The following is a 57,671-nucleotide window of genomic DNA, read 5'->3' as shown; positions in this document are numbered from 1 at the left end:
ATCAGCGCCGACCATCGCTTCCAGCAGCCGCTGGAAATAGTCGACATAGCGCTGGATCGTCGATTCGTCGAACAATGCCGTGGCGTAGTTCAGCGAACCATGAATCACCCCGTTGACCTCCCCCAGCGTCAGGGTCAGGTCGAATTTGGCGACATCGTCCATCCCGGCCACACCTTCCAGCGACAGATCGCCGAGGACCAGACGCGGCCCGACGCTGCTGTCCCAACTCAACGTGGTCTGGAACAACGGGCTGTGTGCCAGACTGCGCACCGGCCGGACAATTTCCACCACCTGCTCGAATGGCAGGTCCTGATGCCCCTGGGCCTCAAGTGTTCGCGCCTTGACCTGCGCCAACAGCGCTTCGACGTTCGGTTCGCCCGAGGTGTCGATACGCAACGCGAGGGTGTTGACGAACATGCCGATCAACCCTTCGATCTCGGCACGGGTACGGTTGGCCACCGGTGAGCCGATCACCACATCGGACTGCCCGGACAGACGACTCATCAACAGCGCCCAGGCGCCGGTCATGGTCATGAACAAGGTCACCCCATGACGCTGGCTCAAGGCCTTGAGCGCTGCACTCAAGCGCGCATCCAACAACACTTCGACGTTGCCGCCGGTGTAATCCTGTTGCGCCGGGCGCGGCCGATCGGTCGGCAGAGTCAACAGCGCCGGCGCGCCGTCGAGGGTCTGCTGCCAGTAATCACTTTGCCGCTGCAGTACCTCGCCACTGAGCCAGCGCCGTTGCCACACGGCATAGTCGCCGTATTGCAAAGCCAGCGGCGGCAACGGATCTGCCTCGCCATGGCTGAACGCCTGATACAGCGCCATCAGCTCGCGAGTCAGCACGCCCATCGACCAACCGTCGGCGACGATGTGATGCACGGTCAACAACAGCACATGGTGATCGTCGGCCAGACGCACCAGCCGTCCGCGAATCAGTGCATCGGTTTGCAGATCGAATGCGGCCGAGGCTTCCTGCGTCATCAAGGCCTGCAAGGCAGGCTCGGCCTGCGGGTGTTGGCGCAGGTCTTCAACGCGCAGCAGCAAATCGCTGCCGACCGGCGCAATCGACACCTGCGCGGTGTCGTCGATGCTGACGAAACGGCTGCGCAAGGTTTCGTGACGAGCAACGATCCGCGTCAACGCCCGTTGCAGCGCATCGGCGTCGAGACGGCCGCGCAGGCGCAGGCCGATGGGGATGTTGTACGCCGAGTTGCCACCCTGCATCTGCGCCAAAAACCACAGGCGTTGCTGGGCGAAAGACAGGGGCAACGCTTGATCACGCGGCGCCGGGAGTATTTCCGGCAGCGTGCTGCGTCCGGCGCGACTCAGCGTCGCGGCCACGGCGTGCAATTGCGCATCGGCAAACAGATCGCTCAGCGCCAGCTCGACACCGAGGCGCTGACGTACCAGCGAGACCATGCGCATCGCCAGCAACGAATGGCCGCCCAGTTCAAAGAAGTGATCGTGACGGCCGACCTGCTCGACCTGCAGCACTTCAACCCAGATTTGCGCGAGCACGCTTTCCAACTCGCCTTGCGGCGCCGTGTACTCACGGATAAGCAACGCAGCATCATCAGGCTTGGGTAAGGCTTTACGATCAACCTTGCCATTGTTGTTCAGCGGCAACACATCGAGCTGCACCCACGCCGTCGGCACCATGTATTCCGGCAGCAGTGCTTGCAACTGAGCGTGCAGATCCGCGCTGTCGAGACTGTCGCCAGTCACCGTGTAATACGCCACCAGTCGTGCGTTCTCCTGGCCATCGCGGCGCGCCAGCACCACCGCTTCCTTGATGCCCGGGCAGTTCAACAGACGGTTTTCGATTTCGCCCAGCTCGATGCGGAAACCACGGATTTTCACCTGATCGTCATTGCGCCCGATGCAATCGAGTTGCCCCGGGGCCAGCCAGCGTACGAGGTCGCCGGTGCGATACAGCAGCGCGCCGGGTCTGTCGCTGAACGGGTCATGAAGGAATTTCTCGGCGGTCAGCTCCGGCCGATTCAAATAGCCCAGCGCCACCCCTTGCCCGCCGATGTACAGCTCACCGGTCACGCCCATGGGCACCGGTTGCTGATGGGCGTCGAGCACGTACACCTGAGTATTGGAAATCGGACCGCCAATCGGCACGCTTTCGGCGTTTTCCGCGACGTCATGCACGGCAAACGTTGTCGCGTAAGTGGTGGTTTCGGTCGGGCCGTAGCAATGCACGATGCGTAACGCTGGCGCCTCGGCCAGCAGCCGGCGGAACGCTGCCGGATCGCCGCGCTCACCGCCACACAGCAGGATGCGCAGGCCTTTGAGCGCCTGCGGAATCAGTTGCACGTACTGGTTGAACAGCGCCGTGGTGACGAACAGGATCGTCGCCCCGGAGCTGCTCAGTTCTCGGCCGAAAGCATTCGGATCAAGCAGGGTCTGATGATCGATGACCACCACTCGCCCGCCGTTCAACAGCGGCCCCCAGATGTCCATGGTGCTGGCGTCGAACGCCGGGTTCGAGGCGAACACAACGCGGTCCTGCGGATTGAAATCGGCATAACCGTTGTTGATCACCAACCGGCCGATGCCACGGTGCGGCACCATCACGCCTTTCGGCGTACCGGTGGAGCCGGAGGTGTACATGATGTACGCCAGCGATTCCGAGGATTGCACCAGGTTCGGGTTGTGCGTCGGTTGCCCGCTGAGTGTCAGCCTGTCGAGATCGATGCGCGGCGCGGCGTAGTCGATCACTTCGCGGCTCAGTGTCAACAGCGCCACTGCCTGGCAGTCTTCAACCATGAATGCCTGACGTTCGCTTGGCGCATTGATGTCCAGCGGCACGTACGCCGCCGCGCACTTGGCAATCGCCAGTTGCGCGATCAGCAGGTCCAGCGAGCGCGGCAGCAGGATTGCCACATGGCTGCCCGGTTGCACGCCTTGCGCGATCAGGTGATGGGCCAATTGGTTGGCTCGGGTGTTCAACTCAAAGTAACTCAACGATTGCTCGCCATGCACCGCTGCCACAGCTTGTGCGTGCGCTACGGCTTGGCGCTCGAACAGACCGTGCACTGTCAGCGATTGCGGGTATTCACGTGCCGTTGCATTAAGCTCGACCAATAACTGATGCCGCTCTGCGGCAGGCACCACTGACAGGCGATCAAAACCCACATGCGGCGTGTGTTCCAGCGCATCGAGCAATGCACCCAAAGCACTTTGCATGTATCCGCAGATCCGCTGCGCATCAATCCCGGCAGCGGCCAATACTTTCAGGCTGAAATCTTCGCCGAGATCATCAACGCTGAGCGTCAAGCGATAGTTGGTGTGCTCCTCGGCCTCAAGCAACTGCATCCCCTGCCATGCTGCTTGCGCCTCGGCGGAGATCGGCCCGAGCGGTGCGCTGTGACGATAATTGAGCAATGCGCTGAACAGCGGCGTGCCCGACGGCATCGCGCTGCATTGTTGTACCTGCGCCAATTGCGCATGCTCATGGGCCAATAACTGACTCAGGCGTTTATGGGTCGCCAGTGCGGCGCCTTTGACGCTGTGCCCGTTCAGTTCGATGCACAGCGGCAGGGTGTTGATGAACACCCCGAGCGCTCGCTCTGAACCTTCACCGCCCTGCAATCGGCCGAGTAAAACCGTGCCGAACACCACGGCTTCGCGACCGGACAGTTGCCCCAGCACCTGCGCCCAGGCGAGGTGCATCAGGCTGGCCGCGCTGACACCCAGGCGCCGTGCCTGCTGGCGTACGCTACGGCTGAGAGTGCTTTGCAGCGTCAGTTGTGCCTCTTGCGCAGGCCCGTCGTCCGCCAGGTGCTGGCCGTACGGCAAGGTCGGTTCATCGATATTGCCGAGCATTTCGCGGAAGAAGTCCTGGTGATCCTGCTCGCTCAACCCGGAACGGGTGTGCGCCACGTAATTGCGGTACGGCACCGGCTCGCTCAGTTGCTGCGGCTGACCCAGCAGATACGCCTGCATCTCGTGTTGCAGCACTTCAAGCGCGACGTGATCCATCACCAGATGATGGAACAGCAGCAACGCGACCACGCGCTGGTTGCCTGCATCGCGGCTGTACACCACGCGCATCAGCGGTGCCTCGGTGACGGGCATGCGGTATTTATCGACGGTGAAGCGCGCGCGCAATTGACTCAGCGCATCAGCCGAATCAGCGTCAAGTTCCAGCGCCTCGCAGCTCAGCGAAGCCTGACGCCAGACCACTTGCACCGGCTGTTCCAGGCCTTCCCAGAACAGCGATGTGCGCAGAATGTCATGGCGTTCGATCACCCGTTGCAGCGCCGCGACAAATGCCTGCAAACGCTGCTCATCGGCGAAGGCAAACTGCGCTTGCAGCACATACGGATCGCCCTGAGCCGCCGCCAGATGATGGAACAGAATCCCGGTCTGCAACGGTGCCAGCGGATAGATATCCTGCACATTCAGGGCACCACCGGGGACGCTCGCCACGATTCTGTCGATAGTCGCCTGATCCAGCGTGACCAACGGCAGCAACTCAGGAGTGATGTGCGTGCAGTCCGGCGGGATGAGATTGGCCGGCACAGCCGCTTCAGGTTCTCCGCCCACGGCTGCGGCCAGCGCCGCCAGGGTAGGCTGGCCGAACAGCACGCGGATATCCGCCGACAGGCCGGCCCGGCGCATGCGTGCAACCAGATTGACCGCCATCAACGAATGCCCGCCCAGTTCAAAGAAGTGGTCGTGGCGCCCTACCCGCTCGACCTTCAACAGCTCGGCCCAGAGCCCGGCAATCACTGTTTCGACTTCACCGACCGGGGCTTCGTACTCGCGCTTCAGCAGCGCGGTCTGGTCCGGTACCGGCAAGGCTTTGCGGTCCAGTTTGCCGTTGGGGCTCAGCGGCAAGGCTTCCAGATGCACGAACACGGCGGGCACCATGTAGTCCGGCAGATGCGTGAGCAATTCGCTGCGCAACTGCTCGATCAGCAAGGCTTCGCCGCTGTAGTACGCCACCAGCCGCTGATCGCCCGGCAGGTCTTCACGGGCCAGCACGGCGGCTTCGCGCACGCCGTCGACCTGCGCCAGATGCGCCTGAATCTCGCCGAGTTCGATGCGCAAACCACGGATCTTGACCTGGTCGTCATTGCGCCCCAGGTATTCGATATTGCCGTCAGCCAGATAGCGCGCGACGTCGCCGGTACGGTACAGGCGCGCGCCCGGTTGCTCGCTGAACGGGTCGTTGAGGAAGCGTTCGGCTGTCAGCTCGGGCCGGTTCAGATAACCCCGCGTCACCTGCACGCCGCCGAGATACATCTCGCCGACGACACCGAATGGCACCGGTTGCTGATAAGCATCAAGGATGTACACGCGGGTATTGCACAGCGGTTTGCCGATCGGTGGCGCGGCTTCCGGTACCGGCGTATTCGGCTCCAGCGTCCACACGGTGCTGTCGACGGTGGCCTCGGTCGGGCCATAGACGTTATGCAGGCGAACGTGCGGCAGGCGCACGCGCACGCTGCGCACCAACGCGGCGGTCAACTCACCGCCACCACAGAACAGATCGGTCAGGCTGCTGCATTCGTCAACGTCCTCGACTTCGAGGAACTGCTGCAACAGCGCCGGCACGAACTGAATGACATTGACCTGTTGCTCGCGAATGAGCTGCACCAGCGCCGCCGGGTCGCGGTGCCCGTCGGGGCTGGCGAGGACCAGACGCATGCCCGTGGTCAACGGCCAGAACAGCTCCCAGACCGAAGCGTCGAAGCTGAATGGGGTTTTCTGCAACAGCGCGGCGCCGGTTGAAAGCGGACACAGGCTGGCGCTCCAGTGCAGCAGATTGCTCAGGTTGCGGTGCTCGACCATCACGCCTTTCGGGGTGCCGGTGGAGCCTGAGGTGTAAATCACATACGCCAGATTCGCAGCGCTCAGGTCTGGCACCTGCGGATTGCTCTGCGGCAGGTTGTGCCAGGTGCATTGGTCGAAATCGATCAGCACCGCCGCAGATTCGCCGATCAGCGCACGCGTCGCCGAATGCACCAGCACGGCTACCGGCGCGCTGTCCTCGAGCATGTAGGCCAGACGCTCGGCGGGATAACCCGGATCCAGCGGCACATAAGCGCCGCCGGCCTTGAGAATGGCCAGCAAACCGACCAGCAATTGCGGTCCGCGCTCGACGCAGATCGCCACCCGCGAATCGCTGCCCACGCCGCACTCGCGCAGATGATGCGCAAGCTGGTTGGCGCGGCGGTTCAACTCGGCATAACTCAAACGCAACTCAGCGCACACCACGGCGTCAGCCTCTGGCGTGCGCAAGACCTGCGCCTCGAAGCGGCCATGGACAGTCTGCTCAAGATCATGCTCGATGGCGGTCGAGTTCAGATCAACCAGCAAATGCCGGCGCTCTTCGTCCGCCAACAACTCGACCTGCGCCAGCACCGCTTGATCGTTGCTGACCATCGCTTGCAGCAAGCGCTGGAAATAACCGACATATCGCTGGATCGTCACCTCATCGAACAAGGCAATGGCGTATTCCAGCGAACCGCGAATGCCGTCCGCAGCCTCTGCCAGGGTCAACGACAGATCGAATTTGGCAAAATGGCTCGGCTCGGCGACGCGTTCCAGCGTCAGATCACCCAGGCTCAGGCCAGCGCCGTGGCCGCTTTCCCAACTGAACATCACCTGGAACAACGGGCTGTGCGCCATGCTGCGCAGCGGTTTGGTGATTTCCACCACTTGCTCGAACGGCAGATCCTGATGCGCCTGCGCCGCCAGTGTCTGCGCCTTGACTCGCGCCAGCAACGCCTCGCTGCTCAACTCACCGGAGGTATCGATGCGCAGCGCGAGGGTGTTGACGAACATGCCGATCAAGCCCTCGATCTCGACGCGGTTACGGTTGGCGACAGGCGAGCCGATGACCACTTCCGACTGCCCGGACAAACGACTCAGCAGGCTCGCCCATGCGCTGATCATCAGCATGTACATCGTCACGCCGTGGCGCTGGGACAGGGCTTTGAGGCCGGCACTCAAACGCTCGTCGAGCAGCACATCGACGGTGCTGCCGGCGAAATCCTGTTCTGCCGGACGGGGTCGATCGGTCGGCAGCATCAACAGCGCCGGCGCGCCGGCTAGCGTCTGTTGCCAGTATTCGCTCTGGCGCTGCAACACCTCACCGCTGAGCCAGCGGCGCTGCCACACCGCGTAATCGGTGTATTGCAGCGCCAGCGGTGGCAACGGATCCGGTTGGCCATGGCTGAACGCCTGATACAACGCCATCAGTTCACGGGTCAAAATCCCCATCGACCAGCCATCGGAGATGATGTGGTGCAGGGTCAGCAGCAGTACGTGATGATCATCGGCCAGCCGCACCAGCCGCCCGCGAATCAGCGGGTCGTCCTGCAAATCGAAGGGTCCCGACGCTTCGCCCTGGATCAACGCCAGCAAGGTTTTCTCGGGTTGCGGGTGCTGCCGCAGATCTTCGACGCGCAGCAGCAAACCGCTGTCGACCGGGGCAATCAATACCTGTGCTTCGTCGTTGAACTGGGCAAAACGGCTGCGCAGGGTTTCGTGGCGGGCAACGATGCGCCCCAGCGCTTGTTGCAGCGCCTCTTCGTTGAGATGGCCACGCAGGCGCAGGCCGATGGGAATGTTGTACGCGGTGTTGGCGCCTTCCATTTGCGCCAGAAACCATAAACGTTGCTGGGCGAACGACAGCGGCAAAGCACCGTCACGGGCCACCGGCACAATCTCCGGTTGCGTGCTGCGCCCGGCTCGCGCCACCGCTGCGGCGACCGCCGCCAGTTCAGCGTTGGCGAACAGATCGCCCAGCGCCAGTTCTACCCCGAGGCGTTGGCGAACCTGGGAAACCATGCGCATCGCCAGCAGCGAATGGCCGCCGAGTTCGAAAAAGTGATCCTGACGCCCGACTCGCTCAACCTGCAGCACTTGTGCCCAGATCTGCGCCAGCGCGGTTTCCAGCTCATTGTGTGGCGCCTCGTACTGGCGGGTGAACAGCGCCGCACGATCAGGCTTGGGCAGTGCCTTGCGGTCGACCTTGCCATTGGCGGTCAGTGGCAACGCGTCGAGTTTGACGAAGGCCACCGGCACCATGTAATCCGGCAACTGCGTCAACAGGTGTGCGCGCAACTCGGCCACGGCCAGCGGCTCGACCTGCGCCTGCTCGGTGAAATAGGCGACCAGGCGCGGCTGGCCGGGCTCGTCTTCGCGAGCCAGCAGCACCGCTTCCTGGATGCCGGGCAACTGGTTGAGGCGGGTCTCGATTTCGCCAAGTTCGATGCGCACGCCACGGATTTTCACCTGATCGTCATTGCGTCCCAGGTAATCAATCGTGCCGTCGGCGCGCCAACGGGCGAGGTCCCCGGTGCGATACATGCGCGCATTTGCGGCGCTGCTGAATGGATCGTCGAGGAAGCGCTCGGCCGTCAGATCGGCACGATTCAGATAGCCACGCGCAACACCCGCACCACCGACATACAACTCGCCCATAACGCCAATCGGCACCGGACGTTGTTGTTCATCGAGCAGATACACCGTGGCATTGGCCACCGGTTTGCCGATGTGCAGCGCATCACCCGCCTCGATCCGGCCAGAGGTGGCGACCACCGTGGCTTCGGTCGGGCCATAGTTGTTGATCACGTCGAATTGCTGGTTGCGGCTGAACTGCCGCAAGCGGTCGCCACCGATCAGCAACGTGCGCAAGGTCGGGTGTTCAAGGTTCTGGCTGAAGGCATATTCGGCCACTGGCGTCGGCAGGAAACTCACGTCCAGTGGCTGCGCACGCCACCAGTCGAGCAGCGCGTCGATGTCTTCGCTGCCTTCGTGAGTCGGTGCCAGATGCAGGGTCGCGCCGGCACACAACGCCGGCCAGACTTCCCACGCCATGGCGTCGAAACCGAACCCGGCAAGGCTTGAGGTGTGGCGGCCGGCGCACAGATCAAACGCTGTGCAGTGCCAGTCGACCAGATTCGACAGTGTGCGGTGTTCGACCATCACGCCTTTCGGCAAGCCGGTGGACCCGGAGGTGTAGATCACGTAGGCCAGGTGCGCGCTGGTCAGGGCCGGCACCTGCGGATCAGCGGTCACGCCCAGCGGCCAGGCGCGCTGATCGAGGTCGATCACCGGCACATTCAGCGCCGGCAAGCGCTCGTGCAAAGTGCTCTGGGTGAGGATCACAACCGGGGCGCTGTCACTCAGCAAGTAGTGCAGACGATCTGCCGGGTGCGCCGGGTCGATCGGCACGTAACCGGCGGCCGCCTTGAGAATCGCCAGCAGCCCGACCAGCGTATCGAGGCCACGCCGGGCGACGATGGCGACACGATCATCGGGTTTCACCCCGAGTTCGATCAAGTGATGCGCCAGCGCATTGGCCTGCCGGTTGAGCTCGGCATAACTCAATGGCTTATCGAGAAAGACCGCCGCCACGGCCTCCGGCCGCTGCACCACTTGCGCCTCGAAACGTTGCGCGATGGTCAGCGTTGCCGGGTAGTCGGCGTGGGTGGCATTGAACGCCAGCAAGACTTGCTCGCGCTCGGCCGCCGGCAGAATCGGCAGCTGGTTGAGCGCGGTGTCCTGCGCTTGCTCCAGCGCCAGCACCAGACTTTCCAGTGCGCAGTGCAGGTACTCGCAGATACGCTGCGGGTCAACCTCAGTGGTGGCCAGCAAGGTCAGGCTGAACGCCTCGCCGAAATCATCGACGCTCAGGGTCAGCGGGTAATTGGTGCGTTCTTCGGAGCTGAGGGTGCTGATGCCTTCCCACGCAGCGAGGGTCTCGGCACTGGCCGTCGCCGCCGTGTGGCTGTGGCGGTAATTGAGCAAGGCACTGAACAACGGCGTGGGCGCGACCACACCGCTGCAACGTTGTGCCAACGCCAGCGGCGCGTGTTCGTGACGCATCAACGTTGTCAGGCGTTTGTGCGTCGCTTCGACCGCAGCACGCACGCCCTGCGCATCGACATCGATCCGCAGCGGCAAGGTATTGATGAAAATCCCCAGTGCGCGCTCGGTGGCTTCGGCGCCTTGCATACGCCCCATCAACACCGTGCCGAAAACCACATTGGGTTTGCCGGTCAGCACCGCCAGCACCTGCGCCCAGCCGAGATGGAACAGGCTCGCGACACTCACGCCGAGCTGCCGCGCCTGCGCCCGCAAACGCTGCCCCAGCAACGGGTTGATCGGCAGGCTCAGTTCAGCGATGCCGAGTCCGTCGCCCTGCACATCGTGCAAGCCGTATGGCAGCGTCGGCTCGGTTATATCGCCAAGCATGTCGCGGAAAAACGCCTCATGTTCGGCCTCTGTGATGCCCAACCGTGCCTGCGCGACGTAATTGCGAAACGGCACTGGCCGCCCCAGCAATTCATGCTGGCCGGTGAGACAGACTTGCAGTTCGTGCCGCACCACGTCGAGCGCCGAGTGATCCAGCGCCATGTGATGGAATAGCAACGTCGCCACGACCCGTTGACCGGCCTCATCCCAGGCGTACGCCAGACGCATCAGCGGTGCCCGGGTAACGTCGAGACGGAAATGTCGCGCGTCAAAACGCTCGTGAAGTTGTTGCAAGGCATCGCCTGCGTGGTCGAACTGCACTTCTTCCACGGGCAGTTGCACCTTGCGCCAGACCACTTGCAGCGGCGTATCCAGCCCCTCCCAATGCACTGCCGTGCGCAGGATGTCGTGGCGATCGATCACCGTTTGCAAGGCCTGAGCAAAAGCCTGTAAACGCTGGCGATTGCTGAACGCAAAGTACGACTGCATGACGTACGGATCGCCCTGCTCGTTGCTCGCATGGTGGTAAAGAATGCCTTCCTGCAACGGCGCCAGCGGATAGATATCCTGCACATTGGCGGCGCCGCCGGGGACGGCAGCGATCAAGCGGTCAATAGTCGCTTGATCAACTTCGGCGAGGGTCAGCATTTGCGGCGTGATGCGCGTGGTGCCGGGGACAATGCCGTTGGCCGGCACGTCGATCTGGCCAGCCTTGGTGGCCGAATATTGCCCGGCCTTGATCAGTTCGATCAGCGCCGGTTTGTGCTCACGTAGCGCTGCCAGCAATGCCGGATCGCTCAAGGCCTGCTTGTTGCCGTTTACGCGCAACTGGTCGTCGCTGACCGCCAACTGAATGTCTTTGCTTTTCAGGGTTGCCAACAGTTCGATCACATTCACAGGACGATCTCCATTCTTTCCGTAATTGCGGCGTAGCCGGCCAGGGTCGGCTGTTCGAACAGCGCCCTGACATCGGCTTCCATGCCTTCCTGACGTAACCGGCCGATGAGGCTGACCGCCAGTAATGAGTGACCACCCAGCTCAAAGAAATGGTCGTGCCGCCCTACCCGCTCGACGTTGAGCAACTCGGCCCAGAGCCGTGCGAGGGTGATTTCGACTTCGCCGACCGGCGCTTCGTATTCACGGGTTTTCAGCGCGCTCTGATCCGGTGCCGGCAAGGCCTTGCGGTCGAGTTTGCCGTTGGGGCTCAGCGGCAACGCGTGCAGATGCACGAACACCGCAGGCACCATGTAATCGGGCAAATGCTCCAGCAGATGCCCGCGCAACACGTCGACTTCCAGACGTTCGCCGGTGTAATACGCGACCAGACGCTTGTCCCCCGGGACCTCTTCACGGGCCAGCACCGCGGCTTCCTGCACACCGGCGATCGCGGTCATGCGCGCCTGAATCTCACCCAGCTCGATACGCAGGCCGCGGATTTTCACCTGATCGTCGTTACGTCCCAGGTACTCGATGTTGCCGTCGGGCAGATAGCGGGCGACATCACCAGTGCGGTAGATCCGGCCGTCGGGCCGGAACGGATCGTCGAGGAAGCGTTCGGCATTCAGTTGCGGGCGATTGAGGTAGCCACGGGCGACCTGCACGCCACCGATGTACAACTCGCCGATCACGCCTTGCGGCACCGGTTGTTGCTGGGCGTCGAGGATGTACATACGGGTGTTGGCAATCGGTTTGCCGATGGGCGTGTTGTCCGGTGTGTGTTCGATTGGCCCGGCGCAGTTCCACGCGGTCACGTCGACGGCCGCTTCGGTCGGGCCGTACAGGTTGTGCAACTCGCTGCCCTGCAATTGCAGTTTGAAACGTCGCACCAGACTGCCCGGCAACGCCTCACCGCTGCACATCACCCGCCGCAGCCCCCTGCTGCGGGCGGTGTCACTGTTGGCAAGGAACACGTCGAGCATCGACGGCACAAAGTGCAGCGTGGTGATGTTCTCGGCCTCAATCACTTTTGCGAGGTATTGCGGGTCCTTGTGCCCGCCAGGCTGAGCCATGACCAGGCGCGCACCGGTCATCAACGGCCAGAAAAACTCCCACACCGACACGTCGAAACTGAACGGGGTTTTCTGCAACACCGTGTCCGCCGCCGTCAGTGGGTAAGCGTCCTGCATCCACAACAAACGGTTGACCACCCCGGCGTGCTCGTTGACCACGCCTTTCGGCTGGCCGGTCGAGCCGGAGGTGTAGATCACATACGCAGTGTGCTGTGGAGTCGATCCAGCGCCGGGCAGATTGTCCATCGGTTGCGCTTGCCAGTGCGGTTGATCGAGATCGATCACCGGCACATCAACCTCGCCCAGCAACGCACGCGTCGAACCCTGCACCAGCACCGCCACTGGCGCGCTGTCGTGCAGCATGTAGGCCAGACGTTCCAGCGGATACGCCGGATCCAGCGGCACATAGCCGCCGCCTGCCTTGAGAATGGCCAGCAGGCCGACCACCATATCGAGGCTGCGTTCGACGCAAATCGCCACCCGCGAATCCGCCTGCACGCCCAGGCCTCGCAGGTGTCGCGCCAGTTGATTGGCCCGGGCGTTCAGTTCGGCATAGCTCAGTTGTTGCGCTGCCGTCGCCACGGCCGGCGCCTGTGGCGTACGTTGTACCTGCGCCTCGAACAGACCATGGAGCGTTTGCTCAAGATCGTAATCGACTTCGGTAGCGTTGAATTCGCACAGCAATTTTTGCCGCTCTGCCTCTGGCAACACCGGCAGATGGCTCAGCGGCGCCTGCGGTGATTGCTCCAACGCTTCGGCCAGGCTCGACAAGGCCCGCTGCATGTAACCGCAAACCCGCGTCGCGCCGATGTTCGAAGGGGTCATGACCGTCAGGTAAAAGCCCTGACCGAGGTCATCGACGTTGAGACTCAGTGGATAGTTGGTGCGTTCTTCGCTGGAGAGGCTATCGATGCCTTGCCAGCTCAGGCGAGCGGCTTGCTGCTGTTGCTCGCTGACGCTGTGGCGATAGTTGAGCATGGCGCTGAACAATGGCGATGACCCGCTCACGCCACTGCAACGCTGGGCCAGCGCCAGTGGTGCATGTTCGTGGCCGAGCAATGCAGTCAATTGCGCATGCGTCGCCCTGACACCGGCACGCACTGGCGTTTGACCCAGATCCACGCGTATCGGCAAGGTATTGATGAACATCCCCAGGCCGCGATCAGCGCCGCTACCACCCTGCATCCGCCCCAGCAGCACGGTGCCAAACACCACGCGTTCCTGACCCGAGGTCGCCGCCAGCACCTGTGCCCACGCCAGATGGAACAGGCTGGCAACGCTCACGCCCAACTGCCGCGCCTGACTGCGCAGGCGCATGGCCAATGCCTCGGGCACGCTTTGGCGGACTTCTTCAATGTCATTGCCGTCGCCCCGCACATCGAGCATGCCGAATGGCAGCGTCGGCTCGTCTATGGCGCCCAGCATCTCGCGGAAAAACGCTTCGTGTTCCTGCTGGTTGATGCCCAGCCGTGTCTGGGCCACATAGTTGCGGTAAGGCACCGCCGGCATTGGCGCTTCGCCGTGGCCAAAGAGAATCGCGAGCATTTCCTGTTGCACGACTTCCAGCGCGGTGTGATCCATGACGATGTGATGGAACAACAGCATCGCCACCACCCGATCGTTGACCGGATCCTGTGCATACACCAGACGCGTCAATGGCGCCTGGCTGATATCCAGACGAAACTGCCGCGCGTCGAAACGCTCATTCAACTGCAACAACACATCGCCCGCCGCCGGGTCGAGCGCGATTTCCTGCACCGGCAGTTCAGTTGCGCGCCAGACTACTTGCACAGGCGCGGTCAACCCTTCCCAGACCACCCCGGTGCGCAGGATGTCGTGGCGCGCCATGACCTGACGCAATGCGTCGGCATAGGCTTGCAGCCGTTCAAGGCTGTCGAACGCCAGACGCGATTGCAGCAGGTACGGATCGCCGCGTTCAGCGGTGATGTAGTGATAAAGAATGCCTTCCTGCAATGGCGCCAACGGATAAATGTCCTGCACATTCGCCGCGCCGCCCGGCACCGTGGCGACGATGCGCTCGATGCTGGCCTGATCCAGTTGCACCAGCGGCAACATGTCCGGGGTGATGTGGGTGCAATCGGCCGGAATCAGATTGGCCGGCACTTCGACCACCCGGCCACTGCCCACCGCAGCGGCCAGCGCAGCCAGGGTTGGCTGGCTGAACAGGACGCGCACGTCGGTGCGCAGATCGGCCTGACGCATGCGCTCGATCAGTGTCACCGCCAGCAATGAATGCCCGCCCAGTTCGAAGAAATTGTCGTGACGGCCGACCTGTTCGACCTGCAGCACGTCAGACCAAATCTGCGCCAACGTCGTTTCGACTGCGCCCTGCGGCGCTTCGTACTCGCGGCTGAGCCAGGCGCTTTGGTCCGGCTCGGGCAAGGCTTTGCGATCAAGTTTGCCGTTGGCGGTCAGCGGCAGGCTGTCCAGTCGCACATAGGCTGCCGGCACCAGCGCTGGCGGCAACTGCGCTTGCAGGTGACTGCGCAAATCCTCGATCTCGACGCTCACCTGCCCGGTGAACCACGCCAGAAGTTGCCCGTCACGCACCAACACCACGCAATCCTGCACCGCATCGTGGCGGCTCAGCGCCGCTTCGATTTCGCCCAGTTCGATGCGCACACCGCGCAGTTTCACCTGATCGTCGTTGCGCCCCAGGTATTCGATAGTGCCGTCGCCCAGCCAGCGTGCGAGGTCGCCGGTGCGGTACATGCGCGCCTGCGGTTCGTCGCTGAACGGGTCTTCGAGGAAGCGTTCGGCGCTCAGCTCGGGCCGGTTCAGATAACCGCGTGCCACACCGGCACCGCCAACGAACAATTCACCCGCAACGCCGACCGGCACCGGCCGCTGTTGCTCGTCGAGCAGATACACCTTGGCGTTGGCCATTGGTCGACCGATATGCAGCGTCTGCCCGGCCTCAACCGCGCCAGACGTGGCGACCACCGTCGCCTCGGTCGGGCCATAGTTGTTGATCACCGCGAAGGTCTGATTGCGAGGGAATTGCCGCAACTTGTCGCCACCGATCAACAGCGTGCGCAAAGTCGGGTGACCGAGGTCGCGACTGAAGGCATATTCGGCCACCGGCGTCGGCAGGAAACTCACCTGCAACGGCTGCCCGCGCCACCAGTCGAGCAAGTCATCGAGGTGTTCGTTGCTGATCGACTGTGGCGGCAGGTGCAGGGTCGCGCCCACACACAGCGCCGGCCAGATTTCCCAGGCCATCGCGTCGAAACCGAATCCAGCGACACTCGCGGTGTGGCTGCCGGCCTGTAGATCGAACGCCTCGCAGTGCCAGTGCACAAGGTTTTCCAAGGTCGCATGCTCGACCATTACACCTTTCGGCTCACCGGTTGAGCCGGAGGTGTAGATCACATAAGCCAGATGCGCCGGCGTCAGGGTCGGCAGTTGCGGATTGGCTTCGGACAGGCGTTGCCAAGTGGGGTTGTCCAGATCGATCACCGGCATCCGCCCTAGCAGATCGCGGGTCGAAGCCTGTGCGAGCACCGCCACGGGATCGCTGTCCTGCAACAGATAGGCAATGCGCTGCGCCGGGTACGCCGGATCGACCGGCACGTAACCGGCGCCAGCCTTGAGGATCGCCAGCAACGCCACGAGCATGTCCGGGCTGCGGCGCAGGCACACGGCGATGCGGTCATCGGGCTGCACGTCGAGGCCGAGCAAGTGATGGGCCAGGCGATTGGCGCGCTGATTGAGCTGAGCGTAGGTTAACTGCTGCGCGCCCTGGACCACTGCCAGAGCATCTGGCCGCTGCTCGGCCTGAGCCTCCACCAACCGATGGATCGTCGCGCCACGCGGATACGCCGCTGAATGCTGGTTGAAGCCGACCAGCAGGTGCTCGTATTCCGCGACCGAGAGAATCGGTAAACGGTTCAGCGGACGTTGCGGCGCCTGCTCGAGCGCTGTCACCAGATGTTCGAGCGCGGTGTGCATGTAGCTGCAAATCCGTGGCGCGCCGATCTGCCTGACCGCCAGCACCGTCAGGGCAAAACCCTCGCCGAGATCATCAACGCTGAGGGTCAGCGGGTAATTGCTGCGCTCTTCACCGCCCAGGTGGCGCACGCCTTCCCAGATTCCTTGCCCCTCTTGTGCCTGGGAATCTGCGGCACTGTGGCGGTAATTGAGCAAAGCGCTGAACAACGGCGTCGAAGCGGACACCGCGCTGCAACGCTGGGCCAGCGCCAGTGATGCATGTTCATGGCCCAGCAGCGCAGTCAGCCGGGCGTGGGTGCGCTTGACGCCAGCGCGCACGCCTTCGCTGACATCCACGCGCAAAGGCAAGGTGTTGATAAACACGCCCAGTGTTCGATCCGCGCCCTCGCCGCCCTGCATACGCCCCATCAACACGGTGCCGAACACCACATCACGGCGATTCGAAACCACGCCCAGCACCTGCGCCCAAGCCAGGTGCATCAGGCTCGCCGGACTGACGCCCAACTGTCTGGCCTGCTCGCGCAACCGCACGTTCAGACCGGCATCGACCGCTTGCAGGGCTTCTTCGATATCGCTGCCATCGCCCTGCACATCCTGCAAGCCGAACGGCAACGTCGGTTCATCGATAGCGCCGAGCATTTCGCGGAAAAACACCTCGTGCGCTTGCTCGTCAGCACCCAGACGCGCCTGCGCCACGTAGTTGCGATACGGCATTGGCGTTGTCAGGGTGTGCGCCTGATTGAACATGATCGCGCGCATTTCCTGACCGACCACGTCCATCGCGGTGTGATCGAGGATCAAGTGCTGGAACAGCACAATCGCCACTACTTGTTGCTGCGCCGGGTCCTCGGCATAAACGATGCGCAGCAACGGTGCCTGGGTCAGATCGATGCGGTGATGTCGGGCGTCGAAGCGCTGGTGCAACTGTTTGAGAATATCGCCGTGAGCCGGATCCAGCGGCACCGCTTGCACCACCAGTTGCGCCTGACGCCACACCACCTGGTGAGCGCTCGGCAGGCCTTCCCAGACCACGCTGGTGCGCAGAATGTCGTGACGCACGATGACCTGCTGCAAAGCATCAGCGAAGTGGTGCAAACGCTCGAGGCTGTCGAATGCCAGACGCGATTGCAGCAGGTACGGATCGCCCTGTTCGGCGCTGAGGTGGTGATAGAGGATGCCTTCCTGCAACGGCGCCAGCGGATAAATATCCTGCACGTTGGCCGCGCCACCCGGCACCGTGGCGACGATGCGCTCGATACTGGCTTGATCGAGTTCAGTCAGGGTCAGCATGTCCGCAGTGATGTGCGTGCATCCGGCCGGGATCAAGTTGGCCGGTACCTCTATCTCGCGACCGCTGCCCACCGCCGCCGCCAATGCAGCGAGGGTCGGCTGGTTGAACAGCACGCGCACATCGGCACTGAGGCCGAGCTGACGCATGCGCTCGATCAGGCTCACCGCCAGCAACGAATGCCCGCCCAGTTCAAAGAAGTGGTCATACCGACCGATGCGCTCGACCTTGAGCAGGTCGGCCCAGATTTGCGCCAACGCGACTTCCACTTCCCCTTGCGGTGCTGCGAATTCCCGGCTGAGCACGGCATCCTGATCGGGTGCCGGCAATGCCTTGCGATCCAGTTTGCCGTTGGCCGTCAGTGGCCATACGTCCAGTCGCACATAGGCCGCTGGCAACATGTAGTCGGGCAACTGCCCTTGCAATTGCCCGTGCAACTCGCTGATCGCAGGCACATGAGCAGTGTCCTGCGCGGTGAACCACGCCACCAGACGTTTATCGCCCGGCACGTCTTCGCGCAGCAGCACCACGGCATCGCGGACCCCGGCACAGGCGCTCAGGCGGGTTTCGATCTCCCCCAGTTCGATGCGATAGCCGCGAATTTTCACTTGCTGATCATTGCGCCCCAGGTACTGCAACGTGCCGTCGGCGAGCCAGCAGACCAGGTCACCGGTGCGATACATCCGCGCATCCGGCGCGTCGGCAAACGGGTCGGCAAGAAATTTCTCTTCGCTCAGTTGCGGCTGATTCAGATACCCCTTCGCCACCCCGGCACCGCCGATGAACAGCTCACCGACGGCCCCCACCGGTAGCGGCTGTTGACGGGCATCAAGCACATAGCAGCGGGCGTTGCCGATCGGCCGGCCGATGGCAATGCTGCCGGTTTCGACAGCGCGGATTTCATGGGTGGTGGTGAATGTCGTGGCTTCGGTCGGGCCATAACCGTTGAGCAAATGCTGCGGTGCGCCATCACGCAGCACGCGGGCGATCACCGCAGGATCCAGCACATCGCCACCCACCAGCAGGTAGCGCAAGCGGCGGAACACCGGCATCAAGTCATCGGCGTATTGATGGAACAGGCCGGCAGTCAACCACAGCACGTTGACGGCCTGCGTCAGCAGCACGTTGAGGAAGCTCTCGCGAGACAGCACGTCGTCCTGCCCGATCACCACGACCGCGCCGCCGTTAAGCAGCGGCGCCCAGACTTCCAGCGTACTGGCGTCGAATGCCGGGTTCGAAGCGAACGCTACGCGGTCGCCGCCATTGAAATCGGCGTAGCCATTGTTGATCACCAGCCGCGTGACGGCCCGATGCGGCACCAGTACGCCTTTCGGCGCGCCGGTCGAACCTGAGGTGTACATGATGTAGGCCAGCGATTCTGCCGACTGCGGCAGATTCGGATTATGCGCGGGATATTCCTCCAGCATCAGCGTGTCGAGATCCAGACGTCGCACCGAGTACTCGACTGATGCATCGCTCTGGGTCAGCAACAGCACCGCACGGCTGTCCTGGACCATGAAGCTCTGACGCTCGGCCGGGGCGTTGATGTCCAGCGGCACGTACACCGCGGCGCACTTGTTGATCGCGAGGATGCACACCAGCAGATCCAGCGAGCGCTCAAGCAACGTCGCCACACTGTGCCCCGGTTGCACGCCGAAGCCGATCAGGTGGTGGGCCAGACGATTGGCGCGCCGATTCAGCTCTTCATAACTCAACTGCTCCCGGCCTTGCACCGCCGCCAGTGCCTGCGGACGCAGCGCCGCTTGTGCTTCGAACAAGCGTTGCACGGTGTGCTCACGCGGATAGTCACGACCGGTGATATTGAAGCCGACCAGCACCCGTTGGCGCTCGCTCGGCGACAGGATCGACACCTGCTGTAACGGCGTGGTCGGGTGCAACTCCAGCGCCGTGACCAGATTGTGCAACGCGGTTTGCAGGTAATCGCAGACCCGCACGCCATCCACTTGTGGCAACGCCTGCACACCCAGACGAAAACCTTCGCCAAGGTCATCGACGTTGATCACCAACGGGTAGTTGCTGCGCTCACGGGAACTGAGAATCTGAATACCGTCCCACGCCACTGCGGCGGTTTGCGGCGCACTGTGTCGGAAATTCAGCAGCGTGCTGAACAGCGGCAGCGACCCGGACACGCCGCTGCAACGTTGGGCCTGTGCCAGGGAGGCCTGCTCATGTCCGAGCAGTTGCGCCAGACGTTCGTGCGTGGCACGCACGCCCTCTTGCACCGTGGTCGCCCCCACGCTGACGCGCACCGGCAAGGTGTTGATGAACATGCCCAGCGCACGGTCAGCACCCGCGCCGCCCTGCATCCGCCCCAGCAGCACCGTGCCGAACACCACATCATCACGGCCCGACATTTGCGCCAGAACCTGGCCCCACGCCTGATGCACCAGACTCGCCACACTGATGCCGAGCTGGCGCGCCTGTTCCCGCAGACGCTGGGCAACGCCGGCATCGAGCATCAGCTCTGTGTCGACAATCGTGCTGCCATCGCCGTGCACGTCCTGCAAGCCGAAGGCCACGGTCGGTTCGTCGATGTCACCGAGCATGTCGCGGAAGAATGCTTCGTGAGCCTCGGCATCCGTGCCAAGCCGCGCCTGCGCTACGTAGTGGCGGTATTGCACCGGGGCTGGCAGATCGCTCGATTGCTCGCGCATGGCCTCATCCATTTCGGCCACCAGCATTTCCAATGCGGTGTGGTCCAGCACGATGTGATGAAACAGCAGGATGGCAACCCAGCGCTGGTGCGCCACATCTTCGGTGTAGGCGAAACGCATCAGCGGAGCGCGATTGAGATCCAGTCGATAGTGTCGCGGGTCGAACCGTGCCTGCATCTGCTCCAGCACATCGCCTTCCAGCAGATCGGCATCGACTCGCTCCAGCGCCAGCGGTGCCTGGCGCCAGACCACTTGCACCGGTTCTTCAAGACCTTCCCAGACTACGCTGGTGCGCAGGATGTCGTGACGGGCGATCACCGCGTTCATAGCGCGGACGAAGGCTTTGATCTGCGGCAAACCGTCGAAGGCAAATTGCGCCTGCAACACATACGGGTCACCGGCATGGGTGGCCAGATGGTGATAAAGAATCCCCGCCTGCAACGGTGCCAGGCCATAAATATCCTGCACGTTGGCGATGCCGCCGGGCACCGTGGCAATGACCCGGTCGATGCCTGCCTGATCCAACGCGACCAACGGCAACATGTCCGGGGTGATGCGCGCGCAGCCGGGCTCGATCAGATTGTCCGGGACCACGATGGCTTGCGCTGCGCTCAACGTTGCCGCCAGTGCTGCCACACTTGGCTGGCCGAACAGCACGCGCACGTCGCAATGCAATTCGTGTTGGCGCATGCGCTCGATCAGTTTCACCGCCAGCAGTGAATGGCCGCCCAGTTCGAAGAAGTTGTCATGGCGGCCGACCTGCTCGACTCCGAGCAAGGTCTGCCAGATATCGGCAATAAGCGTTTCCACGGCACCCACCGGCGCTTCAAAACCGCGGCGGGCAAATGCGTCGCTGTCGGGCTGCGGCAGCGCCTTGCGGTCGAGCTTGCCGTTGGTGGTCAACGGATAGGCATCGAGGCGCACGAAAGCGCTCGGCACCATGTACTCGGCCAGCGAAACCAGCAAATGTTCACGCAGTTGCGCAGCACTCGGCTCAGCACCTTCGGACGCCAGCCAGTACGCCACCAGACGCTGGTCGCCGGGGCTGTCCTCGCGAGCGATGACCACGGCTTCGCGCACACCGTCGCACGCGGCCAGACGCGCTTCGATTTCGCCGAGTTCGATCCGGAAACCACGAATCTTCACTTGATCGTCATTGCGCCCGAGGTATTCGAGGCTGCCATCGGCCGTCCACCGGGCGAAGTCGCCAGTCTTGTACAGACGCGCTTCGGCACGGCCACTGAACGGGTCGGCGATAAAGCGTTCGGCGGTCAGTGCCTCGCGATTGAGGTAACCCCGGGCCACCCCGGCACCGCCCACGTACAACTCACCGACAACACCCGCCGGCACCGGCTCGCGCTGCGTGTCCAGCACGTACAGCTGCAAGTCGGGAATGCCGACGCCAATCGGGCTGCGGCCGACCCGTTGCGCATCCGCTGCCGCCAGTGGGCGATAGGTTACGTGCACCGTGGTTTCGGTGATGCCATACATGTTCACCAGGCGCGTGCCGGCATTGCCGACCCGCGCATACCACGGCTTGAGCAGGCCAGGTTCCAGGGCTTCGCCGCCGAAAATCACTTCGCGCAACGAGTGCTGCAATGGGCTGCGACCCTGCGCGGCGATCAACTGGCGGAATGCACTCGGGGTCTGGTTGAGCACGGTCACGCCGCTGCGGCAGAGCAACGCGTAGCAGTCGTCCGGCGAGCGACTGACTGCCTGCGGCACCAACAACAATTGCCCGCCAAATGCCAACGCGCCCCAGATTTCCCACACGGAGAAATCAAACGCGAAGGAATGGAACAATGCCCAGACATCCTGCGGATTGAAGTTGAACCAGTCATGGGTCGCCGAGAACAGCCGCACCACGTTGCGATGCTCGACCATCACGCCTTTCGGCAGACCGGTGGAGCCGGAGGTGTAAATCACATAGGCGAGATGGCTCGGGGTCAGCTCGGCAATCTGTGGATTACTGGTGAGTTCAGCCTGCAGCTGCTCGCCGTCGAGGTCGATGATCGGCATGTCAGGTGCGCCGACTCGATCAACGGTTTGCGCCTGTATCAGCAGCGCCACCGGGGCACTGTCTTCGAGGGTGTAAGCGATGCGCTCCAGCGGATACGCCGGATCGATCGGCACATAACCGGCGCCAGCCTTGAGCACGCCGAGCAGGCCGATGATCATCAGTGGCCCGCGTTCGACGCAGATTGCCACCCGGTCATCGGGGCGAATGCCGCGCGCCAACAGCTGATGTGCGACCTGATTGGCGCGGCGATTGAGCTCGCCATAGCTGACGGTGCGGCCCTCAAAAAGCAGTGCCGCAGCGTCGGGCCGCGCCTGCGCATGGGCTTCGAACTGCTGGTGAATCAGCGGCGTGTCGGGGAAGCGTGGCAACGGCGAATTGACACCGTGCAGCAGGTACTCGCGCTCGTCGGCCGGCAGGATGTCGAGGCCGTGCACCGGCGCATTCGGCGTCGATTGCAGGGCCTGGATCAAACTGTGCAGCGCGGTGTTCAGGTAGCGGGCGATGCGTTCTGCACCGAGAGCGACATCGGCGAGCGCGGTTATACGCAGGTCTTCGCCGAGATCATCGATGTTGACGGTCAACGGATAGTTGGTGCGCTCTCGGGCGCCCAAAATCTGCACGCCGGGCGCCAGTTCGTTGACCTCGACGACTTCTTCGGCGCTGCTGTGGCGGTAGTTGAGGATCGCACTGAACAGCGGCGTCGGCACCGCGACAGCACTGCAACGCTGAGCCAGTGCCAGCGAGGCCTGCTCGTGCGCGAGCAACGCGGTCAGGCGTCGATGCGTCGCCAACACGGCGGCGCGCGCACCTTCCTGACCGACATCCACCCGCAGCGGCAAGGTGTTGATGAACATCCCCAACGCCTGTTCGCCACCCTCGCCCGCCTCCATGCGTCCCAGCAGCACCGTGCCGAACACCACAGCCGTGCGTCCGGACAACTGGCCGAGCACCCGCGCCATCGCCAGATGCAACAGGCTCGCGACGCTGACACCGAGTTGCCTGGCCTGGCTGCGCAGTTGCCGGCTCAATGAACTGTCGAGCAGCAGCGAAGACTCTTCGATAGCCTGGCCGTCGCCCTGCACGTCCTGCAAACCGCAGGGCAACGTCGGTGCATCGATATCGGCGAGCATCTCGCGGAAGAACGCTGTCTGGGCCTGATCGTTCAGGCCCAGAAGTGCCTTGGCCAGGTGATCGCGATACGGCACGGCCGGGCCGACCTGCTCCGCGTGTCCGAGGAGGAATGCCCGGGTTTCGCGGCGCACCACGTCGAGGGCAACGTGATCCATGATCAAGTGGTGAAACAGCAACAACGCAACCACACGATCATTGTCCGGATCGGCGGCATACACCAGACGCAGCAACGGTGCCTGCTGCACATCGAGACGGAAAAACCGTGGATCATGGCGTTCCAGCAACTGCGTCAGTACGTCACCGTCGGCGTTGAGTTCGATTTCTTCGCAGAACAGCCGCGCATGGCGTTGCACCACTTGCAAGGGTTCGTCGAGCCGCTCCCAGATGAACGAGGTACGCAAAATGTCGTGGCGCTCGACCATCCATTGCAGCGCTTGCGCGAAGGCATCCAGACGTTCGCGGTTATCAAAGGCGAACCGCGCCTGCGAGACATAAGGGTCACCTGCCGCCGCGGACAAATGCAGGTAAAGCATGCCCGCCTGCAACGGCGCCAGCGGGTAGATATCTTGCAGATTGGCGGCGCGACCCGGCACATCGCCAACGATGCGGTCGATGGTCGGTTGATCCAGCTGCACCAGCGGCAACATGTCCGGGGTGATGCGAAAGGCCGGGCTCAACCAGTCGCCGCCATGGCTGGCGACCAGCTCCAGCAACTGCGACTTGTGTTCGGCGAGGCTGTCCCACAACGCGTCGTCCAACGCGTCGTCGCTGCCCAGAATGACCAGGTCTTCATCTTCCTGTTGAAGGCGGATCGCATGGGTCGAAATAACAGCCATCAGTTCGCTGAAATGCATGGGATAACCTGCTGTAAATACGAGAAAAAGGAGCGCGCAGCCGCGAGTCCGTGCGAGTTGCGCGCAGCCTGGAAAAACTAAAACATCAAGGCTTGGCGAGCTGACATGGGAAGCAGGGACAATCCACCTCCCCATGAGCCGCGATCCTTTGCATCCCCCGGCAGGCGCTGCCGCAGGCTGCGGCAGCGCCCACAGGCTGGATTGTCAGAGTCGGCGTTTGCGGTTGAGGCTCGGGATGGTGGTCTGCGGGATTTCCAGGTGCTGTGCCTGGCTGCGGGTGTTGGCCGCCAGTGCCGCCAGCGTCGGCTGACTGAACAGCGCTCGCGCGTCGGTGTGCAACCCGGTCTGGCGCATGCGCGCAACCAGGCTGACCGCCAGCAACGAATGCCCGCCCAACTCGAAGAAGTTGTCGTGACGCCCGACCTGATGGACGTTGAGCACCTCGGCCCAGATCTGCGCCAACGCCGCTTCGACTTCACCTTCGGGTGGCTGATACGGGCGATTGAACACCGCCTCTGCTCCCGGTTCAGGCAAGGCCTTGCGGTCGATCTTGTCGTTGGGCGTCAGCGGCAGAGCGTCAAGCAACACAAAAGCCCCCGGCACCATGTACTCCGGCAAGCGCTCCAGCACATGGGCGCGCAACGCCTCCAGACCTGGCGCAGCAACGCCGGCACGCACGGTGTACCAGGCGACCAGGCGCTCGTCGCGCACCATCACCACCGCTTCGCGTACGGCCGGATGCTCGATCAACCGAGCTTCGATTTCACCCGGTTCCAGACGCAAGCCACGCAACTTGACCTGAAAATCGTTGCGGCCGAGGAATTCCAGGTCGCCGTCGTTGTTGTAGCGCACCAGATCACCCGTTCGGTACAACCGATCACCCGGTACAAACGGGCTGTCGATGAAGCGCTCGGCCTGCATCTCGGGCAGTCCGTGATACCCGCGCGCCACGCCCACGCCACCGATGTGCAACTGACCGGCGACGCCCTGCGGCACTGGCTGATCGTGGGCATCGAGGACGTACAGGCGAGTGTTGCTCAGTGCCTTGCCGATCGGCACGACGTGGTCCGGCACCGACATTTGCGGTTCAAGCGTCCAGCCGCTGCTGTCGACTGTGGTTTCGGTTGGGCCGTAGACGTTGTGCAAACGCACCCACGGCAGGCGCTGACGCACCTGACGGGCCAGCGCCGCGCTGAGTTCGCCGCCACCATTGAGCACATCGGTGAGGCTGGTGCACTGGTCAACATCGTCCTGCTCGATGAACTGCTGGAGCAACGCCGGAACGAACTTGACCACGCTGACCTGATGCTCGCGAATGGTCTGCACCACATACGCCGAATCGCGGTTGCCGTCAGGTCGTGCCAGCACCAGACGCAGGCCGGAACACAGTGGCCAGAAGATCTCCCACACCGAGCTGTCGAAGCTGAACGGCGCTTTTTGCAGCAGCGCACCGTGCTCGGTAGGCAGACTGATCTGCGAGCCCCAGTGCACCATGTTGCAGGCGCTGCGGTGCTCGATCATCACACCTTTGGGCAGGCCGGTGGAGCCGGAGGTGTAGATCATGTAAGCAAGATTTGAGGCACTCAGGCCCGGTACCTGCACGTTATTCTCGGGGTTGTACTGCCAACTGCCACGTTCGAGATCAATCAGCGGCACATCGTGCTCACCGAGCAGCTCACGGGTAGCGGCATGCACCAGCACGGCGACCGGCGCGCTGTCCTGCAACATGTAGCGCAGGCGTTCCAGCGGATAGTCCGGGTCAAGCGGCACATACGCCCCGCCCGCCTTGAGAATGGCGAGCAGACCGACCACCAGATCCAGTCCGCGCTCGACACAGATCGCCACGCGCGTATCCGGCTGCACGCCTTGTTCGCGCAGATGATGCGCCAGTCGGTTGGCGCGTGCATTGAGCTCGGCGTAAGTCAGATCTCCTTGCTCGGATTGCAGCGCGATGGCATCCGGTTTGCGGCGTACCTGTTGTTCAAACAATGCCTGAAGCGGCTGCTCCAGCGGGCAAGCGACCTCGGTGGCGTTGAACTCGACCAGCCATTTCTCGCGCTCGGCTGGTGGCAGAACCGATACGTTGCTCAGCAACAATTGCGGCGTGTGTTCCAACGCATTGATCAGCGCTTCGAGCGCTGTGAGCAGATAATCCAATACACGTTGCGCACCGATCAGGCGCGGCGCTTTGGCGGCAAGATGAAAACCCATGGCGTCGTCATCTACGGACAGCATCAATGGATAGCTGACGATTTCGACGCTGCTCAACAGCTCGATTCCCGGCACAGCGCTCAGCAATGGAGCCGCGTCGGTATGTCGATAGTTGAGCAGACTGTTGAACAGCGGCGTACCGGACGCTATCGCACTGCAACGCTGCGCCAGTGCAAGCGGTGCCTGTTCGTGGGCCAGCAACGCGGCAAGGCGTTCGTGAGTCTGGGCCAATGCCCTGCTGACGCTGGCTCCTGCCAACCTCAGGCGCAATGGCAAGGTATTGATGAACATGCCCAGCGCACGGTCGGCACCGTTACCGGCCTGCAGTCGTCCCAACAATACCGTGCCGAATACCACGTCCTCACGCCCGGCACACGCCCCGACCACCTGGGCCCAGGCCAGATGGAACAGGCTCGCCGGACTGACGCCCGATTGGCGCGCCTGATCGCGCAGGCGCTGCGCGAGGCTGGCAGCGAGGGGTTGCCTGGCATCGTCGTGTCCACTGGAGTCGACTTGACGGTCGCTCAGGGCAAAAGCCAGCGTAGGTTCATCGACATCGCTCAGTTGCTCGCGGAAAAACCTCTCATGCTCCGCTTGCCGATCCTTCAAACCAACCTGTGCGACGTAGTTGCGATACGGGACCGACAGCGGCAATTCATGTTCGCGCCCGAGCAGATGCATCTGGATTTCGTGCATCAATACTGCGGTCGAAGTGGCATCGTTGATCAGATGATGAAAGCGCAGCAGGCCGAGCCAGCGCCGGTCAGGTTTGTCTTCGGCTGCTGCCAGCGCCAGCATCGGTGCCTGGCGGATATTCAGTGGCCGTTGCAGCGGGCTGAAGGCTTCGCGCAACTGTTGTGCGATATCACCGGCGCAGGGCTCCAGTACGACGGTTTCGATACCCAGTTTCGCTTGACGCCAGACGACTTGCACCGCGGGTTCGATGCCTTCCCAGACCAGGCTGGTGCGCAGGATATCGTGACGTTCGATAACCTTTTGCAGAGCGCTGGCAAATGCCTCCAGTTGCGCGCGGCTGGCGAAGGACAACACGGCGTGCTGCTGATACGGATCGCGGCCCTCAGCGGTGATGTGGTGATACAACAGGCCTTGTTGCAAAGGCGCCAGCGGATAGATGTCCTGCACGTTTGCCGCTCCGCCCGGAACCGTCAGGGTGACTTGATCGATACTGGCTTGATCCAGTTGCACCAGGCTCAGCATATCCGGCGTGATGAGTTCGCAATCCGCAACGATACGGCTGGGCGGCACGTCGCTCTCCTGGCTGCGTCCTGCGGCGGCAGCCAATGCCGCTAGTGTGGGCTGAGCGAACAGTTGCCGCACATCGACGCTCAAACCGTGTTGGCGCATACGTTCGGCCATACCCACCGCCAGCAGCGAATGCCCGCCCAGTTCGAAGAAATGGTCGTGGCGCCCTACCCGTTCAACCTGCAACACCTCGGCCCATAACTGCGCCAACAACACTTCGACTTCGCCTGTCGGTGCTTCATATTCGCGTCTGATCAGGTCGTCCTGACACGGCGCCGGTAATCCCTTGCGATCAAGCTTGCCGTTGGCAGTCATCGGCCACGCCGTCAGGCGCACATAAGCGCTCGGCAGCATGGCGCTGGTCAGACGGGTTTTCAGGTGGGCGTGCAAGGCGTTGATGTCGAGCGGCTCATGCTCGATGAACCACGCCAACAGTTGCCCGTCGCGCACCTGCACCACCGCTTCCTGCACGGCGGCATGGCTGCCGAGCGCAGTTTCGATCTCGCCGAGTTCGATGCGCACACCGCGAATCTTCACCTGATCGTCATTGCGTCCCAGGTAGTCGAGGTTACCGTCGGCACGCCAGCGTGCGAGGTCGCCGGTGCGATACATACGCGCCTGCGGTTCGCTGCTGAACGGGTCGCGCAGAAAGCGCTCGGCGGTCAGTTCCGGTTGATTCAGGTAGCCCCGGGCAACACCGGCGCCGCCGACATACAACTCGCCGGTAATCCCCATCGGCACTGGCCGTAGTTGATCATCGAGCAAGTACACCGTGGTGTTACTCACGGGCTTGCCAATGTGCAGCGCCTGACCGGCGTCGATCCGCCCCGAGGTCGCAACCACTGTGGCTTCGGTCGGCCCATAGTTGTTGATCACTTCGAAGGACTGCTGTCGGTTGAACTGACGCAAGCGATCACCGCCAATCAGCAGCGTACGCAGGGTCGGATGGTCGAGTTGTTTGCCAAAGGCATACTCGGCGATCGGCGTTGGTAAAAAACTGACGTCCAGCGGCTGCGCGCGCCACCAGTCGAGCAGCGCGGCGATGTCTTCGTTGTTGCCAGTGGCGGGCGCCAGATGCAGGGTCGCGCCCACGCACAACGCCGGCCAGACCTCCCACGCCATGGCATCGAAACCGAAACCGGCGAGGCTTGAGGTGTGCTGACCGGCGCGCAGCTCGAAGGCGTCACAATGCCAATCGACCAGATTGCCCAGTGTCCCGTGCTCGACCATCACCCCTTTGGGCAGGCCGGTAGAACCGGAGGTATAGATTACGTAGGCGAGGTTCGCCGGGGTCAGGCCGGGCACTCGCGGGTTGGCAAGGTTGTCGGCCGGCCAGTTGCGCAGATTCAGATCGATCACTGGCACATCCAGTTTCGGCAGGCGTGCGCGCAAAGCGCTTTGCGTCAGGACGACAACCGGTGCGCTGTCATTGAGCAGATAGTTCAAACGCTCGGCGGGGTGCGCCGGATCGATCGGCACATAACCGGCTCCGGCCTTGAGAGTCGCCAGCAATCCGACCAGGCTGTCGAGTCCACGGCGGGCCACCAGCGCCACGCGGTCATCCGGCTGCACGCCGAGCCCGAGCAGGCGATGTGCCAATGCATTGGCCTGACGATTCAACTCGGCATACGTCAGTGGTTGTCCTTCTCCAACCGCCGCCACTGCCTCAGGCTGTTGCGCCGCTCGGGCCTCGAAACGCTGGACGATGGTCAATCCTTGCGGATAAACCACGCGAGTGTCGTTCCATTGCTGCAGCAGCGCGGTTTCCGTCGGCGAGAGCAGGCCGAATTCGGTCACGGGCAGTTGCGGGTTTTCCAGCCCTTGCTCCAGTACCGACAACAGCCGCTCGGCAAACGCCTCGACTTCACCTTCCTCGAAATACATCGGGGAGTAGGCAATGTGCAACCAGGCCTGTTCGTCGAAGCGGTTACTGCGCAAATAAATAGCCAGCGGCGCAGCCTCCTGATGATTGGAAACCTTGACCACGTGACCCCGTGCCTGGCCGTAAATATGTTCTTGATCATCCAGTTCGTAAGAAACCGTCAGCTCAAACAGTTGCGCGCGATCCTCGCGCAGCAAGCCCAAGGCGCGGTTCATCTCGCTCAGGGGAAACCGCTGATGACGAAAGTTTTCTTTCAGCTCATCGCGAATCGCCCTGATCAAGTCGGCGAATGTGAGGTCGCGACCAAACCCCATGCGCACCGCACTGACCTGGGTGAACAAGCCGACGGTCGATTTGAATCGAGCGCCGGACCGGTTGAGAATCGGCATCCCCAACACCCATTCGTCACGCTGTGCGGTACGGCTGAAATACACATGAAGCGCCGCCAGCAGCACGTGAAACGCCGAAGCGCCAAGTCCCTGACCGAGCTGTTTCATGCGCTCATGCAGCACGGCGGGGAACGTCCGCGCCACGACCTGACTGGACGGCGCATGCCCGACAAAGCGCTCCTGATAACGCGGCACCAGCAGGGGTTCGGGCAGGAGGCGGTATTTGTCCAGCCAGTACGCGCGATCCTGCGCGTATCGGGGTGACTGGTAATAACGCTCATCGTCCTCGATGAAATCGACGTAGGACAGCGCGGTGTCAGGTACCTTCTGATCGGCGGCCAGTGCGTTATAGATGGCGGCCAACGATTTGATCATCTCGGCGAAGCCCCAGCCGTCGACGATCAGGTGGTGAGCCAGAATGGAGAACCAGTGCAGATCGTCATCGAGCCGGATCAGCAAAAAACGGTACAACGGCCCGCCGTCCAGCGTGAACGTCTGGTCGATCCGCTCCTGAATCAGCGCTCGTGCCGCCGCTTTTGGATCTGACTGGCCAGAGACATCCCACGTCATCAGCGGCCCCGGCATCGATGGCGCAAAACGTTGCCGTGGCAGTCCGTCCGCGCCGGCACCCGGCAACAACTCGATTCGCATCGCGTCGTGCAGGCTCACCAGATGGCTGAGCGCCGCCTGCATCCGCGCAGGATCCAGCGGGCCGGTCAACTCCATGTAGCCACCGATGTTGTACAGCGGCGAGTCACCCCGGCTCAATTGATCAAGCCAGATGTCCAGCTGTGCGGCGGTCAGGGGAAAGGTCGCGGGCGCAACGGACGAGGTGTCCGCCGCAGAGGCAGAAATAGGCGGCATAAGATCCTTCTCATGAGATTTTGCCCGTATTCAAGCATCGGCCCCGGCGCCGACATGACACCCGAAACCCGGACAACCATCGCTCCCCGGCGCGCCCGACAGTGCTTATCGGCTTTTTCGCATAGGTCCTGTCTAAGTTTTCGGAGAGAAAATACTGAAAAGTTTGTAGGAAAAGAACCACATGCCAATGCTGCCATTTGCCCCAGCATCAGCAATCGAGGAACACGATCTGCCGATTTTCCGGGCCCTTGCAGTGACTGAATGGTCACGGTGAACGACTTTCCAGCAATCAACCCCGTCAGAACCCCGGCGCCAACAATCAGAAATGCTGGCACTTTGTGTCCCCGGATTCCCCTACAGACGTAGGACAAATCCATAGGCTTAAATCCCGCTCCAGATCATGTTCAAGGAGAAATGACTGCGTGGGCGGCTTTTACATAGACGGCAGACGATTCAGTGATGGCTCTGTACCAGGGATGACAAGGATATGAATCTGACCGGCAGTATTCGCAATGTGGAAAACCCGCACTTCTACTGGCAATTGGGGGAACTGATTGCAAGCACGGGCGATGATCACTTCGCCACGAACATGTTCCAGTTGGTCGACACTCTGGTGCCGGTCAATCGGGTCGATCTGACCGAGTGGACGCTTGATGAGCGTCAGGCCAGCGTGGTCGAGATCAAGCCGTTGGGCAGTGCCGGTCCGGCACGAACCTTCCCGCCGCCGGATCCCCTGGAGAGCCCGGACGATCACCCGTTGTTGCAGAAAATGATCGAGATGAATGATTCACTGTTGATCCAATTGAAAGCCTCGCTTCTGCCCTGCCACCCGCAACACAGCGTCCACCAATGCAATCTGGTGTCACGCACGTCCAACCGCCGTTGCGTCATCTCGTTTTACCGTCCGCACACTCAACGGGTGTTTTCCCTGCCGGAGCTGTCATTCCTCAAGAGTCTGTCCGACACCCTGCTGCCTCTGATCGAGCGACATGCGCAGATCAGTCGGCAAACCATCGCCAGACAACCGCGCCTGCCCTCGATCGATCTGGATCACGCCCCCCTTGCGCTGGTGTTCGATGAGCGCCTGATGTTGAGCGGCGTTGTGCTGTCGGCACGCGAAAAAGAAGTCTGCCTGGGTTTGCTGACCGGCGGCACGGTGCCGCACATGGCGGAAAAGCTGCGGGTCAAGAACAGTTCGATCGAGACCTACCTTAAACGCGCTACGGCCAAATTGGGTGTCAGTGGCCGGCATGGGTTGGCGAAATGGATGGCCGGGGCGTGATCTGAACCATTGAATTTCCTGACCTGTTAACACTGTGGAGAGAGATCTTTCTGTGTTTCGGGAGTTACCTGTGATCTGGGGAGTTATCTGTGATCTGGGGATTTACCTGTGATCTGGGAATTTACCTGTGGCGAGGGGATTTATCCCCGATGGCCTGCGCAGCAGGCCGCTTCTTTTCAGATCAAAAGAGGGGCCGCTTCGCGCCCCATCGGGGATAAATCCCCTCACCACAGATAAATCCCCTCACCACAAAATGCTCGTCTGCTTTCAATCCTTCATCTTCCGCGCATGAGGCTGTTCGATGTCCACCCTGCGAATTTCCTTGCTGTCCATGGCCATGCTGATGGCTGGTTGCTCACTGATTCCCGACTATCAACGCCCCGCCTCACCAAGTGCCGCGCAATACCCGCAAGGTCCGCAGGCGGCAACGACCGACGAAGACTGGCGCACGCTGTTCAACGACCCGGCCCTGCAACAGTTGATCGAAAGCGCCCTGATCAATAACCGCGACCTGCGTGTAGCGGCGTTGAACGTCGAAGCCTTCCAGGCGCAGTACCGCATTCAGCGCGCCGACCTGCTGCCGGCGGTGTCGGCCAACGCCAGCGAATCGCGGCAACGCATGCCGCCGAGCGTGACCCGCAGCAAAGCCATGATCAACTCGACCTACTCGGTCAACCTCGGTATCAGCGCCTATGAACTGGATTTTTTCGGCCGCGTGCGCAGTCTCAGTGAACAGGCCTTGCAAACCTGGCTGTCCACCGAAGAGGCGCGGCGCAGTGCACAGCTGAGCCTGGTGGCCAACGTCGCCAACGCCTACCTGACCTGGCGCGCCGATCAGGAACTGCTGGCCCTGACTCGCGAGACCCTCGCCGCCGATGAACGGAGCCTGCACCTGACCACGCGCAACCGTGAGGCCGGCAAGTCGTCGGCGCTGGAGCAGGCTCAAGCGAAAACCAGCGTTGATACCTCTCGGGCGAATCTGGCGCGTTATCAGCGTCAGGTCGCGCAGGACTTGAACAGCCTGACGCTGCTGGTCGGCGCGCCAGTGCCGGAGTCCTTGCCTGCACGTCCGCTGGCCAGCGATCTGGTGCTGCAACTGCCGGCCGGTGTGCCGTCGGATCTGCTGCAACGGCGCCCGGACATTCTCCAGGCCGAATACAAACTGAAAGCGGCCAACGCCAACATCGGCGCGGCGCGAGCGGCGTTTTTCCCCAGCGTCAGTCTGACGGCCAACGCCGGTACGTCCAGCCGCGACCTCTCGGGTTTGTTCGGCGCCGGCTCCGGGGCATGGACGTTTCAGCCGCAGATCAGCCTGCCGATTTTCAATGCCGGCAGCCTGCGCGCCAGCCTTGATTATTCGAAATTGCAGAAAGACGTGGCCGTGGCCGAATACGAGAAATCGATTCAAACGGCGTTTCAGGAAGTCGCCGATGGGCTGGCGGCACGCAGCACGTATCAGCAGCAATTACAGGCGCAGCGCGATCTGGTGCAAGCCACTCAGGACTATTACAACCTGGCGCAACACCGTTATCAGAATGGCGTCGACAGCAGTCTGGTGTTTCTCGATGCCCAGCGTTCACTGTTCAGTTCGCAGCAAGGGCTGATCACCGACCGCCTCGCGCAACTGGTCGCCGAAGTGAATCTGTACACCGCGCTGGGCGGCGGTTGGCGGGCAACGGAGGCGAAAGTTCAGTAAGCACCCGTCACTTTTTCTTACACCTTTTGTCGCCCTGCGACACCCTGTCAGCCGATCAAAAACCGACTCGCCGGTTCAGTTTGGTATCATGCGCCGCTTTTACGGTTAACCCCCCCGCCAGTCCTGTCGACTGACGGGCTGCAAAAGGCGGTATTAGATGACGGCTTTGTTGACTCGCCGCAAGGTGCTTGCGGGAATGGGCGTACTCGGGCTCGGCCTGCTCGCCGGTTGCGACACCCGTGGCCAACTGTCGTACAAGTACGGCAAGGATCTGAGTAACAAGATCATGGGGCGCACCTTCAAACTGAAGAACACCGATGGCGAAACCATGACGCTGTCGAGCTTTCGCGGCATGATGCCGATGGTGTTCTTCGGCTTCACCCAGTGCCCGGCCGTCTGCCCGACCACTCTGGCCCGCGCGGCGAAAATCAAAAAGCTGATGGGCGCCGATGGCGATCGCTTGCAGGTGATTTTCATCACCCTCGATCCCGAACGCGACACGCCTGAAATCCTCGACGCCTACATGAAAGCCTTCGATCCGACCTTCGTTGCGCTGTACGGCACGCTTGAGGAAACCCAGGCCACGGCCAAGGAATTCGACGTGTTCTACGAGAAAGTCCCCGCCGGCGACACGTACACCATCTCGCACACCGCCACCAGTTACGTTTACGACTCCAACGGCGGCTTGCGCCTGGGTCTGTCCACCTCGCTTTCGGCAGAACAATGCACGGAAGATTTGCTTACTGTTATGGAGGTTTGCTGATGCAACCTGTTTTGAACTCGATCAAACACGCGGTATTGGGTCTCTCGCTGCTGGGCCTGGCGTTCCAGGCGTCCGCGCAAACCAAAGTCGACGATGCCTGGGTTCGTGCCACCGTACCAACCCAGTCCGCCAGCGGCGCGTTCATGATCCTCACCGCCGACAGCGACAGCAAGCTGCTCAGCGTCGCGACCCCGGTGGCCAAAGACGTGCAGATCCACGAAATGACCATGAAGAACGACGTCATGAGCATGGGCCCGGTGAAGTTCGTCGAACTGCCGGCCGGCAAAGCCGTCAAGCTTGACCCGAACGGTTACCACGTGATGCTGATGGGCCTGACCGGTCAACTGAAAGAAGGCGAAAGCGTGCCGCTGACCCTGACCGTGGAAAACGCCAAGGGCGAGAAAGAAACCGTTGAAGTGAAGGCCGCCGTGCGTTCACTGACCAACATGGAAGGTCACGATCACAGCAAAATGCATTGATCTGACTGACTGCAGTACCCACGGGGCGGCCTGATCACTGATCAGGCCGCCCCGTTTTTTTGGCTCGAGAAAAGTCAGGCGTTTCGAACTTTATGGAAAGCGTGCTTTACACCGAAGAAACCTTCAGCGAGTATGTAAAGGGTCTTTTACACAGGAAGTGCAGCATGAACCGCTATTACCTCGAATTGGGCGCAGCCCTGATCCTTTACATGCTGGTGCTGACTGCATCACTGATCGCCTCGCAGTATCTGATGGAGGCCAACATTGTTCTGCGCTCAGCCGTCGCGGTGACGCCGATGATTCCGGCCGGATTGATGTGCTGGGCGATCGTGCGCAACATGCGGCGCATGGATGAAATGCACCTGCGCATCCAGTTCGAAGCGCTGGGTTTCGCCTTCGCTGCCTCGGCCCTGCTGACCTTCAGCTACGGTTTCCTGGAAAACGTCGGTGCCCCGCATATTCCATGGACCTGCGTGTGGCCAGTGATGGGCTTGATGTGGATCCTCGGCCTGCAAATCGCCCGACGCCGTTACCAATGAAAAATCGCCTGAAGGAACTGCGCGCCGAACGCAAATGGTCACAGGTCGATCTGGCTGAACGGCTTAACGTGTCACGCCAGACAATCAATGCGATTGAAAACGAACGCTACGATCCGAGCCTGCCGCTGGCGTTTCAGATCGCCCGGGCGTTTGAGATGCCGATTGAAAGCATCTTTGATGATGGGCTGAACTGACGTGAACCGCGTGGCGAGATTTGACCAATCATCGCCACCCGGTACCACGGCTGAAAAGGTTACCTGACGGCCACCGGCACCTGCTGACACCACTTGATCGAACGCAACGCTTCCTCCTCCGGCACTAGCGCATAACGGAAAAAGAAATGCGCCCCCGAGTAGTAGGCGTCGTTCAACTCACCCAGCGTCTGTTCATCACTGAAGGCTTGCGAGCTGGTCTGATCGGCAATGAAGTAGGTTTTGCCGTTCTCGACGTTCAGGTCGAAACGCTTGTTGACGCTGCTGCTGACAAAAGGGGGCGACGTCGACTCAATGCTGTAGCGCCCGGCCGGCAGGCTCGTTTTGAAATACCCGCCCGACGGTAAAACCCCGACGTCTTTTCCATTGACCTTGATCGTGGGCGTCACAAAGTACCCGACCGACGCGGCCGTGCGATAGAAATACAGCGTTGCCTGATCCGGCTGCGCTTGTTCCACGGCACTGAAGAATGGCTGGCCCTTCAAGTCGGGTCCGGTGTTACATCCGCCGAGCAGGATCAGGCTGGCCAACAGGCTGGTCCAGAGCAGTATGGTGCGGCTCATCAATGTTTTTCCTTGAGCGAAAAGCGGTGGCAGGACAGCTAGAGCGAACGCATGCATCAGAACATGCAAAGTCCTTTGCCCGAGTCTTTGGCGTCAGAAGTTGGCCAGGGTTTGAAAGCGCTTTCAGCGGTCAGGTTGTAAATCGTGCGGTTTTGCAGAACTGCATACTTGCGTTTGAGGCCTTCAACCGTTTTCTCAGCGTTATCGACGTTGGACAGGCAGAACGTCAGGGCATTGGCGTAAAGGTCGCCGATGTACAGTGTCTGACCGGCCTTCACCTCAAATACCACCGGAGCCGGGCGTGCGAGCGCATTACCCAGGTAATACTGGTAGCGCCAGTCGGTGAACTGGTAACGCCCTGGTGGCACTTCGTACATGAACAAGTGCCCGAGCAGATTGGCGGAAGGCTGATCGTCTTCGCTATACAGCGTTTGCAACGTAATGGACGCGTTCGGCTCGTTCAATTGTCTGATTTCGACCGTCAGCCCATGCGGTTGCGTCAGATAACCTTCGGTAATCGAACCCACAATCAGCGCCTTGGCCGGATCCGGTGGCCGGGTACCGTCATAGCGCGCAGTCGAGCATCCATTCAATACGGTGAGACACAGAGTGATAGCGCCCCAATGAGCGAATGAGGTGAAAACTTTCCGTAGCATTTTTGATTTCCGAGTCTGACAACTGATTCATGCCGTGCGCCGTATCGATGGTTTGCGGCGCACGTGTAGATCACTGGTATCGCCCGGTGAGCGGCATTCTTGAGCGGCGCGCGTGCCATTGCCTCGGCCGTACACCCGTTCCAACCTTTGTTGGCGGGATTACCCGGCTTCAACGGCCAGATAAACAGTCTGAAACAATAAAGCGCCTGCACCGATTCGCCTGCCGCCTATGGCCTGATCGTCTGACACGAACGCCTGTCAAGGCTCCAGCACCTTTTCCCCGGTTCCAGGGCCGTCTGACAACAGATCACCCGTGTGTTTAAAAAGGCGATCAGACAGCTCTCCCTTGGTATCATCGCGCACACTTTTTTGACGGTTTAATGACTGGAAGGTCTTTTTTTGTGAGTGCTTTCTTGAACGGCTTGCGACATCCGCGTGCCCGCCTCTATTCCCTGATTTTTCTGCTGTTGATCGTTCCGGTGTGCCTGCGTGCAGCAATCGGTTGGTCGACACCGTTGGGTTATCTGTCGGATCTGGCCATCGGCAGCTCGCTGGTCATTCTGCTGCATCGCCGTGCGTGGTGGCTGGCATTGCCGGTGCTGTTGTTCTGGGGCCTGTTGGCAGTGGCGACGGCGGAACTGGTCAGCGCCGTCGGCCGACTGCCGAGCCCGGCCGATCTGCATTACCTGTTCGATCCGCAATTTGTCGAAAACTCCACCGGCGGTGGGCTGGCGCATCCAGGTGTGGGCGTCACGTTGTTGCTGGCGCTGCTGGTCTGGTTGTTAACCCAGTTTGCCGGACGCGGCATCGCCCGCCCGGCCCTGCCTCGCGCATTGTGGGCGGCGCCGCTGGCGCTGTTCGCCGCGCACTGGGGCGCACAGAATTTGTGGCCGAGCGAGGAAGATCCGTGGCGAGCGTACAACCTGCCCCATCAATTGCTGGCCACTCAGGTCGCCGATGTGCAGATTCAGGCCGAGGAATGGCTGGACGGTGATGTCGAAGAAGTCGCGCCATCCATGGCCGGCCTTACCGACGTCGATCTCGATGGTCACAAGCTGCTGACTGCGCCAGGTCAGGCGCGCAACGTTTTGGTCATCGCCCTGGAAGGCATTCCCGGTGCCTACATCCGCGCCAATCGCGAGGCCATCGGCAGCCATTATCAGGAAGACCTGATGCCCAGACTCAGCCGTTGGGCCGAGCGCGGCATGAACACCCCGGACTACGTCCTGCATACACACCAGACCATTCGCGGTCTGTACGCCATGCTCTGCGGTGATTACGACAAACTGAACAACGGCACGCCCAAAGGCGTGGAAATGCTCACCCAGAAGGAGCGCAATCAGGCCTGTCTGCCGGCGCAATTGCGCGAACACGGCTTCAGCACCCACTATCTGCAGGGCGCCGGCCTGCGCTTCATGGCCAAAGACAAAATCATGCCGCACATCGGTTTCGATGCGACTCATGGCCTGGAGTGGTTCACCAACAGCAACTATCTGGAATTCCCGTGGGGCAAGGACGACAAGGCCTTCTTTGAAGGTGCCCTGGATTATGTCGGTCAACTGAAAAAGCAAAAGCAACCGTGGATGCTGACATTGTTGACGGTGGGCACCCATCAGCCCTACTCCGCGCCGGAAGATTATCTGCAGCGCTATGACACCCCGAAGCAGGCGGCTGTCGGTTATCTGGACGATGCACTGGATCAGTTCCTCAGCGGACTTGAGCGCCAGGGTGTATTGAAAGACACCCTCGTGGTGATCACCTCGGATGAATCCCACGGCATCGACGGCGTGCGTCTGGCCTCTTCCTGGGGTTTCAACCTGACATTGGCACCTGAACATGAGCAACTGCCGCGACTCAATGCCGGGGTGTATGGCCATGTCGATCTGAGCACGTCGATCCTCGACTACTTCGACCTGCCGGTGCCTACCGCGCTGAGCGGTCGTTCGCTGTTTCGCGACTACGATTCCGGGCGCGAGATCATGTCGTTCACCAACGGCAAACTGCGCTATCACGACGGCAAGGGGATTTTTTCCGAATGTGACATGCCGCGCCGCTGCCGCTATTACGAAAGCACCGGTTTCATCGCCGAGAGCGCCACGTTCAAAGGCACCTACAGCGGTCAGCGCGCTCGCCAGATCGCAGCCCGCGCCACGGCACTCGACCTGTCGCTGCTGCGCACCCCGCTCAATCATCGCTATCAGTTCGGCAGCAACAACATCATCCCGCTGCAAGCACAGATCATCGACGATTGGGCCGACAACCTGATCGGCGCGCAATACCTGGAAATGCCCAAGGGCTCGCACACCCGTGTACGCCTGACCGTGCGCTCGGTGGATCCGCAGCAGGCGGCGTTCATTCAACTCAAGGCCAAGGAATTCGAACAGGACGTGCAACTGGGATTGCCGGCGGAAATGGTCGCCACCGCCGATCAGCCGCTGGAGATGGATTTCAGCTTCGAAAACCCGCAACCGCGCAAAGCCTTTTCGTTCCATCTGCTGGGTTATGGCCTCGGAGCCGTCGAGGTCACGGATTTCAGCGTGATCACGGAATTGCCAGCCCAGGAAGACACGCTCGACGACGTGCCGGAAGACGAAGCCGCACAGTCCACCTGATCACCCGCCCCTCTTGATTGTTCCCACGCTCGGCGCGGGAACGACCAAATTCCTGCATGGGGGGGAGTGATTTAGAACGTGGTGCGCAATCCCACCTGAATGCTCCGTCCTTGTGCCGGCGCAACGTCGCGAAGGATCGAACTGGCGTAGCGCACGGTTTGGTTGGTCAGGTTATCGGCATCGACGAAAGCCAGCCATTTGCTCTGACCGACGTCAAAGTGATAACCGACATTGGCACCCAGCGTGGTGTAGCCATCCGTGCTGCTTTCATTGGCCGGCACACGATGCTGCGAACTGGCGTGCTCAAGGTCGATCCGCGCCTGCCAACGATCCAGCTCCCATAGCAAGCCACTGTTCAAGCGTAGCGGCGCGATGCGCGGCAAATCCTCGCCGTTATTCAGGTTCTTCGCGCGGGTGTAATCACCGGACAACTCCAGGGCAAACTTGCCGTAGGCAGTCTCGCCAAGACTCCAGCGATCCTGAGCTTCGATGCCACTGAAGCGCGCACGCACACCCGAGTAAGCGTATTCAGGAATGCCGCCGCTATCCTCCTCGCCTTCATCACTCAGCGTTCGGCCCGTACCGAGCAAGCCGATGTAGTTGGAAAAGTGGCTGTAGAACACACCGACACTGCCCTTGTGCGTGCCGTTGTCGAAACGCAGAGCGAGGTCGCTGGAGACGGCTTTCTCTTTCGACAGCCCGACGTCGCCAACTTCATAAGTGCCGGTCGCGACATGCGCACCGTTGGCGTACAACTCGTAAAACGTCGGCGCACGCTCGGTATAACCGACGGTGGCGGCAACCGACCAAACCGGCGTCAGTGTGTACACCGCACCGGACGACAGGCTGCCGGCGGTGAAACTGCTCGAGCGGTCGGCATTGGCGAAACGCTCGTTGCCCTTGGCATCCGGGTCAACCGTAGTGTGCTCAAGCCGTCCACCGAGCGTGAACAACAGTCGCTCGGTGGCTTGCAGCTCCTCAAGAATGAACAGTGCACCGGCATTCGTATCGGTCTGCGGCACAAACGCTTCTTCACCCAGCGCCGAAAACTCGTTGCGGCTGACCTGTGCGCCGATCACCCCTTCGAATGGCCCCAGCGGCTGATGCCGGGCCTCGACCCGCGCCTCGTAACCCTTGTTCTTGAATGTCGTGCCGACCTCACCGCCCTCAATTTCCCGATGTTGATAATCGGTGTATCCGGCGTCGAATTTGATTGAACTGAACGGCCCGTCGAGATTGCGTATCTGCGAGGCAAAGGCGTAATGCTCCTGCTCCATGCGGATGCGCACGTCGTCTTCGGCGGGCGAGCCGTAATTGGAGTCGTAATTGCTGTACGAAAGGCCAGCATAGCCGTCATCCCAGGTGTACGAACCGCCGACTGCACCGCCGTCCTGACGACCGTCACTATTGGCCAGACGATGCTTGCGTGAATCACCATCATCGTTGGCGCGCTCAGCGCCGGTTTTCGCGTAACCGGGAATTTTCAGATCATTGAACTCCCGAGCACTGGCGTCCAGGTGCAGGGCAAAGTCACCGTTACCCGCCTCGAGTTTGCCGGCGCTGCTGCGGGTGGTATCGGCGCCGCCATAACGCAGCTCGCCAGCGCCATGGATACCGTCGATGGCTTCGGTGGGAATGCGATTATCGAAGGTGTTGACCACCCCGCCGATGGCGCTGCCACCGTAAAGCAGCGCGGCCGGGCCACGGATGATTTCAATGCGTTCAACGTTGACCGGGTCCAGCGGCACAGCGTGATCGTAAGACAACGACGAAGCATCCAGCGCGCCGACACCGTTGCGCAGGATGCGAATCCGGTCACCGTCCTGACCACGAATGATCGGACGACTGGCCCCCGGGCCGAAATACGACGATGACACGCCGGGCTGTTTGTTCAAGGTTTCACCGAGGCTGCCCTTCTGTGCCAGCGTGAGGTCATCGCCACTGAGCACTGTCGCCGGTGAGGCCAGCATCTGGCTGCCCAAGGGATTGCCGGTAATCACTTGCGGTTGCAATTCGAGGGTGTCAGCAGCGAATACCGGTGAAGCGAGCAGCAGCGCGGCGGCCAAGGGAGTCAGTCGTCGTTGCAGGGGCTGGGAACGGGCAGGCATTTCAGAACTTCCGTGAGCAGAAAAGTGAGCATCGCTGCCAGCGTCTTGCACACGACACTGACAGAAACAGAATGAAACGAATTTCATGTTATACAATAACATTTCACCCTGTCATTACGATTTTGACTTTTGGCGTGTCGCCAAACGCTCAAGGACGCGGATTTCAACTTCTGAGCAAACGCCTAAGGCAGAGGCGCCAGTCGCGAAAAAATCCTGAAAGACTGCGCCTATCAGCCCCCAATAGTCGGGCTATTAGCTGACTCATCCAGTCGGGTCTAGCCTTACTAGTCCGAAGTCGGCACGAGCCGGCCGTAGCAGACCTGATAAGGACCCGAACATGGCTAACGAATCGAAATGCCCGTTCAACCACGCCGCCGGTGGTGGTACGACGAACCGTGACTGGTGGCCGAATCAACTCAACCTGAAAATCCTGAGTCAGCACTCGCCCAAGTCCGATCCGTTGGGCAAGGACTTCGACTACGCCAAAGCTTTCAAAAGCCTGGATTTTCAGGCGCTGAAACAAGACCTGCGCGCGCTGATGACCGACTCCCAGGACTGGTGGCCGGCCGACTTCGGGCACTACGGCCCGCTCTTCATCCGCATGGCCTGGCACAGTGCCGGCACCTATCGCACGGCCGATGGCCGTGGTGGCGCGGGGTCCGGACAGCAACGTTTCGCCCCGCTCAACAGTTGGCCGGACAACGTCAGCCTCGACAAGGCCCGCCGTCTGCTGTGGCCGATCAAGCAGAAATATGGCCGCAATATTTCCTGGGCTGACCTGATTGTGCTCACCGGTAACGTCGCGCTGGAATCGATGGGCTTCAAGACTTTCGGTTTCTCTGGCGGTCGTCCCGACGTATGGGAACCGGACGAAGACGTGTACTGGGGTTCGGAACACGAATGGCTGGGTGGCGACAGCCGTTACGGCAAAGACAAGTCCGCCATGCAGGAGCCCGGCGACGGCACGCTGGTGGCTGAACCGGATTTGCATGGCAAAGAAGAAAGCCGCACCGATCAGGGCGAGCGCAATCTGGAAAACCCGCTCGCTGCTGTGCAGATGGGCCTGATTTACGTGAACCCGGAAGGTCCCGAAGGCAACCCGGACCCGGTAGCCTCGGCCCGCGATATCCGCGAAACCTTCGGCCGCATGGCCATGAACGATGAGGAAACCGTGGCACTGATCGCTGGTGGTCACGCCTTCGGCAAGACTCACGGCGCGGGCCCTGCCGATAACGTCGGCGCAGAGCCGGAAGCCGCCGGGCTTGAAGAGCAAGGCCTGGGCTGGAGAAACGCCTTCGGCACCGGCAAGGGCGCAGACACCATCACCAGCGGCCTCGAAGTGACCTGGACCACCACACCAACCCAATGGAGCAACAACTATCTGGAAAACCTGTTCGGCTTCGAGTGGGAACTGACCAAGAGCCCGGCAGGTGCGCATCAGTGGAAACCGAAGAACGGCGCCGGTGCCGGGACCATTCCTCACGCTCACGATCCGAACAAACGCATTGACCCGACCATGCTCACGTCTGATCTGGCGCTGCGTTTTGACCCGGCCTACGAGCAGATCTCCCGGCGTTTTCTGGCCAATCCCGATCAACTGGCCGACGCCTTCGCCCGCGCCTGGTACAAACTGATCCACCGCGACATGGGCCCGCTGTCCCGCTACCTCGGCCCGGAACTGCCTAACGAAGAACTGCTGTGGCAGGACCCGATTCCAGAGGTCACTCATGCACTGATCGACGAGAGCGACGCTGCCGCGCTGAAAAGCAAAATCCTTGCGTCGGGGCTTTCGGTGTCGCAATTGGTTTCAACCACTTGGGCCGCCGTTTCAACTTTCCGTGGGTCGGACAAACGTGGCGGCGCCAACGGTGGCCGGTTACGTCTGGCACCGCAGAAATTCTGGCAAGCCAACCAGCCCGAGCAACTGGCCAAAGTGCTGCAAACTCTTGAAGGCATTCAGGGCGAGTTCAATGGCGGCGCCGCCGGCAAGAAAGTCTCGCTGGCGGATCTGATTGTGCTGGCGGGCAATGCCGGGATCGAGAAAGCGGCGCAAAACGCCGGTCACTCGGTGACGGTGCCGTTTACGCCGGGGCGTGCGGATGCCTCGCAGGAGCAAACCGATGTTGATTCGTTTGGTTTTCTGGAACCGATTGCCGATGGTTTCCGCAATTACAGCAAGGGCAAATACCGGGTTTCAGCGGAGGCGCTGTTGATCGACAAGGCGCAACTGCTGACCCTCTCCGCGCCGGAAATGACCGTGCTGTTGGGTGGTTTGCGCGTGTTGAATACCAATGTCGGGGGAACCCGTCATGGTGTGTTCACCTCGCAAACCGAAGCGTTGACCAACGACTTCTTCACCAACCTGCTGGATATGGGCGTGGAGTGGAAGCCGACTTCAAGGGATGCCGATGAGTTTGAAGGCCGCGACCGTAAAACCGGTAGCGTGAAGTGGACGGCGACGCGGGTTGATCTGGTGTTCGGTTCCAACGCGCAATTGCGGGCGCTGGCCGAGGTGTATGCCAGTTCGGATGCCAAGGAGCAGTTCGTCAAGGACTTCGTGGCGGCCTGGACGAAAGTGACCAACCTGGATCGATTTGATTTGAAGTAACGCAAAATAACTGTGGGAGCGGGCTTGCCCGCGATGACGGCAGCAGATTCAACATCACTGTTGACTGATAGACCGCTATCGCTGGCAAGCCAGCTCCCACAGGGCTTGGTGTTAAAACACCTTAGGCCAGGCTCTTGCTGACGACCTCATACACATCACTCGACAGCTGCCCCGAAGCCAGAATCCGCTCCAGCTCACCCTTCATCAACGCCTGCCGCGCACCATCATATTTGCGCCAGCGAGTCAGCGGCGCCAATTGGCGCGAAGCGATCTGCGGGTTGAAGCCGTTCAGCTCGATCACCAGATCCGCGAGGAAGCGATAACCGGAACCATCCGCCGCGTGGAAGTTGATCAGGTTTTGCCCGGCAAACGCACCGACCAGTGCACGCACCTTGTTCGGGTTCTTGATGTTGAACGCCGAGTGCTGCATCAACGCTTTCACGCGCTCCAGACCGCCGGGCAAAGTGCTGCCGGCCTGCACGCTGAACCACTGATCCATGACCAGCGGGTTGTCCTTGAAGTGCTCGGCGAAACTGGCCAGGGCCAGGGCTTTCTGCTCTTCGAACGGCGAGTTGACCAACACCGCCAGCGCCGTCAGGCGCTCGGTCATGTTGTCGGCCGTTTCGAATTGCTCCAGCGCCGCTGCCAGCACTTGCGGCTTGCCGCTGAGCATCAGGTACGACAGCGCAATGTTCTGCAACGCGCGACGGGCGAAGTGCTCGGCCTCGGCTACATACGGCGTCTGCTTCGACAGGTCGCGGTTGGCCTGATAACGCAGCCACAGCGCTTCGAACAGATTGTCCGCCAGTTGCTTGCGGGCGAACTCGCGAGCGATATGGATGGCGTCGACGTCCGCCACTTCGCTGATTTCGGTGAGGTACGCTTCGCCCGGCAGCGAAAGCATCTCGGCAACCATCGCCTGATCCAGCGACTCGTCCGACAGAACCGTACGCAGCGCCGACACCAGCCGTGGATCGAGCACCAGGCTCTCGCCCTTCTGCTGCTGGGCGATCAGCTCTTGCAGCACCTGCACCGACAGTTGCTGACCGGCATCCCAGCGGTTGAAACCGTCGCTGTCGTGCTGCATCAGGAACATCAACTGATCACGGTTGTACGGGAAGCTCAGTTTCACCGGCGCCGAGAAACCGCGCAGCAACGATGGCAGCGGCTGTTCGGCGATGTCGACGAAGGTGAAGGTCTGCTCGGCTTCAGTCACCGAGATGACGCGCGTGGTGCCTTGAGCCGAGGTCTCGCCAACCAGACGCAGGGCGATTTCGTTGCCTTTGCTGTCGAGCAGACCCAGTTCGACCGGGATCACGAACGGCAGTTTTTCAACCTTGTCCGGGGTCTCCGGGCAGCTCTGGCGGAAGGTCAGGCTGTAGGTTTTCGCCGCAGCGTCGTAAGACTCGCTCACTGCCAGACGCGGTGTGCCGGCCTGGCTGTACCAGCGCTTGAACTGGGTCAGGTCGACACCGTTGGCATCTTCCATGGCCTTGATGAAGTCGTCGCAGGTCACGGCTTGACCGTCATGGCGTTCGAAGTACAGATCGCTGCCTTTACGGAAGCCTTCGGCGCCGAGCAAGGTGTGGATCATGCCGACCACTTCCGAACCCTTTTCGTACACGGTCAGGGTGTAGAAGTTGGAAATTTCGATGAAGCTGTCCGGGCGCACGGCGTGGGCCATGGGACCTGCATCTTCGGCGAACTGGTGGGTACGCAGATAGGCGACGTCCTGAATGCGCTTGACCGTGGCCGAGTTCATGTCGGCGGAGAAGCCGGAATCGCGGAACACGGTGAAGCCTTCCTTGAGCGACAGCTGGAACCAGTCGCGGCAGGTCACGCGGTTGCCCGACCAGTTGTGGAAATATTCGTGGGCGACGATCGCCTCGACCCGCTGATGCGCGGCGTCGGTGGCGGTTTCGGCGCGGGCCAGCACGGCGCTGGAGTTAAAGATATTGAGGCCCTTGTTCTCCATCGCGCCCATGTTGAAGTCGTTGACGGCGACGATCATGAAGATGTCCAGATCGTACTCGCGACCGTAGACCTCTTCGTCCCAGCGCATCGACTTCTTCAGGCTGTTCATCGCGTGCTGGCACTTGTCGATGTTTTCCGGCTCGACGTAAATGCGCAGCGCAACGTTGCGCTTGGTCATGGTGGTGAAGGTGTCTTCAACGCACCACAAATCACCGGCCACCAGCGCGAACAGGTACGCCGGTTTCATGAACGGGTCTTCCCACGTTGCCCAGTGCCGGCCGTCTTCACCCGGGCCTGAAGCAATCGGGTTGCCGTTGGAGAGCAGCACCGGATAGCTGTGCTGTTCGGCGACCACGGTGGTGGTGAACTTGCTCATCACATCCGGGCGGTCGAGGTAATAGGTGATCTTGCGGAAGCCTTCGGCCTCGCACTGGGTGCAGAACATCGTGCCGGACTTGTACAGGCCTTCCAGCGCGGTGTTGGTTTCCGGGTGGATCCTGACGCTGGTGTCGACCGTAAAGGTTTCGCTGGTCGGTTGCAGGGTCAGATGGTTCTCGGACAACTGATAGTCGCCGTCAGCCAGTTCCTTATCGGCGAGGGTCACCGAGAGCAGTTCCAGTTGCTGGCCGTCGAGCACCAGCGGCGGCAGGCCGGCGCCACGTGCCGGGTTGCGGCGCATCACCAGTTGCGCGTGGACCAGGCTGTGGTCCTCGAACAACTCGAAGGTCAGGTGTGTTTCATCGATCAGGTACTCGGGCGCCTGATAGTCCTTCAGGTAAATCATCTTCGGTTGTTCGGTGCGCATGCTGGAGTCCTTATTGATGCACGGCGAGCTGATAAGCCGTGTACTTACGAATATTGATCACGCCGGTGTCGAAGATCAGGTACTGACCCTTGATCCCCAGCAGCGTGCCTTCGGCAATCGGGTTCTTGTCCAGGTTGAAGCTGACGATTTTGGCCGGGTATTGCTCGACCGGATAGCGGATTTCGAGAGGTTCTACATCGGCAATCGTCTGAATCGCTTGTAGGCCGAATCGCTCTTGCAAGCCTTGCAGGCCTTCGGCGCAGCTTTCGAACAACTGATCGCGCACCTGTGCCAGATCCACCGCCACCGCATCGCCCTTGAGCAGTGCACGCCAGTTGGTCTTGTCGGCCACCTGACTGCGGAACAAGTCTTCAACGAAGCCCGACTGCTGCCGCGTCGACACGCGCATGATCGGCAACGCCTGACTCGCACCCTGATCGAGCCAACGGGTCGGCAACTGGGTAGCACGCGTGATGCCGACCTTGATCCCTGACGAATTGGCCAGGTACACAACGTGATCGGTCATGCAGAACTGCTCGCCCCACAGCGGATCGCGGCAGGTGCCGGCGTCGTAGTGGCAGCGCTCCGGGCTCATGATGCACAGGTCGCACTGGGCCAGTTTGGTCATGCACGGGTAGCAGTAACCCTGGCTGAAACTGGTTTTGGTCTTGCGCCCGCAATGGGTGCAGTGGATCGCCCCCAGGTATTCCAGACGCACCGTGGTGCCGATCATGGGATTGACCGGCACCTCGACGTCATCCAGACGAAACGCGTATTGCACATTCGGCCCGTCCAGGCGCGCCGACATTTTGCTGATTGCACCGCGGCCAATCTCGATCAATGGATGGCATCCGACTTGAACAGGATGTTCGGCACTTCGATCGACTTCGACGCACATTCTTGCGGGCCCATGTAACCGGTGCGCTGATCTTCAGGCAGGTTCTGGATTTCCCAGGCGATCATCGCCTGCAACGACAGTTCACGCTGCTCGGCGGTGAGCTTGCCACCGTCCGACCACTTGCCGATTTCCACGGCCAGTTTCAGGCTCTCGTAGATGTCCGGGGTGATGTTTTTGATCATTTCGGCAAAAGACGACATGTTTGAACACTCTCCAATGAATGTCGCTAGTTTAACGGCGCTGAAGCGGCAAGACACTGCCGGGCATCAGGTCAGCGAGCGGATCGCCGGGCGCAATGCCCGGCGTCCTAGAACTCCCTTGAAAGTTTTACCTGGGTCAGTTCTTTCTCCAGCGCACGCCGGAAAATCTGCGGAGCCGTGAAGGTATAAAGAGCAAACGCCAGCCAAACCCAGTCGATCACCTCGGCGGCACCGGGGTAGCCCTGTGCGGTGAGGGTGATCACGGTAACGCGGTACACCACAAACATTGCCAGCAACAGAATGATGGCGCCGGTCGTACTGCGGTCGTTCATCCAGCTGTTGAACCGCCACCAGAGCCCCATGAACACATTGCTGCGAGCCTTCACGGCGGTCAGCAGGCTCAGCGCCGAGACATTGCTGGCGTTTTCCTGCAGGGCCCAGATCGCGTGTTCGCGTGCACCGTTGATATCGCCCTGACGCAGCAGCAAACGACCCAGTACCACCACGGCCCCGGCATGCCCGGGATCGGCCTGGAGTGCCTGTCGGGCAAAACTTTCGGCCTGCTGCCAATGGCCACAGGCCTGATGATATTCGGCCATCGCCACCAGATTGGCCGGATCGTCAGGGCCCAGCTCCAGCGCCTTTTCCAGCAGCGCCTGACTCTGGGCAAGGCGCCCGGTCAGTTGAAACAGGTCCGCAAGACTGCGGTAGTAACGCGGCTCCGTCGGCTCCATGTCGAGCAACTGCAACAGGTGCTGTTCGGCACCCTTGAATTGCCGCGCAGCCATGTCGATATGCGCGGCGGCGTAATGCGCCAACGGCAACGCCGGGTCCATCGCCAACGCCATCGAGGCTTCGTGGCGCCCGGCATGCAGACGACGCATGTTGAGCAGACACAGCGCCAGCAAGGCGTGGGCTTCGGCACATTCCGGGTCATCGGCCAGCAACTGTCGCAGGCTGTCGATGGCGCCGTCGTTGTGGCCGGACTGCAACCGCTGATAAGCCACTTGCAGCAGATAAGAGGTATTCATCAGCTCACCACCAGATACCAAAGGGTCGCCGGCACCAGAGTGACCACGATTCCTTTGAGCAGGAAGGCGCCTGCGAGCGCGACCAGCGGCGCGAAGCGATTGAGCACGCCGCCATAATATTGATACAGCTCGATGGTCGAGTTCTGCAGGGTGTACAGCACGTAACCGATGCTCAGTTTCCACACCACCAGGACCAGCAAGGCGTACTGGATCTGTGCCTGAGTGCTCAGGTAGCCGTTGTTCAACAAGCTGATCAAGGCCAGTCCGAGGATCACGCTGCCCACGGCACCGACGCCAACCCAGATCCACTCACGCTTGCGCGTCGGGCTGCCCACAGCCACCGAGTTGAGCACGAACCACGGCAAACCCAGCCATAGCCCGCCCATCATCAGCGCCAGCAATGGCCAGAACGGCGACACGGCAAACCGCGCCAGGCCGCCCGGACGCGGTTCGTCTTCAATGCGGTAAATATTCTGGGTTCCCATCAGCGTCCCTTGCCATGTTTGTCGAGGAAGGCCAGCACTTCATCGTACTGATTGCCTTCGTTGGCATAACGCGCGTAGTTGCGGGCGGTGGTCAGCCATTCCAGCGTCGTCGCGCGGACTTCTTTCAAGGCTTGCTTGAAGTGGCGGTCGCAAATCGGCTGCTCGGCGCCTTCACTGATCGACTCTTCGATGGCTTCATCGGCGGCGGTTTCCACCAGCTCGCTGAGGTCCGCGCCGGAGAAGCCCGAGGTGTGTTTGGCAAGGAAGGCGAAATCGATATCAGCCGCCAGCGGACGGCCCTTGACCATCAGTTGCAGCATGTTTTCGCGGGCGGCACGATCCGGTGGCGGCACAAACAACACGCGGTCGAAGCGACCGGGACGGCGGAACGCCGAGTCCACCGACCACGGCACGTTGGTTGCCGCGAGGATCAGCACGCCATGATTGTCATGGGTGAAGCCATCCATTTCCGAGAGAAACTGGCTGACCAGTTTCGACGACGTCGACTCGCGGGTATTGGAGCGTTTGCCGCCCAGCGCCTCGACTTCATCGAAGAACATCACCGCCGGTGCCTGCGCCCGCGCCTGCTCGAATAGGGCGTGCAACTTGCGTTCGGACTCGCCGATGTACATGTCCAGCACGTCGGAGATCGCTACGTTGAAAAACTTCGCCTTGCACTCGCCGGCGGTGGCTCGGGCCAGTAAGGTTTTGCCGCAGCCAGGCGGCCCGTACAGCAGCACACCGCCGCCGACGCGCTTGCGAAAGCGCTCGAACAACCCCGGCTTCTGGTACGGCAGGATGATCTTTTTATGGATGGTCTTTTTCAGATCGTCCAGGCCACCGATGTCGTTGAACGTCACGGTTTCGGTGTCTGGCACCAACAGTCGGCGGACTTCCGTCTGATCGGTGTCGTCGTTGGAGATCACCCGCAGTTTCGGCCGCCCTTCGCCAGCGGCAAAATCCACCACCGACACGTTCAGGCGACGCCACAGCGCCATGTCTTCCAACGCCGGGTTGGCAGCGATGGCGGCGCGGTACTCGACCAACGCTTCCTTGAGGCGATCAAGGTCGGCCAGTGCCCGTGCGCGCAACAGTTGCAGATGGGCGCCCTCACCGCTCGCCAGGTTCAAGGCTTTTTCAGCCTGCCCGGCGCCCAGGTACAGCTGCGCGGCGATCGGCTTCAGAGCCTCGGCGTCCGGCAATTGGTGCAGGTCGGCGGGAAGCAGTTTGAGGCCGCGCTGGCTGTCATTGCGCTCAAGGCAGGCCTTGAGCACCAGCGTCAGCAACGCGACGTTTCCCGGCGAGGCCAGCAGCGCGGCCTCGAGTTGATCCAGCGTCGTGTCATCCATGGTGAATCCTTGTGACAGCCAGTTGCAGATTGAAATAGCAGAATGAGCAGACCGCGATCATTGCAGCACCTCCGGCCGCTCGACATCGACCCAGACGAATTTATGCGGATCGAGGCGGGTTTCCTGATCCAGGCGATAAGCAACGAGTTTGCCGTAGAGCACGGCGCTGTAATCCAGACAGGCGAGGTTCGGGCGGATCGGCGCCGGTTTGCCGCTGCGCCAGTAGTGCCCGACAAACAGCAACGGCTCGTCGACGCCGTAGCGCAGCAGCGAATTCTTTTCAGTGGAAGTCAGCGGGGTTTGCGCCACCGGCTCCGGCAATGCATCGGGCTGGAACACGATGTCGCCGTAGGTTTTCGGATCGTCTTCCCAGAACTTGGTGCGGAAGAACGACCGCACCAGACCGTCACCACTGATCATGGTCTGGCCATCGGGCAGGCGCATATCGGTGCCGCGCAACAAACGATCGAACACGGTGCAGGCAAAACTGCCGGGCACTGCCGAAGACTGCAGGAAATGCTCGTCGATGCAGCCATTCGGGAACAGCGCGCGCAACGGCTCGATCAGCCCGGCATCCCAGCAGGCGTGCACCACGCGAAAACGCCCGGCATCGACAAACAGCGGCAACTGATAGAACCAGCGCTGAAAATCATGCCAATCGCCGGGATGGCCTTCGAACTGGGTCAGGGTTTCGTTGAGCAGACGCGCATGACGCGGCGTATGTTCACGCACGAATTGCTTGCCGCTGCCCGGTGGCGCCGGAGTGCTCCAGCCGAGCGCGTTGAATTCGTGGTTGCCCATGATGCACAACGCCTGACCGGCCTCGACCATGTCATGGACGATGTGCAACGCCTCGCGAATTCGCGGGCCACGGTCGATGATGTCGCCGACGAACACGGCCATGCGTGAAGGATGTCGCCAGACCCCGCCCTGCTTGTGATAACCGAGTCGGTCAAGCAAGTGTTCGAGGGTCAGGGCGCATCCGTGCACGTCACCGATCAAGTCATAACTGCGCGCGGGATCGAGCATCAGTCGCCTCCACCGCCCAGCTTGCTGCCCCAGCCAAGCTTGGTCCGGCAGACTTCGTAGTAGTTGTGGTCGAGCGGGTGAATCAGCCGCAGCTTCTGGGCTTTCTTGCTGACGGTGATGGTGTCGCCCGGCGCGCAGGTGAAGTGGTTCTGCCCGTCGCAGGAGACTTGCGGGTAAATCTGCATGTTTTTCGACACGACGATTTTCAGCTCACTGTTGCCATCGACCACAATTGGCCTGCTCGACAACATATGGGGATACATCGGCACGATCACAATGGCATCGAGCTTGGGATGCATGATCGGCCCGCCGGCAGACAGTGCGTACGCAGTGGAACCGGTCGGCGTGGCGACGATCAGGCCGTCGGCCTTCTGGCTGCAGACGAACTGGCCGTCGATGTACAGCTCGAACTCGATCATTCGGGTCGACTTGCCGGGGTGCAGCACTACGTCGTTAAGCGCATCGCCCTGGCCGATGGCCTCGGCATGGCGGCGGACTTCGGCTTGCAGCAGGAAGCGGTTTTCTACCAGATAGTGGCCGTCGAGCACTTTGGCCACTTCGACTTCCAGCTCATCCGGGCGAATGTCGGTGAGAAAGCCGAGGCTGCCACGGTTGATGCCGAGCACCGGGATATTGTGCTTGGCCAGCGCCCGGGCGGCGCCGAGCAGGCTGCCGTCACCGCCGACGACGATGACCATGTCGCAGACTTCACCGAGCATCTTGCGCGACGAGGTTTGCAGGCCATGGCCCGGCAAGACTTCGGCGATGGTGTCTTCGAGGATCACATGCAGGTGACGATCGAGCAGAAAGCGTTTCAGTCGGCGGACGGTATCCAGCACCTGGGAACTGCCCAGGCGACCGATGATGCCGATATTACGAAATTGCTCCATGGGACCTCTGCGGACAATCGAAAACGCGAAAAACCCGATTATGGGCGAAAGCCGCCGTTAGACAAAATCCTTTCAGCCTCAAGGATGACCTCGTGTTTAAGGCTATGCTCGCAAGATGATCCTATTTCCCGAGCTGCTCTCGTTACCCCACCAATTACGCCATCCCGAAGTGCGCGATCTGGCGTGGGTCATCCTCGCCCCGCCGATGCTCGCCACCACCCCGTGGCCGCAACGTCATCCGCTGGCGGGCAGCGACTGGGTGGGCGATCCCGAGCGACTGGAACAATGGCTACGCCAACTCGATCGCGACAGCTACGGCCTGCTGCACTGGTTGTCCCAGGCACGCACCCGGCGCCTGGGCCTGTATTACGAGCGACTGTGGCAGTTTGCCGTGGAGCACGCGCCGGGGATCGAACTGATCGCGGCGAACCTGCCGATCCGCCGCGAGGGCCATACCCTCGGTGAACTGGACATGCTGCTGCGTGATCGCGACGGCGTACATCACCTGGAACTGGCGATCAAGCTCTACCTCGGCCCGCAGAACGGCGATGGCCGCGACCCGGCGCAATGGCTGGGCCCGGGCTGCCATGATCGACTGGACCGCAAACTGGCGCATCTGGCCGAGCATCAACTGCCGATTTCGGCGCGCCCGGAAAGCCGCGAAGTCTTGGCGGCGCTGGATATCGAAGTATTCAGTGCGCAACTGTGGCTGGGCGGGTATTTGCTCTATCCATGGCCGGGCACGGCTGAATCACCGAGCGGCGCGCATCCACAGCATCTGCGCGGCAGCTGGCTGCATCAGAAAGACTGGCCAGCCTTCGTGACCCAGCGCCCGGCCGGCCGCTGGCAACCCCTGCCCCGCCACGCCTGGCTCGCGCCGGCGCACTACCCGGCGGATCAGGCCTGGGAGCAAGAGCACTTGCAGATGTGGCTGGATGCACTGGAGCCGCTGGCCCCGGCGCAATTGATGGTGCGCCTGACCGAGAATCCGCAGGGGGAATGGGAAGAGGCAGAGCGGCTATTCCTCGTTTCCGATCTCTGGCCGAACGTACCGGGCCAGGCCTGAAAGAATATTTTGCCAATACCGGCCTCTTCGCGAGCAGGCTCGCTCCCACAGGGTGGAGTACAACCGACAAAAACAGGTTGGCTCTCAGGCCGCCATCGCTGGCAAGCCAGCTCCCACAAAGAAATGAGTACACCTCAAACGCGGCGCATGCCGCCCCACTCAACACAATGAGCGTTAGCTCGAGTACCGCCTTTGACCTTCACCACTCAACACAATGAGCGTTAGCTCGAGTACCGCCTTTGACCTTCACCACTCAACACAATGAGCGTTAGCTCGAGTACTGCCTTTGACCTTCACCACTCAACACAATGAGCGTTAGCTCGAGTACCGCTTTTGATCTTAAAAGGCCCGTCGGCAGGCTGAGCGGAGGGGTTCATCCGGGGAGGACATCGAGAGGAGGTGCAGCGAAGCAAACCGGAGGCGATGCCCCGGATGAACCCCGGAGCGAAGGAACCCGAGCCACAGCGAGGGCCGGACGTCAGGGTAAAGACCTTTGCTTACTTTGGGGCTTTTGCCAAAGTAAGTCGCCGCCAGGCGAAAGCGTTAAAAAGACAACCGCAAAGCCAAAGCCGCCAACGTCACCAACAACACCGGCACCGTCAGCACAATCCCGACCCTGAAGTAATATCCCCAGCCAATCCGGATCCCCTTACGCTCCAGCACATGCAGCCAAAGCAGAGTCGCCAGACTGCCAATCGGCGTGATCTTCGGCCCCAGATCGCTGCCAATCACGTTGGCATAGATCATCGCCTCCTTGATCACCCCGCTCGCCTGACTGGCATCAATCGACAGCAACCCGATCAGCACCGTCGGCAAATTGTTCATGATCGACGACAACAACGCCGTGAGCACCCCGGTCCCGAGCGCCGCGCCCCACACACCATGCCCGGCAAAAACATCCAGCCACCCCGCCAGATACCCGGTCAGCCCGGCATTGCGCAGGCCATAGACCACCAGATACATGCCCAGCGAGAAAATCACGATCTGCCACGGCGCCTCTTTCATTACCTTGCGCGTGGAAATCTTGTGGCCACGGGCGGCGATACCCAGCAGCAACGCCGCGCACACGGCGGAAATCGCACTGATCGGAATACCCAGCGGCTCCAGCGCAAAACAACCAATCAACAAAATCGCCAACACCGCCCAACCGGCATAAAACGTGGCTTTGTCGTGGATGGCGGTTTCCGGATGTTCGAGCTGTTCAGGGTCGTAAGCAGCCGGAATGTCACGGCGAAAAAACCACAGCAGCATGCCTAGCGTCGCCGCAACACTGACGAAGTTGACCGGCACCATCACTGCCGCGTAGCGGTTGAAGCCGATATGAAAGAAATCCGCCGAGACGATGTTGACCAGGTTCGACACCACCAGCGGCAGACTCGCCGTATCAGCGATAAACCCTGCGCCCATGACAAACGCCAGCGTCGCCGCCGGCGAGAACCGCAGCGCCAGCAACATGGAAATAACAATCGGCGTGAGAATCAGCGCCGCGCCGTCATTGGCGAACAGCGCCGAGACCAATGCCCCGAGCAGCACCATAAAGGCAAACAACTTGCGCCCGCTGCCGCGCCCCCATCGCGCTACATGCAGCGCGGCCCAGGCAAAAAAACCGGCCTCGTCGAGCAGCAGGCTGATGATGATCAACGCGACGAAGGTACCAGTGGCGTTCCAGATGATTTGCCAAACCAGCGGGATATCGCTCAGGTGCACCACGCCGAAAATCAGCGCCAGCACGGCGCCCAACGTCGCACTCCAGCCGACGCCGAGGCCTTTGGGTTGCCAGATCACCAGGGTAATGGTCAGGAGGAAAATCAGTGACGCAGCAAGCATCCGCAACAGCCTTAAATTGAAATGGAGTAGTGAAGCCAACACAAAAAACTGTAGGAGTGAGCCTGCTCGCGATAGCGGACTGTCAGTTACCAATCAGTCGACTGATACACCGCTATCGCGAGCAGGCTCACTCCTACATCGTGTTCCGTGTTTGGCTTATTTTTTGTGATGTTCTACGAATTGCCCATAAGCATCGATGAATTTTTGCAGGAAAGGTTTCACTGTCTCGCTCAATTTGCCCGCCTCATCAAACGCCGACCCCGCGCCGCCCAGATACGCTTCAGGCTGCTGCATGCATGGCACATCGAGAAACACAAACGACTGGCGCAAATGCTGGTTGGCGCCAAAACCGCCGATGGCACCCGGCGAAACACTGATCACCGCGCCCGGCTTGCCGCTCCAGACACTCTTGCCATAGGGCCGCGAACCGACGTCGATGGCATTCTTCAACGGTGCAGGCACGGAACGATTGTACTCGGGGGTTACAAACAGCACCGCGTCGGATGAACCCACTTTTTGCCGAAAAGTGCTGTAGGCTGCCGGCGGTGAATCGCCGTCGATGTCTTCGTTATAGAGTGGCAGATCGCCAATTTCGACAATCTCAAGCTTGAGGTTCGAGGGAGCCAGCTCGGCCAGTGCCAGAGCGACCTTGCGATTGATCGAAGCTTTGCGCAGGCTACCGACCACTACAGCGACGTTGTAGACATTGCTCATGGAAGACTCTCGATGGTCCGTGGGAGGAGCCACTAGTTATAGATGATTCGGTGACGATTCCACCAGCAGGCAAGGGAAATTCCCGCGTGCTGATTATTTTTTTCCTGTAGGAAAACTTACAGGCCTTGATGACGGTCTACCAAGCCGCAAATCAAGCGTTTTATCTCCAGAGGTTCTAAGCAGATGGCAGCAGTACTCGTCGGTCAGTTCCATGCAAGAGATGCGGAAGGCCGCGTTTATTCCGTGCATGAATTCCAGGAATCCAACCCGTCGGCAGACGGTTCCACTGGCTCGGAGCCTATTTACAAACTGGCCATTGGCGATCGCGTCAACAAGGTCAGCGACAACGAGTTTTTGCTGGTTCAGTCAGGCATTACTCTGGTTCGCGAACCTGAGCCAACCATCGCTTCATAACCCGGCGTTATGAGCTGAAGTCATATACGCAGACTTGGGGTAGGATTCAGCCACTGACCCCACCTGCTGAACATGGACTTCACGCATGCGTTTACGCCATATCGAAGTGATTCAGGCGCTCTTGCAGACCGGTCACCTGGGCACCGCCGCCGAATGGCTGCAATTGCCAGTGGCCGAAGTCGAAGAGCGTTTGCGCGAAGCCGAAGGTCAGTTGGGGTTCATGCTGTTCGCCAGCGTTCGCGGACGCTTGCAGGCGACCCCCGAGGCACGGGCGCTACAGGTCGAAATCGCTCATGTCTATGAGGCGCTGGAGCCGGTGCAACGGCTGGCCGGCAGCCTCAAGCAATACCTCGCCCCGCCCGTCCGCATCATCGGCACCCCGCCGCTGGCTCAGCAATTGCTCCCGCAAAGTCTGGCCGCCCTGCGCCGACGCTTGCCCGACGCACCTTGCAGCCTGATCAGCGCAGCGACTCGCGACATCGTCCGCAGCCTGTTGTTGCGCGAGAGCGATCTGGGGCTGAGCCTGCACGATCCTGAACATCCCGACATCAATTGCCAGCCACTGGCCCAGGGCAAGCTGCAATTGCTCGCGCCCCACGGCTGGCTGCAACCGAAGCAGAAATACATTTCCCTGCAGGACCTGGCCGGGCAAGCGATGGTCGGCCTCGAAGGCCAGGACCCAC

General features: G+C 61.3%; 27 protein-coding genes (2 of these 27 running past the window's edge). 11 read left to right on the top strand and 16 right to left on the bottom strand.

Going from position 1 to position 57,671, the window contains the following annotated elements; all coding sequences use genetic code 11:
• The 3 genes from KI231_RS12485 to KI231_RS12475 form a co-directional block, all read right to left on the bottom strand.
• Positions 1–11,127, bottom strand: partial view of a non-ribosomal peptide synthase/polyketide synthase gene (locus KI231_RS12485; RefSeq protein WP_213028423.1) — the 5' portion only. It extends 6,723 nt beyond the left edge of the window; the window shows 11,127 of its 17,850 coding nt (coding positions 1–11,127); its start codon is at positions 11,125–11,127; the stop codon falls past the left edge of the window.
• Entirely contained in the window at positions 11,124–24,179 is a 13,056-nt protein-coding gene (locus KI231_RS12480; protein ID WP_213028422.1) for a non-ribosomal peptide synthetase, read from the bottom strand. Before KI231_RS12480 ends, KI231_RS12485 begins: the two co-directional genes overlap by 4 nt.
• A gap of 204 nt (positions 24,180–24,383) precedes the next feature.
• Positions 24,384–30,788 carry a non-ribosomal peptide synthetase gene (locus tag KI231_RS12475; protein WP_213028421.1) on the bottom strand — a complete coding sequence of 2,135 codons (6,405 nt, stop codon included), beginning with the start codon at positions 30,786–30,788 and terminating at the stop codon, positions 24,384–24,386.
• 487 nt (positions 30,789–31,275) lie between these two features.
• Between KI231_RS12475 and KI231_RS12470 the strand changes: the two genes are divergently transcribed.
• From KI231_RS12470 to KI231_RS12445, 6 genes are all read left to right on the top strand, one after another.
• Positions 31,276–32,070, top strand: a complete 795-nt coding sequence (locus KI231_RS12470) for a helix-turn-helix transcriptional regulator (protein ID WP_213028420.1) — start codon at positions 31,276–31,278, stop codon at positions 32,068–32,070.
• 301 nt (positions 32,071–32,371) lie between these two features.
• Positions 32,372–33,766, top strand: a complete 1,395-nt coding sequence (locus KI231_RS12465) for an efflux transporter outer membrane subunit (RefSeq protein WP_213028419.1) — start codon at positions 32,372–32,374, stop codon at positions 33,764–33,766.
• Positions 33,767–33,923: 157 nt separating this feature from the next.
• Positions 33,924–34,529, top strand: coding sequence for an SCO family protein (locus KI231_RS12460; RefSeq protein WP_090284058.1), 606 nt, complete (start codon positions 33,924–33,926; stop codon positions 34,527–34,529).
• A complete protein-coding gene (locus KI231_RS12455; protein ID WP_213028418.1) occupies positions 34,529–35,008 on the top strand; it encodes a copper chaperone PCu(A)C in 480 nt (159 codons plus the stop codon). Before KI231_RS12460 ends, KI231_RS12455 begins: the two co-directional genes overlap by 1 nt.
• A gap of 164 nt (positions 35,009–35,172) precedes the next feature.
• On the top strand, positions 35,173–35,547 hold the full coding sequence (locus KI231_RS12450) for a hypothetical protein (RefSeq protein WP_103303528.1): 375 nt from the start codon (positions 35,173–35,175) through the stop codon (positions 35,545–35,547).
• The gene (locus KI231_RS12445) at positions 35,544–35,741 is read left to right on the top strand and encodes a helix-turn-helix transcriptional regulator (RefSeq protein ID WP_103303527.1); all 198 of its coding nucleotides are present in this window, start codon (positions 35,544–35,546) and stop codon (positions 35,739–35,741) included. The genes KI231_RS12450 and KI231_RS12445 overlap by 4 nt, the downstream gene beginning before the upstream one ends.
• Positions 35,742–35,800: 59 nt before the next feature.
• Here the strand turns inward: KI231_RS12445 and KI231_RS12440 are convergent, their stop codons facing one another.
• Together KI231_RS12440 and KI231_RS12435 are read right to left on the bottom strand one after the other, a co-directional pair.
• Positions 35,801–36,322 (bottom strand): DUF2846 domain-containing protein, encoded by a 522-nt coding sequence (locus tag KI231_RS12440; protein WP_213028417.1) that lies wholly within the window; start codon positions 36,320–36,322, stop codon positions 35,801–35,803.
• A gap of 56 nt (positions 36,323–36,378) precedes the next feature.
• The gene (locus tag KI231_RS12435; RefSeq protein WP_213028416.1) at positions 36,379–36,978 is read right to left on the bottom strand and encodes a hypothetical protein; all 600 of its coding nucleotides are present in this window, start codon (positions 36,976–36,978) and stop codon (positions 36,379–36,381) included.
• 380 nt (positions 36,979–37,358) lie between these two features.
• Between KI231_RS12435 and KI231_RS12430 the strand changes: the two genes are divergently transcribed.
• A complete protein-coding gene (locus tag KI231_RS12430) occupies positions 37,359–39,590 on the top strand; it encodes an LTA synthase family protein (RefSeq protein ID WP_213028415.1) in 2,232 nt (743 codons plus the stop codon).
• A gap of 71 nt (positions 39,591–39,661) precedes the next feature.
• Here KI231_RS12430 and KI231_RS12425 read toward each other — a convergent pair whose 3' ends face one another.
• A complete protein-coding gene (locus KI231_RS12425) occupies positions 39,662–41,698 on the bottom strand; it encodes a TonB-dependent receptor (protein ID WP_213028414.1) in 2,037 nt (678 codons plus the stop codon).
• 337 nt (positions 41,699–42,035) lie between these two features.
• On the opposite strand from KI231_RS12425, the gene katG reads away from it, so the two are divergent.
• The gene (gene katG / locus KI231_RS12420) at positions 42,036–44,306 is read left to right on the top strand and encodes a catalase/peroxidase HPI (RefSeq protein ID WP_213028413.1); all 2,271 of its coding nucleotides are present in this window, start codon (positions 42,036–42,038) and stop codon (positions 44,304–44,306) included.
• A 121-nt stretch (positions 44,307–44,427) separates the two neighbouring features.
• On the opposite strand, the gene pepN is transcribed toward katG, so the two are convergent.
• The 8 genes from pepN to KI231_RS12380 form a co-directional block, all read right to left on the bottom strand.
• Positions 44,428–47,085, bottom strand: a complete 2,658-nt coding sequence (gene pepN, locus KI231_RS12415; RefSeq protein ID WP_213028412.1) for an aminopeptidase N — start codon at positions 47,083–47,085, stop codon at positions 44,428–44,430.
• A 10-nt stretch (positions 47,086–47,095) separates the two neighbouring features.
• On the bottom strand, positions 47,096–47,926 hold the full coding sequence (locus KI231_RS12410; protein WP_213028411.1) for a DUF2797 domain-containing protein: 831 nt from the start codon (positions 47,924–47,926) through the stop codon (positions 47,096–47,098).
• Entirely contained in the window at positions 47,923–48,183 is a 261-nt protein-coding gene (locus tag KI231_RS12405) for a YeaC family protein (RefSeq protein ID WP_008079610.1), read from the bottom strand. Before KI231_RS12405 ends, KI231_RS12410 begins: the two co-directional genes overlap by 4 nt.
• Before the next feature lie 107 nt (positions 48,184–48,290).
• Entirely contained in the window at positions 48,291–49,214 is a 924-nt protein-coding gene (locus tag KI231_RS12400; RefSeq protein WP_213028410.1) for a tetratricopeptide repeat protein, read from the bottom strand.
• Complete coding sequence (locus KI231_RS12395; protein WP_103303517.1) at positions 49,214–49,699, bottom strand: hypothetical protein; 486 nt, start codon at positions 49,697–49,699, stop codon at positions 49,214–49,216. Before KI231_RS12395 ends, KI231_RS12400 begins: the two co-directional genes overlap by 1 nt.
• Complete coding sequence (locus KI231_RS12390; RefSeq protein ID WP_103303516.1) at positions 49,699–51,048, bottom strand: ATP-binding protein; 1,350 nt, start codon at positions 51,046–51,048, stop codon at positions 49,699–49,701. Before KI231_RS12390 ends, KI231_RS12395 begins: the two co-directional genes overlap by 1 nt.
• A 57-nt stretch (positions 51,049–51,105) precedes the next feature.
• Positions 51,106–52,080, bottom strand: a complete 975-nt coding sequence (locus KI231_RS12385; protein ID WP_371919307.1) for a metallophosphoesterase — start codon at positions 52,078–52,080, stop codon at positions 51,106–51,108.
• Entirely contained in the window at positions 52,077–52,967 is an 891-nt protein-coding gene (locus KI231_RS12380; protein ID WP_003224174.1) for an NAD(+) kinase, read from the bottom strand. The genes KI231_RS12385 and KI231_RS12380 overlap by 4 nt, the downstream gene beginning before the upstream one ends.
• Before the next feature lie 115 nt (positions 52,968–53,082).
• On the opposite strand from KI231_RS12380, the gene KI231_RS12375 reads away from it, so the two are divergent.
• Complete coding sequence (locus KI231_RS12375) at positions 53,083–54,033, top strand: DUF1853 family protein (RefSeq protein WP_213028409.1); 951 nt, start codon at positions 53,083–53,085, stop codon at positions 54,031–54,033.
• A gap of 543 nt (positions 54,034–54,576) precedes the next feature.
• Here KI231_RS12375 and KI231_RS12370 read toward each other — a convergent pair.
• Positions 54,577–55,860: an arsenic transporter gene (locus tag KI231_RS12370; RefSeq protein WP_103303513.1), complete on the bottom strand. Its 1,284-nt coding sequence runs from the start codon at positions 55,858–55,860 to the stop codon at positions 54,577–54,579.
• Positions 55,861–56,016: 156 nt separating this feature from the next.
• Entirely contained in the window at positions 56,017–56,574 is a 558-nt protein-coding gene (locus KI231_RS12365) for an NADPH-dependent FMN reductase (protein WP_103303511.1), read from the bottom strand.
• 183 nt (positions 56,575–56,757) lie between these two features.
• Here KI231_RS12365 and KI231_RS12360 point away from each other — a divergent pair, with 183 nt between their 5' ends.
• Positions 56,758–56,988 carry a hypothetical protein gene (locus tag KI231_RS12360; protein WP_103303510.1) on the top strand — a complete coding sequence of 77 codons (231 nt, stop codon included), beginning with the start codon at positions 56,758–56,760 and terminating at the stop codon, positions 56,986–56,988.
• A gap of 85 nt (positions 56,989–57,073) precedes the next feature.
• Positions 57,074–57,671, top strand: the 5' portion of a protein-coding gene (locus KI231_RS12355; protein ID WP_213028408.1) for a LysR family transcriptional regulator. Its footprint extends 296 nt past the window's final position; the window shows 598 of its 894 coding nt (coding positions 1–598); its start codon is at positions 57,074–57,076; its stop codon lies off the right edge, out of view.

This window comes from Pseudomonas sp. Seg1, from assembly GCF_018326005.1.
Lineage (GTDB): Bacteria > Pseudomonadota > Gammaproteobacteria > Pseudomonadales > Pseudomonadaceae > Aquipseudomonas.
This window is presented reverse-complemented; position numbering and strand designations above follow the sequence as displayed.

What these genes read in the sequence shown, in the direction of transcription:
- pepN (WP_213028412.1), bottom strand. Translation starts at nt 47,085, where the DNA reads ATGCGCACCGAACAACCGAAGATGATTTACCTGAAGGACTATCAGGCG.
- KI231_RS12475 (WP_213028421.1), bottom strand. Translation starts at nt 30,788, where the DNA reads ATGCCGCCTATTTCTGCCTCTGCGGCGGACACCTCGTCCGTTGCGCCC.
- KI231_RS12445 (WP_103303527.1), top strand. Translation starts at nt 35,544, where the DNA reads ATGAAAAATCGCCTGAAGGAACTGCGCGCCGAACGCAAATGGTCACAG.
- KI231_RS12405 (WP_008079610.1), bottom strand. Translation starts at nt 48,183, where the DNA reads ATGTCGTCTTTTGCCGAAATGATCAAAAACATCACCCCGGACATCTAC.
- KI231_RS12375 (WP_213028409.1), top strand. Translation starts at nt 53,083, where the DNA reads ATGATCCTATTTCCCGAGCTGCTCTCGTTACCCCACCAATTACGCCAT.
- KI231_RS12370 (WP_103303513.1), bottom strand. Translation starts at nt 55,860, where the DNA reads ATGCTTGCTGCGTCACTGATTTTCCTCCTGACCATTACCCTGGTGATC.
- KI231_RS12455 (WP_213028418.1), top strand. Translation starts at nt 34,529, where the DNA reads ATGCAACCTGTTTTGAACTCGATCAAACACGCGGTATTGGGTCTCTCG.
- KI231_RS12470 (WP_213028420.1), top strand. Translation starts at nt 31,276, where the DNA reads ATGAATCTGACCGGCAGTATTCGCAATGTGGAAAACCCGCACTTCTAC.
- KI231_RS12365 (WP_103303511.1), bottom strand. Translation starts at nt 56,574, where the DNA reads ATGAGCAATGTCTACAACGTCGCTGTAGTGGTCGGTAGCCTGCGCAAA.
- KI231_RS12480 (WP_213028422.1), bottom strand. Translation starts at nt 24,179, where the DNA reads ATGCATTTCAGCGAACTGATGGCTGTTATTTCGACCCATGCGATCCGC.
- KI231_RS12380 (WP_003224174.1), bottom strand. Translation starts at nt 52,967, where the DNA reads ATGGAGCAATTTCGTAATATCGGCATCATCGGTCGCCTGGGCAGTTCC.
- KI231_RS12465 (WP_213028419.1), top strand. Translation starts at nt 32,372, where the DNA reads ATGTCCACCCTGCGAATTTCCTTGCTGTCCATGGCCATGCTGATGGCT.
- KI231_RS12360 (WP_103303510.1), top strand. Translation starts at nt 56,758, where the DNA reads ATGGCAGCAGTACTCGTCGGTCAGTTCCATGCAAGAGATGCGGAAGGC.
- KI231_RS12390 (WP_103303516.1), bottom strand. Translation starts at nt 51,048, where the DNA reads ATGGATGACACGACGCTGGATCAACTCGAGGCCGCGCTGCTGGCCTCG.
- KI231_RS12430 (WP_213028415.1), top strand. Translation starts at nt 37,359, where the DNA reads ATGACTGGAAGGTCTTTTTTTGTGAGTGCTTTCTTGAACGGCTTGCGA.
- KI231_RS12400 (WP_213028410.1), bottom strand. Translation starts at nt 49,214, where the DNA reads ATGAATACCTCTTATCTGCTGCAAGTGGCTTATCAGCGGTTGCAGTCC.
- KI231_RS12450 (WP_103303528.1), top strand. Translation starts at nt 35,173, where the DNA reads ATGAACCGCTATTACCTCGAATTGGGCGCAGCCCTGATCCTTTACATG.
- KI231_RS12460 (WP_090284058.1), top strand. Translation starts at nt 33,924, where the DNA reads ATGACGGCTTTGTTGACTCGCCGCAAGGTGCTTGCGGGAATGGGCGTA.
- KI231_RS12435 (WP_213028416.1), bottom strand. Translation starts at nt 36,978, where the DNA reads ATGCTACGGAAAGTTTTCACCTCATTCGCTCATTGGGGCGCTATCACT.
- KI231_RS12425 (WP_213028414.1), bottom strand. Translation starts at nt 41,698, where the DNA reads ATGCCTGCCCGTTCCCAGCCCCTGCAACGACGACTGACTCCCTTGGCC.
- katG (WP_213028413.1), top strand. Translation starts at nt 42,036, where the DNA reads ATGGCTAACGAATCGAAATGCCCGTTCAACCACGCCGCCGGTGGTGGT.
- KI231_RS12395 (WP_103303517.1), bottom strand. Translation starts at nt 49,699, where the DNA reads ATGGGAACCCAGAATATTTACCGCATTGAAGACGAACCGCGTCCGGGC.
- KI231_RS12440 (WP_213028417.1), bottom strand. Translation starts at nt 36,322, where the DNA reads ATGAGCCGCACCATACTGCTCTGGACCAGCCTGTTGGCCAGCCTGATC.